Annotated in this window: 56 protein-coding genes, 3 tRNA genes and 1 other RNA gene (2 of these 60 cut by a window edge); 35 read left to right on the top strand and 25 right to left on the bottom strand. The window is 63.0% G+C overall.

Annotated features, from left to right (window positions below):
* Both AArc1_RS17225 and AArc1_RS17220 read right to left on the bottom strand, forming a co-directional pair.
* On the bottom strand, positions 1 to 1,246 hold the 5' portion of the coding sequence (locus AArc1_RS17225; RefSeq protein WP_117365513.1) for a DNA-directed RNA polymerase subunit B''. Its footprint begins 332 nt before the window's first position; the window shows 1,246 of its 1,578 coding nt (coding positions 1-1,246); it begins with the start codon at positions 1,244 to 1,246; its stop codon lies off the left edge, out of view.
* A complete protein-coding gene (locus AArc1_RS17220; RefSeq protein ID WP_117365512.1) occupies positions 1,247 to 1,474 on the bottom strand; it encodes a DNA-directed RNA polymerase subunit H in 228 nt (75 codons plus the stop codon).
* Positions 1,475 to 1,803: 329 nt separating this feature from the next.
* Here AArc1_RS17220 and AArc1_RS17215 point away from each other — a divergent pair.
* From AArc1_RS17215 to AArc1_RS17200, 4 genes are all read left to right on the top strand, one after another.
* A tRNA-Asp gene (locus AArc1_RS17215) sits at positions 1,804 to 1,876 on the top strand.
* A gap of 307 nt (positions 1,877 to 2,183) precedes the next feature.
* Positions 2,184 to 2,256 (top strand) — tRNA-Asp (locus AArc1_RS17210).
* Between the two features lie 394 nt (positions 2,257 to 2,650).
* Positions 2,651 to 3,067, top strand: coding sequence for a group I intron-associated PD-(D/E)XK endonuclease (locus AArc1_RS17205; protein ID WP_117365511.1), 417 nt, complete (start codon positions 2,651 to 2,653; stop codon positions 3,065 to 3,067).
* Between the two features lie 121 nt (positions 3,068 to 3,188).
* A complete protein-coding gene (locus tag AArc1_RS17200) occupies positions 3,189 to 5,282 on the top strand; it encodes a bacterio-opsin activator domain-containing protein (RefSeq protein WP_117365510.1) in 2,094 nt (697 codons plus the stop codon).
* Between the two features lie 183 nt (positions 5,283 to 5,465).
* Here AArc1_RS17200 and AArc1_RS17195 read toward each other — a convergent pair whose 3' ends face one another.
* The 4 genes from AArc1_RS17195 to AArc1_RS17180 form a co-directional block, all read right to left on the bottom strand.
* A complete protein-coding gene (locus AArc1_RS17195) occupies positions 5,466 to 6,221 on the bottom strand; it encodes a protein-L-isoaspartate O-methyltransferase family protein (RefSeq protein ID WP_117365509.1) in 756 nt (251 codons plus the stop codon).
* Between the two features lie 91 nt (positions 6,222 to 6,312).
* A complete protein-coding gene (locus tag AArc1_RS17190) occupies positions 6,313 to 6,966 on the bottom strand; it encodes a protein-L-isoaspartate(D-aspartate) O-methyltransferase (protein WP_117365508.1) in 654 nt (217 codons plus the stop codon).
* 402 nt (positions 6,967 to 7,368) lie between these two features.
* On the bottom strand, positions 7,369 to 8,037 hold the full coding sequence (locus AArc1_RS17185; protein ID WP_117365507.1) for an HVO_0476 family zinc finger protein: 669 nt from the start codon (positions 8,035 to 8,037) through the stop codon (positions 7,369 to 7,371).
* Positions 8,038 to 8,155: 118 nt separating this feature from the next.
* Positions 8,156 to 9,157, bottom strand: coding sequence for an aminopeptidase (locus AArc1_RS17180; RefSeq protein WP_117365506.1), 1,002 nt, complete (start codon positions 9,155 to 9,157; stop codon positions 8,156 to 8,158).
* Between the two features lie 156 nt (positions 9,158 to 9,313).
* Between AArc1_RS17180 and AArc1_RS17175 the strand changes: the two genes are divergently transcribed.
* Both AArc1_RS17175 and AArc1_RS17170 read left to right on the top strand, forming a co-directional pair.
* Entirely contained in the window at positions 9,314 to 10,327 is a 1,014-nt protein-coding gene (locus AArc1_RS17175; RefSeq protein ID WP_117365505.1) for a type II glyceraldehyde-3-phosphate dehydrogenase, read from the top strand.
* Between the two features lie 74 nt (positions 10,328 to 10,401).
* Complete coding sequence (locus AArc1_RS17170; protein WP_117365504.1) at positions 10,402 to 10,803, top strand: Hsp20/alpha crystallin family protein; 402 nt, start codon at positions 10,402 to 10,404, stop codon at positions 10,801 to 10,803.
* Between the two features lie 38 nt (positions 10,804 to 10,841).
* On the opposite strand, the gene AArc1_RS17165 is transcribed toward AArc1_RS17170, so the two are convergent.
* From AArc1_RS17165 to AArc1_RS17155, 3 genes are all read right to left on the bottom strand, one after another.
* The gene (locus AArc1_RS17165; RefSeq protein WP_117365503.1) at positions 10,842 to 11,714 is read right to left on the bottom strand and encodes an ATP-grasp domain-containing protein; all 873 of its coding nucleotides are present in this window, start codon (positions 11,712 to 11,714) and stop codon (positions 10,842 to 10,844) included.
* A gap of 326 nt (positions 11,715 to 12,040) precedes the next feature.
* Positions 12,041 to 12,571: a 50S ribosomal protein L16 gene (locus AArc1_RS17160; RefSeq protein WP_117365502.1), complete on the bottom strand. Its 531-nt coding sequence runs from the start codon at positions 12,569 to 12,571 to the stop codon at positions 12,041 to 12,043.
* Positions 12,572 to 12,714: 143 nt separating this feature from the next.
* A complete protein-coding gene (locus AArc1_RS17155; RefSeq protein WP_117365501.1) occupies positions 12,715 to 12,945 on the bottom strand; it encodes a MarR family transcriptional regulator in 231 nt (76 codons plus the stop codon).
* 222 nt (positions 12,946 to 13,167) lie between these two features.
* Between AArc1_RS17155 and AArc1_RS17150 the strand changes: the two genes are divergently transcribed.
* From AArc1_RS17150 to AArc1_RS17140, 3 genes are all read left to right on the top strand, one after another.
* Positions 13,168 to 14,364 carry a CBS domain-containing protein gene (locus AArc1_RS17150; protein WP_117365959.1) on the top strand — a complete coding sequence of 399 codons (1,197 nt, stop codon included), beginning with the start codon at positions 13,168 to 13,170 and terminating at the stop codon, positions 14,362 to 14,364.
* Between the two features lie 79 nt (positions 14,365 to 14,443).
* The gene (locus tag AArc1_RS17145) at positions 14,444 to 15,463 is read left to right on the top strand and encodes an ABC transporter ATP-binding protein (protein WP_117365500.1); all 1,020 of its coding nucleotides are present in this window, start codon (positions 14,444 to 14,446) and stop codon (positions 15,461 to 15,463) included.
* Positions 15,463 to 16,260: an ABC transporter permease gene (locus AArc1_RS17140; RefSeq protein ID WP_117365499.1), complete on the top strand. Its 798-nt coding sequence runs from the start codon at positions 15,463 to 15,465 to the stop codon at positions 16,258 to 16,260. Before AArc1_RS17145 ends, AArc1_RS17140 begins: the two co-directional genes overlap by 1 nt.
* A 40-nt stretch (positions 16,261 to 16,300) precedes the next feature.
* Here AArc1_RS17140 and AArc1_RS17135 read toward each other — a convergent pair whose 3' ends face one another.
* Entirely contained in the window at positions 16,301 to 18,127 is a 1,827-nt protein-coding gene (locus AArc1_RS17135; RefSeq protein ID WP_117365498.1) for an FAD-binding protein, read from the bottom strand.
* 300 nt (positions 18,128 to 18,427) lie between these two features.
* Here AArc1_RS17135 and AArc1_RS17130 point away from each other — a divergent pair, with 300 nt between their 5' ends.
* Complete coding sequence (locus tag AArc1_RS17130) at positions 18,428 to 19,528, top strand: PAS domain-containing sensor histidine kinase (protein WP_228442356.1); 1,101 nt, start codon at positions 18,428 to 18,430, stop codon at positions 19,526 to 19,528.
* Positions 19,529 to 19,556: 28 nt separating this feature from the next.
* On the opposite strand, the gene AArc1_RS17125 is transcribed toward AArc1_RS17130, so the two are convergent.
* On the bottom strand, positions 19,557 to 20,582 hold the full coding sequence (locus AArc1_RS17125; protein WP_117365497.1) for an NADP-dependent oxidoreductase: 1,026 nt from the start codon (positions 20,580 to 20,582) through the stop codon (positions 19,557 to 19,559).
* A gap of 135 nt (positions 20,583 to 20,717) precedes the next feature.
* Here AArc1_RS17125 and AArc1_RS17120 point away from each other — a divergent pair, with 135 nt between their 5' ends.
* From AArc1_RS17120 to AArc1_RS17085, 8 genes are all read left to right on the top strand, one after another.
* On the top strand, positions 20,718 to 21,419 hold the full coding sequence (locus AArc1_RS17120; protein WP_117365957.1) for a carbonic anhydrase: 702 nt from the start codon (positions 20,718 to 20,720) through the stop codon (positions 21,417 to 21,419).
* Positions 21,420 to 21,517: 98 nt separating this feature from the next.
* Positions 21,518 to 21,736 (top strand): hypothetical protein, encoded by a 219-nt coding sequence (locus AArc1_RS17115; RefSeq protein WP_117365496.1) that lies wholly within the window; start codon positions 21,518 to 21,520, stop codon positions 21,734 to 21,736.
* An 82-nt stretch (positions 21,737 to 21,818) separates the two neighbouring features.
* Entirely contained in the window at positions 21,819 to 22,013 is a 195-nt protein-coding gene (locus AArc1_RS17110; RefSeq protein WP_005554588.1) for a cold-shock protein, read from the top strand.
* A gap of 144 nt (positions 22,014 to 22,157) precedes the next feature.
* Positions 22,158 to 22,553 (top strand): cupin domain-containing protein, encoded by a 396-nt coding sequence (locus tag AArc1_RS17105; protein ID WP_117365495.1) that lies wholly within the window; start codon positions 22,158 to 22,160, stop codon positions 22,551 to 22,553.
* 219 nt (positions 22,554 to 22,772) lie between these two features.
* Positions 22,773 to 23,675: a cation diffusion facilitator family transporter gene (locus AArc1_RS17100; RefSeq protein WP_117365494.1), complete on the top strand. Its 903-nt coding sequence runs from the start codon at positions 22,773 to 22,775 to the stop codon at positions 23,673 to 23,675.
* Between the two features lie 111 nt (positions 23,676 to 23,786).
* Positions 23,787 to 24,701: an MBL fold metallo-hydrolase gene (locus AArc1_RS17095; protein ID WP_117365493.1), complete on the top strand. Its 915-nt coding sequence runs from the start codon at positions 23,787 to 23,789 to the stop codon at positions 24,699 to 24,701.
* Positions 24,702 to 25,540: 839 nt separating this feature from the next.
* Positions 25,541 to 27,484: an AMP-dependent synthetase/ligase gene (locus AArc1_RS17090; RefSeq protein WP_117365492.1), complete on the top strand. Its 1,944-nt coding sequence runs from the start codon at positions 25,541 to 25,543 to the stop codon at positions 27,482 to 27,484.
* A 231-nt stretch (positions 27,485 to 27,715) separates the two neighbouring features.
* Entirely contained in the window at positions 27,716 to 29,401 is a 1,686-nt protein-coding gene (locus AArc1_RS17085; protein ID WP_117365491.1) for an aldehyde ferredoxin oxidoreductase family protein, read from the top strand.
* Between the two features lie 6 nt (positions 29,402 to 29,407).
* Here the strand turns inward: AArc1_RS17085 and AArc1_RS17080 are convergent, their stop codons facing one another.
* Entirely contained in the window at positions 29,408 to 29,734 is a 327-nt protein-coding gene (locus tag AArc1_RS17080) for a hypothetical protein (RefSeq protein ID WP_117365490.1), read from the bottom strand.
* Positions 29,735 to 30,130: 396 nt separating this feature from the next.
* On the opposite strand from AArc1_RS17080, the gene AArc1_RS17075 reads away from it, so the two are divergent.
* Entirely contained in the window at positions 30,131 to 30,631 is a 501-nt protein-coding gene (locus AArc1_RS17075) for a hypothetical protein (RefSeq protein WP_117365489.1), read from the top strand.
* 277 nt (positions 30,632 to 30,908) lie between these two features.
* On the opposite strand, the gene AArc1_RS17070 is transcribed toward AArc1_RS17075, so the two are convergent.
* Positions 30,909 to 32,045, bottom strand: a complete 1,137-nt coding sequence (locus tag AArc1_RS17070) for a thiolase family protein (RefSeq protein ID WP_117365488.1) — start codon at positions 32,043 to 32,045, stop codon at positions 30,909 to 30,911.
* Between the two features lie 148 nt (positions 32,046 to 32,193).
* Here AArc1_RS17070 and AArc1_RS17065 point away from each other — a divergent pair, with 148 nt between their 5' ends.
* Positions 32,194 to 32,829: a DUF5806 family protein gene (locus AArc1_RS17065; protein WP_117365487.1), complete on the top strand. Its 636-nt coding sequence runs from the start codon at positions 32,194 to 32,196 to the stop codon at positions 32,827 to 32,829.
* A gap of 30 nt (positions 32,830 to 32,859) precedes the next feature.
* On the opposite strand, the gene AArc1_RS17060 is transcribed toward AArc1_RS17065, so the two are convergent.
* Complete coding sequence (locus tag AArc1_RS17060) at positions 32,860 to 33,375, bottom strand: DUF7529 family protein (protein ID WP_117365486.1); 516 nt, start codon at positions 33,373 to 33,375, stop codon at positions 32,860 to 32,862.
* 282 nt (positions 33,376 to 33,657) lie between these two features.
* Positions 33,658 to 34,371, bottom strand: coding sequence for a lipoyl protein ligase domain-containing protein (locus AArc1_RS17055; protein ID WP_117365485.1), 714 nt, complete (start codon positions 34,369 to 34,371; stop codon positions 33,658 to 33,660).
* Between the two features lie 58 nt (positions 34,372 to 34,429).
* Between AArc1_RS17055 and AArc1_RS17050 the strand changes: the two genes are divergently transcribed.
* Together AArc1_RS17050 and AArc1_RS17045 are read left to right on the top strand one after the other, a co-directional pair.
* A complete protein-coding gene (locus tag AArc1_RS17050) occupies positions 34,430 to 35,359 on the top strand; it encodes a hypothetical protein (protein ID WP_117365956.1) in 930 nt (309 codons plus the stop codon).
* 249 nt (positions 35,360 to 35,608) lie between these two features.
* Positions 35,609 to 36,091, top strand: a complete 483-nt coding sequence (locus AArc1_RS17045; protein ID WP_117365484.1) for a PaaI family thioesterase — start codon at positions 35,609 to 35,611, stop codon at positions 36,089 to 36,091.
* Between the two features lie 123 nt (positions 36,092 to 36,214).
* Here the strand turns inward: AArc1_RS17045 and AArc1_RS19190 are convergent, their stop codons facing one another.
* Positions 36,215 to 36,361, bottom strand: coding sequence for a hypothetical protein (locus AArc1_RS19190; protein WP_186336624.1), 147 nt, complete (start codon positions 36,359 to 36,361; stop codon positions 36,215 to 36,217).
* Positions 36,362 to 36,541: 180 nt separating this feature from the next.
* Here AArc1_RS19190 and AArc1_RS17040 point away from each other — a divergent pair, with 180 nt between their 5' ends.
* Positions 36,542 to 37,453: a DMT family transporter gene (locus tag AArc1_RS17040; RefSeq protein ID WP_117365955.1), complete on the top strand. Its 912-nt coding sequence runs from the start codon at positions 36,542 to 36,544 to the stop codon at positions 37,451 to 37,453.
* Positions 37,454 to 37,466: 13 nt separating this feature from the next.
* On the opposite strand, the gene AArc1_RS19185 is transcribed toward AArc1_RS17040, so the two are convergent.
* Positions 37,467 to 37,634 carry a hypothetical protein gene (locus tag AArc1_RS19185; protein WP_186336623.1) on the bottom strand — a complete coding sequence of 56 codons (168 nt, stop codon included), beginning with the start codon at positions 37,632 to 37,634 and terminating at the stop codon, positions 37,467 to 37,469.
* 2 nt (positions 37,635 to 37,636) lie between these two features.
* A complete protein-coding gene (locus AArc1_RS19570) occupies positions 37,637 to 37,759 on the bottom strand; it encodes a hypothetical protein (protein ID WP_267130077.1) in 123 nt (40 codons plus the stop codon).
* 138 nt (positions 37,760 to 37,897) lie between these two features.
* Between AArc1_RS19570 and AArc1_RS17035 the strand changes: the two genes are divergently transcribed.
* On the top strand, positions 37,898 to 38,365 hold the full coding sequence (locus tag AArc1_RS17035) for a hypothetical protein (RefSeq protein WP_117365483.1): 468 nt from the start codon (positions 37,898 to 37,900) through the stop codon (positions 38,363 to 38,365).
* A gap of 56 nt (positions 38,366 to 38,421) precedes the next feature.
* Here AArc1_RS17035 and AArc1_RS17030 read toward each other — a convergent pair whose 3' ends face one another.
* Positions 38,422 to 38,994, bottom strand: a complete 573-nt coding sequence (locus tag AArc1_RS17030) for a cysteine hydrolase family protein (protein ID WP_117365482.1) — start codon at positions 38,992 to 38,994, stop codon at positions 38,422 to 38,424.
* A gap of 111 nt (positions 38,995 to 39,105) precedes the next feature.
* On the opposite strand from AArc1_RS17030, the gene AArc1_RS17025 reads away from it, so the two are divergent.
* The 3 genes from AArc1_RS17025 to AArc1_RS17015 all read left to right on the top strand — a co-directional run bounded on the left by AArc1_RS17025 (position 39,106) and on the right by AArc1_RS17015 (position 43,717).
* Positions 39,106 to 40,863, top strand: a complete 1,758-nt coding sequence (locus tag AArc1_RS17025; RefSeq protein ID WP_186336622.1) for an Hvo_1808 family surface protein — start codon at positions 39,106 to 39,108, stop codon at positions 40,861 to 40,863.
* 76 nt (positions 40,864 to 40,939) lie between these two features.
* Positions 40,940 to 42,496: an Hvo_1808 family surface protein gene (locus tag AArc1_RS17020; RefSeq protein ID WP_117365481.1), complete on the top strand. Its 1,557-nt coding sequence runs from the start codon at positions 40,940 to 40,942 to the stop codon at positions 42,494 to 42,496.
* Positions 42,497 to 42,559: 63 nt separating this feature from the next.
* Positions 42,560 to 43,717, top strand: coding sequence for a nicotinate phosphoribosyltransferase (locus tag AArc1_RS17015; protein ID WP_117365954.1), 1,158 nt, complete (start codon positions 42,560 to 42,562; stop codon positions 43,715 to 43,717).
* A 5-nt stretch (positions 43,718 to 43,722) separates the two neighbouring features.
* Here the strand turns inward: AArc1_RS17015 and AArc1_RS19710 are convergent, their stop codons facing one another.
* The gene (locus tag AArc1_RS19710) at positions 43,723 to 44,043 is read right to left on the bottom strand and encodes a hypothetical protein (protein ID WP_394341269.1); all 321 of its coding nucleotides are present in this window, start codon (positions 44,041 to 44,043) and stop codon (positions 43,723 to 43,725) included.
* A 126-nt stretch (positions 44,044 to 44,169) separates the two neighbouring features.
* Between AArc1_RS19710 and AArc1_RS17005 the strand changes: the two genes are divergently transcribed.
* A complete protein-coding gene (locus tag AArc1_RS17005; protein ID WP_117365480.1) occupies positions 44,170 to 44,439 on the top strand; it encodes a hypothetical protein in 270 nt (89 codons plus the stop codon).
* A gap of 45 nt (positions 44,440 to 44,484) precedes the next feature.
* The gene (locus AArc1_RS17000) at positions 44,485 to 44,793 is read left to right on the top strand and encodes a hypothetical protein (protein ID WP_228442355.1); all 309 of its coding nucleotides are present in this window, start codon (positions 44,485 to 44,487) and stop codon (positions 44,791 to 44,793) included.
* Positions 44,794 to 44,883: 90 nt separating this feature from the next.
* Here AArc1_RS17000 and AArc1_RS16995 read toward each other — a convergent pair whose 3' ends face one another.
* Positions 44,884 to 45,483: a TIGR00296 family protein gene (locus AArc1_RS16995; protein ID WP_117365953.1), complete on the bottom strand. Its 600-nt coding sequence runs from the start codon at positions 45,481 to 45,483 to the stop codon at positions 44,884 to 44,886.
* A gap of 229 nt (positions 45,484 to 45,712) precedes the next feature.
* On the opposite strand from AArc1_RS16995, the gene rnpB reads away from it, so the two are divergent.
* Positions 45,713 to 46,099, top strand: an RNA gene (gene rnpB, locus AArc1_RS16990) — RNase P RNA component.
* A gap of 89 nt (positions 46,100 to 46,188) precedes the next feature.
* Here rnpB and AArc1_RS16985 read toward each other — a convergent pair.
* Entirely contained in the window at positions 46,189 to 46,617 is a 429-nt protein-coding gene (locus AArc1_RS16985; RefSeq protein WP_117365479.1) for an OsmC family protein, read from the bottom strand.
* A 274-nt stretch (positions 46,618 to 46,891) separates the two neighbouring features.
* On the opposite strand from AArc1_RS16985, the gene AArc1_RS16980 reads away from it, so the two are divergent.
* Positions 46,892 to 48,259, top strand: a complete 1,368-nt coding sequence (locus tag AArc1_RS16980) for an RNA-guided endonuclease TnpB family protein (RefSeq protein ID WP_117365478.1) — start codon at positions 46,892 to 46,894, stop codon at positions 48,257 to 48,259.
* Between the two features lie 95 nt (positions 48,260 to 48,354).
* Here the strand turns inward: AArc1_RS16980 and AArc1_RS16975 are convergent, their stop codons facing one another.
* A complete protein-coding gene (locus tag AArc1_RS16975) occupies positions 48,355 to 49,560 on the bottom strand; it encodes an outer membrane protein assembly factor BamB family protein (protein ID WP_117365477.1) in 1,206 nt (401 codons plus the stop codon).
* A 306-nt stretch (positions 49,561 to 49,866) separates the two neighbouring features.
* Positions 49,867 to 49,939 (bottom strand) — tRNA-Arg (locus AArc1_RS16970).
* Positions 49,940 to 50,335: 396 nt separating this feature from the next.
* Here AArc1_RS16970 and AArc1_RS16965 point away from each other — a divergent pair.
* The 4 genes from AArc1_RS16965 (at position 50,336) to AArc1_RS16950 (ending at position 54,684) form a co-directional block, all read left to right on the top strand.
* A complete protein-coding gene (locus AArc1_RS16965) occupies positions 50,336 to 51,760 on the top strand; it encodes a single-stranded DNA binding protein (RefSeq protein WP_117365476.1) in 1,425 nt (474 codons plus the stop codon).
* A gap of 139 nt (positions 51,761 to 51,899) precedes the next feature.
* Entirely contained in the window at positions 51,900 to 52,331 is a 432-nt protein-coding gene (locus AArc1_RS16960) for a histone (protein ID WP_117365475.1), read from the top strand.
* A 1-nt stretch (position 52,332) separates the two neighbouring features.
* Positions 52,333 to 53,346, top strand: coding sequence for a histone deacetylase family protein (locus tag AArc1_RS16955; protein WP_117365474.1), 1,014 nt, complete (start codon positions 52,333 to 52,335; stop codon positions 53,344 to 53,346).
* A 270-nt stretch (positions 53,347 to 53,616) separates the two neighbouring features.
* Complete coding sequence (locus tag AArc1_RS16950) at positions 53,617 to 54,684, top strand: zinc-dependent alcohol dehydrogenase family protein (RefSeq protein ID WP_117365952.1); 1,068 nt, start codon at positions 53,617 to 53,619, stop codon at positions 54,682 to 54,684.
* A gap of 123 nt (positions 54,685 to 54,807) precedes the next feature.
* On the opposite strand, the gene cca is transcribed toward AArc1_RS16950, so the two are convergent.
* Positions 54,808 to 55,918, bottom strand: the 3' portion of a protein-coding gene (gene cca, locus AArc1_RS16945) for a CCA tRNA nucleotidyltransferase (protein WP_117365473.1). It continues 317 nt past the right edge of the window; 1,111 of the gene's 1,428 nt are visible here — the last part of the coding sequence; the start codon falls outside the window, past its right edge; the stop codon is at positions 54,808 to 54,810.

Below are 55,918 nucleotides of genomic sequence, written 5' to 3'. Positions count from 1 at the left end.
AGTTGCCCGTCGCGATCGGGTGCTCTAAGCGCTCGGTGAGCACGTCAGACCGGACGACGGTGGAAACCGAGAGGGTCCGGTTTCGCATGTTGGCTCGCTCGAGCTGGTATTTGACGTCCCGTGCGAGTTTGTTCAGTGCCGTCCGGAAGAGGTCTTTCATCAGATCCCCCGACACCTTCAGGCGTTTGTTCGCGTAGTGGTCTTTGTCGTCGGAGTCACGTCGCCCGAGTGCGAGTTCGAAACAGGCCTCTGCCATCCGACAGAGATAGTGGGCCTTGTTGATCCGGACGTCCTCTTCGTCTACACCGTCTTCGTGGAGGTGTGGCAGCAGGTAGCGGTCGATCACGTAGTTCGCCCGCTTGAGCTGGTAATTTTTGCCCTGACCGGAGGCAACGCGTTTGCCGAGGGTCTCGATGGCCTCTTCTTCGGTCTGGACCTCGGCTTCCTCCAGATTCTCGAGCATGTACTTGACGACCTCGGGATCGTTCGAGACCTTGTGGACGATCTCTTCGTCGGATTCCAGCCCGAGCGCGCGCACGAGCGTTACGAAGTTAATCGAGCCGGAGACCGAGGGGAACGAGACCTCGAGCAGCCCGTTTCGCGTCCGCTCACAGAGGACGAGTGCACGGTAGCCACGGCGCTGACTGAAGGTCTTTGCGACCTGAATTTCGTCGCCGTACTTCGTATCGTACTCCGCAAGAATCTTGTTCGGTGCGAGGTCCTCGCTGGTCATCAGGACTCGCTCGGAGCCGTTGACGATAAAGTAGCCGCCGGGGTCGGCGGGATCCTCGCCGATCTCGATCAGTTCCTCGTCGGAGAAGCCGGCGATGTTGCATTTATCCGAACCGACCATGATCGGCATCCGACCGATCTTCGTCTCCGTTGAGTCGACGACGCGCTGGTCGCCCTCTTCGCCCTTAACGATCGACATCTCCATGAACACCGGCGCGGAGTAGGTGATGTTGCGCAGTCGGGCTTCCTGTGGGTACAGCAGCTCCTCGGAACCGTCGGCCTCGCGAACGCGGGGCGTGACGACGCGCACGTCGCCCAGTTCGACGTGTACCGGCTCTTCGCCTTCTTTGTCGCCGATATCCGTATCGATCGTTGCCTTCTCGTCGACGACCTCTTGCATCCCTCGGTTGAGGAAGGCGTTAAACGAGCGATAGTGATGTTCGGCGAGTCGATCCCTCGAGAAGTATTCGCGCGAAATGTCCCGTCGTGTGTTTCTGTCGAGTTCCATTGCCATTTATTCCACCACGAGTCGGTATACGACGGCTCGGTCGGTCGTTCGTGAGTCGCGAACGATCTCGATGACGTCGTTGACCTCCGCGTCGTCCGGGAGGGCGGGGTCGTTGCGCTTGATTTTCGGCAGGTCTGTACGGTCGATGTCGTACTCCGTGAGCACTTCCTCGAGGTCCTCCTCCTCGAGGACGGTGTGCTCCGGAACGAGTTCGTGTTTGCTTACGTCTACCATGTGTCGATGTGCGTGTGGGCTATCGGGAGAGAAGTGGCTGTCACGAGATACTACAGACAGTTATCGGGGGGACGCATTTAACCGTTACTAACTCGATCCACAAGCACAGCTAACCGCCCGGGCTGACCTGACCGGGAGGTCCGATCACGTGTGCCAGTACCCGACTATCGGTTAAATTCCTTGTGGGTCGTGGTACGCTATGACACTCTGGTGGCGCGAAATCCGCTCGAGACCGTCGCTCGAGGTCCCAATCGTGGCCCGTCCCACCCTACCAAACGGTGGTCGATTGGAAAGTCTTAATACCCACACCCGGCTACGAAGAGTTGCAAGCCCGGGTGGTGTAGTGGCCCATCATACAACCCTGTCACGGTTGTGACGCGGGTTCAAATCCCGCCTCGGGCGTTTTCCGATACTCAATTCCCACGAGCGGTCAGCATGCTGGCCACGAGTATTCCGAGATCGAAAAATGGGTGGAGCGAACGCAGTGAGCGGCACGATCGTGGTTCAAATCCCGCCTCGGGCACCTTCTCGTAATTTAACTTCGTGAACGACCGACACGCTGCGCTGTCTTGTCTCTCGTGCCCCTTCCAACGCGATCGTCTCCTGCGTCCGAAAATTGTTAGTGAGATATACTGTGTCCGGAACCGATAACATAGCCGACACCGGAACAAAACCCTTAATACTCTCTCCTGAAAACGAAGAGTTGCAAGCCCGGGTGGTGTAGTGGCCCATCATACAACCCTGTCACGGTTGTGACGCGGGTTCAAATCCCGCCTCGGGCGTTTTCCGATACTCAATTCCCACGAGCGGCCAGCGTGCTCGCCGCGAATATTCTGAGATCGAAAAACGGTACGAGGGATTTGAGCCTTGACAGTCGCGCACAGCGAACGAAGTGAACAAGCACGTCTGGCTCCGGTTCAACTCCCGCCTCGAGCACCTTTCTAAAAATTCGGCTTGATCATAGGATAGTGTCTACCAGATTTTTCGAGTCTTACTTCTCAAACATTCCATCGCTACCGTCGGCTCGTTGGACTGGCTCCGAATCCATCTCGAGTGCCCCAGATCCGTTTCGTATACGGTCGATCAGTTGCCTTTCTCGGACAGGGAGATCCAATTTCTGGATGCGTCGTCTGGTACGGGCGACCGTTTTAATTGGAAGAGGCAGCACCTACAGTCGTGCGAAATTCGAAAGCGATCGGAGACGAAACGGAAGCGAGAGCGATCACGACCCTTATTGTCGCCGGCTACAGCATCTCAGTCCCGTTTGGTGATAACGACAAGTACGATCTCGTCGTCGACGACGAAGGCGACCTATACCGGATTCAGTGTAAGACTGCCTGGACGAACAAGCCGGAGACGATACGATTCAATACGCACTCCCAGACGACGAAGAACGGACGGTATCACGAACAGACGTACGACGGTGAGGTCGACGCGTTCTTCGTATACTATCCGGCTAATGAGACGTTCTATTGGATCGATGCTGCCGACGCGACCGAACAGAAGATGGAACTTCGGTTTGAGGCTCAGATCGACCATCCTTCGATAAACTGGGCACGGGCGTACGAATTCACCGGTACAATCCCTCGATGATTCCGCGCACCGACCGCTTACGCTTTGCCAGGCTATCGGCCGGTGAACGCTAATCATTTAGTGTACTGTCGAACATTCATCGGAACACGACGTTTAGTCGTCCTGTGATTTCCGATCGATCATGTCACAACCGATCACCGTCCTCGTCGTCGACAATGAACCCAGCTCTGCAGAACTGGTCGCCGAGATGCTCGAGCGCGAACGCGACGTGCTCGTCGTCGAGTCGGCGACGAGCGGCCTCGAGGCACTCGAGCGCATCGAGAAGCGGCCAATCGACTGTATCGTCAGTGACTACGAGATGCCCGAGCTGTCCGGACTCGAGTTACTCGAGCGAGTCCGTGAGCACAATCCGGAGTTGCCGTTTATCCTCTTTACGGGCCAAGGGTCGGAAGAACTCGCGAGCGAAGCGATTGCAGCAGGTGTGACCCAGTACAGCCAGAAAACCACCGGGAGCGAACAGTACGCGTTGCTGGCGAACCAGATTACGAACGCAGTATCTCAGTACCGGACGAAATCCGCGCTCCGGGAGAGCGAGCGTCGATACGAGAAGACGGTGACGACGCTTCACGAGGCGACCAGGACGTTGATGCGCGCCGAGACGAAAGCCGAAATCTATCGGCAGGCGGTCGAGACCGCGAGTGACATTCTCGAGACGCCAGTTGCCGTGGCGTACGCGTTCGATCCTGGGGCTGGCTCGCTGGAACGTACTGCCTCATCGGCTCGGGAGCCCGTCGATTCGGCTTCGTCGTTCGAACGCGGGGAGGGACGAATCTGGGACGTGTTTTCGACGGGCGAGAGCCTCACGGTCGACGGTGGCGACGCGATCACGGGGCCGGTGAGCCGAAGTGAACTGCTCGTTCCACTAGGTGCTCACGGAGTCGTCGTCGCGGGTACGACGGCACGCGATGGGTTCGACGAGCCGATAGCGGAGCTGTTCTATGTGCTTGCGGCCAACACGGAGGCGGCGCTGGATCGGGCCGAACGCGAACACCTCCTTCGCGAACACGATCGGACGCTCACCCGAAAAAACGAGGAACTCACGCGACTCAATCACATCAACGAAATCGTTCGGCAGATCAATCACGGAATCGCACAGGCGTCATGCCGTTCTGAGATCGAGTCGACGGTCTGTGACCGGCTGGCCGACACCGACCGCTACCGGTTCGCTTGGATCGCTTCGAGCGACGACGGGCTCTCTGAACCACGGGCCTGGGCTGGCGTCGATCCCTGCTATCTCGACCGGATCGGCGACGACGACCGAGCACCCGAAGGAGCGCTGATCGAGCAAACGCTCGCGCGTAAAGACGTCGAGGTCGTCCGGAACGTCCTCGAGGCCGACGGCTGGGATCGACGACGGACGGACGCCTTGACCTACGGCTTTCAGACGGTAGTCGCGGTCCCACTCACCACCGGTAAACAGCAGTATGGGGTCTTGCTCGTACATCTCGGCGGTGTCGACTCGCTCGGCGACGGCGAGTACGAGGTGTTCGCGGAACTCGGCGAGACGATCGGCCACGCGATCCGGTCGGTCGAGCGGACGCGCGCGATGCTCACCGACAGCCGCCTCGAGATCGAACTCGAGTGTCGTGACGATCGACTGTTGCTCAACCGCCTCGGCGAGCACGTCGACGGCGGCGTGACCGTCGAGGGGTTGATCGACCGAGACGGCACGACGGTCGCGTTCGTTAGTGCCCCGTCGGCGGTCGATCTGCCCACACTCATCGACGACCGTGCGGCCGTAGAGTCGGCGTCACTCGTCTCTGAGGGTGAAGACGAACGGCTGTTCGAGCTGACGCTGGCGTCGATGCCCATCGTCGATGTGTTACGGTCGTACGACGTTCGACTGCGGACCGCACGGGCGAACGCCGGGAGCGCGACGCTCGTCCTCGAGGTGCCACAACCGACCGAGACGCGATCGCTCGTCGAGGCGGTTTGCGAGGAGTATCCTGCGACGGAATTGGTTGCCAAACGGGAGACGTCGCGGACGCGATCGGCTCGTCAGCTCGACACCTATCTCGAAGAACGACTCACCGACAGGCAGCTCGAAGCGTTACAGGCGGCTCACTACAGCGGGTTCTTCGAGTGGCCGCGTGCGAGCACAGGCGAGGAGCTGGCCGATGCACTCGACGTCTCGGCCCCGACGTATCACTATCACCTTCGGGCGGCCGAACGAAAGCTCGTCTCGCTTGTCTTCGACTCCCCTCTAGATGATTAGTACACTCTAGCTGACTATACTAAACAGTTAGAAACTACGTTTAATCCTCTTCCCCCCATAGGATGCAATGGCGATTCGCGATAGACTGTCGCCACCCCCCAATCCCCCACCCCCACTTTCGGATACCGCTTGTTCACGAGAGACATCGAGTCGACCGACGACGTGTCGCATCCCACACGCGGCTCAGTCGGAGCGGTGACCGATCGAGTCGTCCCACTCGATCCAGTTTTGTTCCCAGCCACGACGTGAGTGAGCGCGCCGCTCGGCGTGTTCACGATCCTCGCGGGCCATCCGGTTTCGTTCGACGGTCCCCGGCTGTTCACCCTCGAGGAGCAACGGATCGAACGAAACTACGCCGAAGTGCTCCCGGTTACCGTCTTTCGACAGCGCCTCGAGACGCTGTACTTGCGCCCCCCGAGGATAGACGATGCGCCCGTCGTCCGCCAACTGCTCGAGCAACGGCCGGGGTGGCTCGACGACGCCGGCTTCGACCAGGATGCGGTCGAACGGGGCGTACTCGGGGAGGCCGTCGGCACCGTCGCGGCGGTCGACGAGCACGCCCTCGTAGCCAGCGCTGTCGAGATTCTCGCGAGCTTCGAAGACGAGCGGGCGGGCGATATCGATCGCGTGGACGTTCGTGTCTCCGACGAGTTCAGCGACGACGGCGGCCGTGTAGCCGACGCCGACGCCGACGATCAGAACCTTGTCGCCCGCCTCGAGCGAGAGCGCTTCGAGGAGTCTGGCGACTGTACTGGGTGCGAGAACACGTGTTCCACGCACCTCGTGTTCGCGGTCGGCGTAGGCCGTCTTCGGATCGGGGACGAATGCGTGGCGAGGGACGTCGCGCATGGCGACGGAGACGGCCTCGTCGTCGAGCACCTCCTTCGGTGGTGTCTCGAGGCCGTCGACCATGTCCTCTCGCAGTACCGCAGGATCCATACTCGAGCTATCCCGCCGGACGGTAAGAACCCCGCGCTTGCCCGAATCGTCGACCCGTCGGTGGGTGCCGTCGGCCGCTCGACGAGCGCTTTCAGCCACGCATTCGGACGAATTGGACGCCACCATGCTCGCTTCGCTCGAGGCTCCCGTCTTCGCATTTGGTGGCCTTTACCAGCGTCTGGAATGCGGTTCCGATGGGGGCCAGTAATCGACCGCCCGGTCGGGTCTGGTCGACGACCGGCTCGGGAAAGCCCGTCGCCGCGCAGGTAACGTAGACGGCGTCGTACGGCGCGTGATCGACCCACCCTTCGCGACCGTCACCGACGCGGATGGAGACGTCGCCGTAGCCGAGTTCTGCGAGCGTCTCACGGGCGCGTTCGGCCAGCTCCTCGCTGTACTCGACGCTGTAGACGTGGTCCGCGCCGACGAGTTCGGCCGTGACGGCGGCGTGGTAGCCACAGCCGGTCCCGATCTCGAGGACGTTTTCGCCGGGCTCGAGGGCGAGTTCGTCGGCCATGATTGCGACCATGTGCGGGGCGCTGATGGTCTGGCCGTCCCCGATCGGCAACGGTCGATCCGCGTAGGCACCGTCCCGGCGGATCTCCGGAACGAATTCGTGTCGTGGGACCGCCTCGAGCGCCTCGAGTACCCGTTCGCTGTCGACGTGACGCGAAACGGCCTTGACCATCCGCTCACGGGCGGCCTCGTAGTCGGCTGCGTCGTCGGACTCGAACCGATCGACCATGCTCGAGCGTACGCGCTCGCGAGCAATAGGTGTAGGGCGCTAGCCGGATTCGAATCATCCCATCTGCACACCCTGCTACTGAGAACACCACGAAAGCCCCTGACACGCTCGACCTCCCGCGACTCGCTGCGGTCCTCGCCTACCGGCTGCGGTCCTTGCGTCGTCGGGGACGGCTCGAGCGTGTCAGCCCCTTTCATTCCCGCCCGTGTCGGCTGTCCGGTCTGGCCACCGCAGGGTGGGAATGAAAGGGGCTGCCGGCATCCGGGAAGACGGACGCAGCAAGCACTGGAGCGAACGCAGTGAGTGAAGCGCACAGCAAGTCCATCGACCGGATGACGGCAGGGGCTTTCGTGGTGGTAGACGCAAAAAAGCGTTCAGAGTCAGTGCCAGCGTTCGAACCGACTACCAGGCGGACCAGGCGGTCGAGGCCTGGTCGTAGGCGTAGACGCGTTTGGTGTCCTTTGCGGGGACGGTGTCGCCTTCGACTTCGTAGCGGTCGCGGTCGTAGCCGGTGGCGTCGCTCCGGACGACGAAGGCGTCGATCTCGAACTCGTCGTCACCGAACTCCTCGATCGAGCCGACCTCGAACTCGTAGTCGCCGGGGACGTAGACCGTAATCGAGCGGCTGTCCTCCCGGCGGCCGTCTTTCGGATGGACGGTGACGTTGACCGCGACGTTGTCGACTTCGCGGCTCCAGACGGTCTCGATCTCCTCGGCGTCGGCGACCTCGACCCGTCGGTGCTGGTCCAGTTCGACGCTCGTGACGCGGACGGTCGAGAGCACCTCGTCGGTCTCTAAGATGAACTCGTCGCCGACTTCGATGGTCGCGTCCTCGTCCGTCGTGACGTTCGCCGTGAAGGATTCGCCCTCCTGGGAGACGACGACGTCGAGGGTGACTTCGTGTGTATGATCCGGTGTGACCTTGTGGACGTGGCCACACTCGCTACAGCGGACGGTGAACGTGCCACCGCCTTCCGTGACCGTGAGAATCTCGTGGACCGTCTCGAGGTCGGGTGAACACGAGGGACACGGCGTCGGCACCCGATCAGGGGTGTCCTGCGTATCGTTCATACCCTCCCTATACGCTACGTACTGAAAAGGCGATTGAACCGCCGATCGAACGTGTCGGGCTCACACGACGGGCTCTCGAGTGCGTTCCAGGATGCAGGGACGAGCGCGTGCGACGCCCTCAGTGGCCAGCCGTCGGCAACTCGAGTTTGTCGCCGTCGACGTACACCGTTGGCTCCCGGAGGATGCCGTCCTGGTGGATCGGGGCCTCGACGTCGCCGCCGATCCCGGCGTCGTCGCCGATGGCGATGTGGACCGTGCCAGCGGCTTTCTCGTCCAGTAAGACCGAGCCGACGAGTTCGGTGACGCCGACGTTCGTTCCGATGCCGAGTTCGGCGAGGTTGTAGGCCGCGTCACCTGCTTGCTCCGCGGTTTCACCGCTCCGCTTCGAGACGCTTTGCGCCTCGCACTCCTCCGCGGCCGCCTCGACGTCCTGTCGGATCTCGTCGTCCGAAATCTCGGTCACGAGGCCGTCTTCGACGACGAACTCGATTTCCTGGCCCTCCTCGAGAAGACCGTGGGGGCGCATCGTGCCGTCGACGACGAACGTGCCGTCGGCCGATTCGGGGCTGATGAACACCTCGCCGGCGGGAAGGTTCGAGAACGACCCGGGCTTGCTCACGTCGCCCGTGTCGTCGAACCACTCGCGGTCGCCGAGGTCGAACGTGATGTCGGTCCCACGATCGGTCGTCACGCGGATCTCGTCAGCGCCGGCGACACGCTCGAGGGTGCGTTCACATTCTTCGAGAATACGGCCGTAGTCGGCGTCGAGTCCGGCCACGAAGACGTCCTCGGTGATTCCAGGCAGGGTCGCACCGCGGGCACCCGCCTCGGTCGCGTCGGAGCGAGCACGGGTGTGGCTCAGGCTCTTCGTCGTCGGTGCGAGGAAGGCGTCGGCACCGGCGAGTGCGGTCGCCACCGTCTCGGGTGGCTCCTCGCCGTGTTGATCGCCTGGTGGGTATCGGACGATGGCGACGTCATCGGTGATCTCACGTGCGACCGCGTACAGTGCCTCGCCGATCGGCTCGCGCTCGTCGTCAGTGACGATCACGCAGGAGTCGTCGGCCTCGAGAGCCAGACACTGTTCGACGGCCGTTTCGGCGGCTGCGCGGAGTTCGGACATAGCTGCTAGTCGTGCGACCGGGTCGAAATGTCTTGCCTTCCCCGCAGGCTGTCATGTGTCTCGAGTCACTTTCCCACCGAACTACTTGAGACCGAGTAAATCCCCGTCGAGACGCCTCGAAACGGTTATCCGCTTCCGTCTTGCACTCCCGGGTATATGATACAGGTCGCGATCAACGGCTACGGTACGATCGGCAAACGCGTTGCGGATGCCGTTGCCCTCCAGCCCGATATGGAGGTTCTCGGCGTCGCCAAGACTCGGCCGAACTTCGAGGCCGAGATGGCTATCGAGAAGGGATTCCCGCTGTACGCAGCGATCGAAGACCGCGCCGACCAGTTCGCCGAGGCCGGCCTCGAAATCGCCGGTCTCGTCGACGAACTGATCGCTGACGCGGACGTCGTCGTCGACGCGACGCCGTCGGGGATCGGTGCCGAGAACAAGACGCTCTACGAGGACCACGAGACGCCCGCGCTCTACCAGGGTGGCGAGGACGCCGACATCGCCGACGTTAGCTTCAACGCTCGCTCGAACTACGCCGAGGCAATCGGTGTCGACCACGTCCGGGTCGTCTCCTGTAACACCACCGGCCTCTCGCGGGTCATCGCACCGCTTCGCGAGGCGTACGGCGTCGAGAAGGTCCGCGCGACGCTCGTCCGCCGTGGTGGCGACCCCGGCCAGACCGGCCGCGGCCCGATCAACGACATCCTCCCGAACCCGGTCACCATCCCCTCTCACCACGGCCCCGACGTCGAGACGATCTTCGACGACCTCGACATCGACACGCTCGGAATGAAGGTTCCGGCAACGCTGATGCACATGCACAGCTTAAACGTCACGCTCGAGGAGGAAGTCGACGCCGACGACGTTCGCGGCCTGTTCGCCGACGAGTCGCGCCTGTTCTTGATCCCCGAGCGGTTCGCAATCGACGGCAGCGGCAAGCTCAAAGAGTACGCCATGGACGCCGGCCGTCCACGCGCGGACATCTGGGAGAACTGCATCTGGGAGGAATCGATCTCGACAGTCGGTCGCGATCTGTATCTCTTCCAGGGCATCCACCAGGAGTCAGACGTCGTCCCGGAGAACGTCGACGCGATCCGGGCGGTCCTCGGCGAAGCCGACGCCGAAACGAGCGTCGAGACCACGAACGAGACACTCGGCATCGGCCTGTAGGGTCCGGTACCGAGCAGCCGGCGATTCTCGAGACCGACAGAAAGCTTTTGAAACGTGGTGCCCAAGACACCCCCATGCGAAGAGACGACCGCGACGAGCCCTTCGACGACCTCTTTCGTGAAATCGAGCGCATGATGAACGAAATGATGAACAGTGCCGACCGTGACGTCGGCTTCGATTCCGCAACCAACGCCGAGAACGGCTTCGGGATGGACACGCACGTCGATATCCACGAGACCGACGAGGAGGTCCGCGTCATCGCCGACCTTCCGGGGGTCGAGAAAGAACAGATCGAACTCGAGTGCGACGGCGAAATGCTGACGATCTCCGCCGGCACCGAACACCGCCAGTACGACGAGCGCGTCTCGCTTCCAACCCGAGTCAACGAGCACACGGCCTCCGCAACGTACAACAACGGCGTCCTCGAGGTCGTCTTCGAGCCAGCCGAACAGTCCTCGGACATCAGTCTCGAGTAACCGTTCGTCGCGGTCGCAGTCCCCGTATTTTCCGGTCGTCACGCCTCGACAGCCGAGCGGATCGCGTCCGCGAGCCGGTCGTAGAATCCCGCTTCGTACTTCGTCGCCGCGTCGATCGTCGGTCGGGCGTTCGTCTCGTTGACTACCAGCCGGTCGCCCGTCTCGAGCAGGTCGACACCGAGAAACGGAATTTCGAGTTCGTGAGCCACTGATTCGGCGATTTCGCGCCAGGCCTGGGGCAACTCGACGCCGGTTGCCTCGGCCCCCCGGTGGACGTTGTGTTTCCACTGGCCGCGCGCGCTGGCGGTCTCGGGGAGCCGACGCTCGACCGCGCCAACGTACTCGCCCTCGAGGACCATCACGCGGTAGTCGGTCGCCCCGGGGAGGTATTCCTGGACGAGAAACGAGCGGTCGCCGGTCGCCCGGTAGTCGTGGACCAGCGAGAGGTAGTCACAGATCCCCAGGAACGAATCGAGGTCGTGTGCTTTCGCGACACCGACGCCTCTGGTCGTCGAGTTCGGTTTGACGACGACTGGCGGCTCGAACCGCTCGAAGACGTCGACCAGCTCGGTCTCGGAGACGTCGTTCGAGACGTAGACCGAGTGTGGAACCGGCAGACCGGCTCGCTCGAATCGGGCGATCACTTCGGCTTTGTTCCGCGAGGTGAGGACGGCGTCGCGGTCGTTGAGCCACGGCACTTCGAGCAGGGCGTCGGCGACTCCGCCTTCCATCAGCCGACCGGGATAGACGTACCCGACGTCGTACTCGTTGGCGTCCCACGTGGTGTCTTCCCCCAGCGCGATAACGCGCTCGCTTGCGGGCACGTGAGTTGCCCGGATACCTCGTTCGGCGAGGGGCTCGCGCATCCGCCGGAACGTCTCCTGGTCGTTTGCGACCGCCAGTTCGATCATACCTCGAGTGGGGATGCAGAGAGCAAAAAGCTGGCTCGAAGCGAGCCGCAAACGCTGGCTCGAGACGCCGACTCTGGGAGAACCTGGCCGGGAGTGGGGCCCGACCAGACCCGAGGGCCCCACGACCCAACGGAAGCGCAAGTGCTTTCCGAGCAGCGCGGACTTTGCGTTCGCTCAGCAAGGGGAGAGCAGGCGGTTTACCGACAGTTGCCGCGAGCGAGGCTGACAGCCTCGCTCTCGATAGACCGTGTCGTTCGAGGCGGCAAAGCCGTCTCGTGATCACGAGAAACGCTTCCGTCTTTCGAACGACAGAGCAAAAAGCCGGGTTACGCGATCAGCTGCTCTTCGCCGCGTTCGACGACCACGCGACACGGCGGCGTGATCTTGTTGTAGGCACGACGGAGTGCGTCTTTGGCGAAGGCGGCGTCATCGACGTCACACCAGATCGTGAAGATACGGTCGCCGCGGTCGATGCGGGCGGCGGTGCCGACGATCTTCCCGAACGACTGGCGCATCCCGTCGGAAACACGGTCTGCACCCGCACCCGTCGCCTGCTTGTTCTCGCGGATGACGTGGTGGGGGAACTTCCGGAGGATCATCTTGTAGTTGTTCTCTCCGGCGTTTTTGAGCATGTGGCGGTTAGCCGACAGACGCGAGGCCTCGAGGCTGCCGTGGCGGATCTGGACTTCCTCTTCGGTGACGAGGCTGATCTGAACGGGGTACTCCTCAGGGTCGGCGCTGACGTCGCCCATCTTGTGCTGTGCGATCTTCGAGCCCGGGATACCGGTGATGTATTCGCGGCGCGTATATGCCGGCTTACTGATCTCCCGGTACATGGAGGCAGGTTTGTCGGACATGGTTATCTTACGAAAACGGAGAGCTACTGTGCCGATAAAGCCTTCGAAGCGCGTTTCGGCGTCGAGGCCGCCTTCTCGGACGCCTCGAGCGACCGCGCCGGTCGTCTCGGGGTCCCTGTCCGTCGAGCCCGAAAACGGCGTCGTCAGTTGACCGTCGTGTACTCTGAGCCGGATTTCACGACGAGGTCGCGACTCGAGAGCGACTCGAGGACGCTCAGGACCGACAGCTTGTTCATCGCGAGCGTCTGGTTCAGGTCGCCGACGGACGCGCCGCCGGTCGCGTCGAGGTAGAGGTAGACGAGCTTGGCCTGGGGTGAGGTGACTTCGGCGGGGACGAGGGTCGGTCGGTCGAGGGTGTGTGTCTGTGCAGTCATTCTACTAACACGAACCACGAACTGACGTATAGCTCTATGGGGTATAGAATCCATATTCGTTAGAACATACGTATGGCATTATATGTGTTTCATTCCCGTTACACAGCACGTCGACGACTGCTGTCGCTCGAGCGCGATCGGGTGCTCGGGCGAGTCGGTACGAACCGGCGAAACCAGTACACCGGCGGCGTGTTTAAGGGTTCTCCACTGATAGGTACCCCCATGATGTGGAGTTTCCGGGTCGGATCCGTCTTTGGTATCCCGATCAAGCTCGACGTGACTTTTCTGTTGATTCTCCCGATCTTTGCGTATCTGATCGGGATGCAGATCGGTGAGGTCGCCGATATCCTCAACCTCACGATGGGTGCGGGAATCGACGTCGCAGCCGTGACGTCGCCGTGGTGGATGCCGTGGGCACTTGGATTGACCGCCGCTCTCGGACTGTTTTTCGGCGTTTTTCTCCACGAACTCGGCCACTCACTGACCGCACAGCGGTATGGCTTTCCGATCGATTCGATCACGCTGTGGCTGCTCGGCGGCGTCGCCGCGCTCTCGGAGATGCCGGAAGACTGGAAACAGGAGTTCAATATCGCCATCGCCGGCCCGATCGTCTCGGTGCTCGTCGGCATCGCCTCGTATGCGCTCTTTCTGGTGACGCCCGAGTCGATGAACGGCGCTCAGTTCGTTCTCGCCTATCTGGCGATCCTGAACGTCTTCCTCGCGATCTTCAACATGCTTCCAGCGTTTCCGATGGACGGCGGGCGTATCCTGCGAGCCCTGCTCGCTCGAAGTCAGCCGTATGCTCGGGCGACCCAGCAGGCCGCGAGCATCGGCAAGATGTTCGCGATCTTCCTCGGGCTGTTCGGCCTGTTCGCGTTCAACATCATCCTCATCGCGGTCGCGTTTTTCATCTACATCGCCGCCTCGAGCGAGGCCCAGCAGGTGACGATGAAAGCAGCGTTCCAGGACGTCACTGTCGCCGATATCATGACTCCCGCGGGGGAGTTGCACACGGTCGAACCGGACGCGACGGTCGCCGAACTGTTCCAACGGATGTTCACCGAGCGTCACACTGGCTATCCGGTCATCGAGAGCGACGCCTGGGGTGACGACCGGCTGATCGGGCTCGTGACGCTCTCTGACGCTCGCGGGATCGATCCGGTCGAACGCGATGCATACACCGTCGAGGACGTGATGACGACGGACCTCGAGACGATCGAGCCCGGCTCTGACGCGATGGCGGCGATCGAGCGAATGCAGAAAAACGGCATCGGCCGGCTGCTCGTCGTCGAGGGCGACGATCTCGTGGGTATCATCTCCCGGTCTGACCTGATGACGGCGTTCGACATCGTCCAGAAAAGTGGCGGCAGCGTCGACTTGCGCGGACGGCCACGGTCGGCCCAGCAAATCAGCCAGTAATCACACGTCGGGACGCGAGTCGCCGTCTCGAGTACCGCATTCAACACCCTTAACCACCGGCGGAGCCGACGATTCGGCGATGCCACCGGCCATCGAGACCGTCGATCTCGTCAAGGAGTACGGCGACCTTCGTGCGTTACAGGAACTCACGCTGACGGTCGAGGAGGGCGAATTCTTCGGCTTGCTCGGCCCGAACGGGGCCGGCAAGACGACGTTTATCAACACGTTGGTCGGACTCGTCCGCAAGTCCGGCGGCGAGGCCCGCGTCTTCGGCTACGACGTCGAAAGCGACTACCGCGAAGCACGCGACGCCATCGGCCTCGCCCCTCAGGAGTTCAACGTCGATCGCTTTTTTCCCATTCGCGAGGTGCTGATGCACAAGGCTGGTTACCACGGGGTTCCCGAAGACGAGGCCGCCGAACGTGCCGACGAGGTGCTCAAACGCGTCGGAATCTACGACAAACGAAACGAGCGGTTCGACTGGCTCTCCGGTGGGATGAAACGCCGACTGCTACTCGCCAGGGCGCTCGTGACCGATCCCGACTTGCTCATCTTAGACGAGCCGACGGCGGGCGTCGACGTCCAGCTCCGCCACGACCTCTGGGAACTCGTTACCGAACTCAACGAAGAGGGGACGACGATCCTGCTGACGACCCACTACATCGAAGAGGCCGAGCGTCTCTGTGATCGGGTCGCCATCGTGAACGAAGGGCGAAAGGTCACCGTCGCGACGCCCGACGAGCTGAAACAGCGCGGGACCGATACGATCTCACTCCGTCTCGAGTCGCCGGTCACCTCGTCGTTGGCGGCCGATCTCGAGAGCGATCTCGGCGCGTACGCCCACGCTGTCACAGCGGCGGGTAACACGCTCGAGGTTCGTGTCGACGACGGCGGCTCGACCGTCCCACAGTTGCTCAGCGACCTCGAAACGAGGGGCCACGAGATCGTCGATCTCGAGATCTCGCGGACGTCGCTCGAGGAGATCTTCGTCGATCTGACTCGAAGCGAAGATCGGACGGTGACCAGATCGTCGGCTGCGAGTGCTGACGGCGACGACGCTGATAGGAGACAGGAACGCGAACAGGAGGGGGTCGCCTGATGCTGTCGGTCGGCTTCCGTGCCCTGTTTCGGCGCGAAGTGTTGCGGTTCGTCCGGCGGCCGAAGAACACGTTCATGCCGCCGGCGATCACGAACGTCCTTTACTTTGCGGTCTTCGGGGTCATCCTCGGCGGACGGATCGACGAGCCTGTTTCCGGGATTGGCTACATCCTCTTTCTGATCCCCGGTCTCGTGGTCCTGGGAACGATCTCGAACGCCTTCGAGAACGCCTCGTTTTCGATCTTCCACGGCCGGTGGAACGAGTACATCCACGAGACGCTCACCTCGCCGCTGTCCTACGTCGAGATGGTCGTCGCCTACGTGGCTGCCAGTGCGGTTCGGGGACTGATCGTCGGCGTCATCGTCGCCGTCATTGGTGCCCTGTTCGTCCCGTTGAGTATCGAGAACGGCCTCTTTCTGGTCGCGACGATGGTCGTCATCGCCGCGCTCTTTTCGGGGCTGGGGATCGTTGGCGGGCTGGTCGCCCGGGACTTCGACGACCTGACCGTGATGAACCAGTTCATCCTGCGGCCGCTGGTGTTCTTCGGCGCGGTCTTTTACTCGCTAACGATGCTCGAGCCGATCTGGCAGTACGTCTCGCTGTTGAACCCGATGGTCTACATGGTCGACAGCGTCCGATACGGCTTGCTCGGGTATTCCGACATGCTCCAGATCGCACCGGCTGCCTACGCCGAACTCGCCCCGTACGCCTCGCTCGGGGTCCTCACACTGTTGACCGTTGCCGTCATGGCACTCGACGTCTATCTGTTCAAAATCGGCTACGGGCTGACGGACTGACCGTCTCCGCTCGAGTGTCTGACTGTACTTTCCCGCGGATTCAGTAGCTCCGGGCTTTCGGCTCGTAGGTCTGTAACTCGCCCTCGAGAATCACGGGCCGATACCAGAGTTCGGGATCGCCACTGTTCCACGAGAGCATGGTGTGTTTGAGCCACTCGTCGTCCTTGCGCTCCTGGTGAGCCGCTCGCCAGTGAGCACCGCGGAACTCGGTTCGGGCAAGTGCACCGACGGCGACCGCCTCGGCGACGTCAAGCAGGTTGCGCACCTCGAGCGTTTGCGTCAGATTCGTGTTGTACGTCCGGGATGGATCGTCGACGGCGACGTCCTCGTACAGCTCGCGAGCGTCACGGAGGTCTCCTAGCGCCTGTTCGATCCCCGACTCCTCGCGGAAGACGTTGACGTATCTCCCCATCGTGTCCTGAACCTTTCTCCGGACGGTAGCCGCCGAGACGCCGCCGTCGCACTCGAGCAGTCGTTCGATTCGTTCGCGTTCGACCTGAAGCGTTCGCTCGACGGTCTCTGCGGGCTCGAGCGCCGGGCCGCCGTCGGCGACCGCGGCATCACGCTCGACGGTGCCGAGTTCGATCTCGGGGCCGAGGTCGGCTTGCTCGTAGACGTCGGGTTTCCCGGTCCCGATCTTTGGTTTCTCGAGGGCTGCACCGGCGGCGTGTTCGCCGGCTAGCCGACCGAACACGATCGTCTCGGCGAGTGAGTTCCCACCCAGGCGGTTCGCCCCGTGCATCGAGACACAGGCGGCTTCGCCGGCCGCGTAGAGCCCATCGATGCAGGTCTGGCCGTACTCATCGACCTCGATGCCGCCCATCGTGTAGTGAGCGCCGGGTTTCACCGGCATCGGCTCTGTAAGGGCGTCGGCCCCCTCGAAGTCCTCCGCGAGGTGGACGATGTTCTCGAGTCGATCGAGAATGCGCCCTTCGCCGAGGTGGCGCATGTCGAGGTAGACGTAGTCGTCGTCGACGCCCCGGCCCTTGTTGACCTCCGTGAGCTCGGCTCGCGAAACGACGTCGCGGGAGGCGAGTTCGCCGGCGTTGTTGGCGTAGCCGTGTTCGAACATGAACCGCTCACCCTCGACGTTGAACAGGCGTCCGCCCTCACCGCGAACGCCCTCGGTGACGAGGACGCCCGTACTCGGCAGGGACGTCGGGTGGAACTGAATGAACTCCATGTCCTCGAGCGGGACACCCGCGCGGTAGGCCATCGCCATGCCGTCGCCGGTGTTCGCGACGGCGTTGGTCGTGTGTTCGAAGACCTGTCCAGCCCCGCCGGTCGCGAGGATGACGCCGTTTCTGGCCCGAAAGCCCGCCAGTTCGCCGCTCTGGATATCGAGGGCGACGAGGCCGTGACACGCCCGATCGGTCGGGTCGTCGTGGTCGGTGACGGCGAGCTGGGTGACGTACCACTCGTCGTAGACCTGGACGCCGCGTTTGACCACCTGCTCGTACAGCGTATGTAACATGTGATGGCCCGTCTCAGCGCCCGCGTAGGCCGTTCGCGGGAACGACATCCCACCGAACGGTCGCTGGGCGATCCGACCGTCGTCCTCACGCGAGAAAGCCATCCCCCATAGCTCGAGCTGGGTGACCTCCTCGGGGATCGTCTCGGCGAACGTCTCGACGGCCGGGGCGTCTGCGAGGTAGTCCGCCCCCTTCATCGTATCGTACGCGTGGCTCTCGATCGAGTCTTCGGGGTCGAGCGCAGCGTTGACGCCGCCCTCGGCCGCACCAGTGTGTGATCGGACAGGGTGGAGCTTCGAGACGATCGCAACGTCGGCTCCGTGTTCGTGGGCCGCAATCGCGGCGCGAAGGCCGGCCCCGCCACCCCCGACGACGAGCACGTCGTGTTCGCGCATAGAGTAGACTGTTGGAGCTCGTGTAGCCTATGTGGTGTGCTTCAATGTACAGTCGGTCATACGTCATCGTCCGAGCTGGACTGATACGGATCGTTGTACCGGCAACAAATCACAACAGACCGTCTGACTCGACGAGTAAGCCAATACCTACTGATTGGATGGCTCTGGAATATGACCGTTTGTTATTTCTCTTTTCCCGTGCCCGATTGACTATCAGGGCTCCCTAATTCTGCCCGATCGAAAAGGTTAATCTTGCTCTACTATCCATTCGAGAACGACGATGACTCGTCGATGGTCTGTGTGAACGGTTCGACGAATTCGAACGAGTCCGACACGCTCGAGGAAACGGTCACTGCCGTAGCCGATCCACGTCGGTTCGACCACCTGATCGGACATCTCCACGATGCTGTCGTCGAGTTCGTGATCGACGACGGAGAGCCGATCGTCACCGACGTCAATCCGGCGTTCGTCGATCTGTTCGGCTACGACCGGGCCGACGTGGTCGGCAAGCCGCTCAACGAGTGTGTCGTTCCATCCTGGCTCGAGGCCGAGGCGACGGCCCTCGACGAACGGACGGTGGCTGGCAAGGTCAACTATCGACGCGTCCGCCGCGAGACGGCCGACGGTCTCCGCGAGTTCCTCTACCGTGGGATTCCCTACGAGACCGACGACGGAAACTGCCGCGGATTCGCCGTCTACACCGATCTCACGGAAGCTCGCCGCAACCAAAGTCGTGTTGACGTCCTCAACCGCGTGTTACGACACAATCTCCGCAACAAGGTCACGCTCGTCGCGGGCTGTGTTGAGGGCTTGCTCGAGGAACTCGAGGACGACGCCGACCCGACCGTCGAACAGCTTTCCGAGACCGCACGCAAAAGCGTCGACGAACTCCGGGCGCTGGCCCGGGAAGCCGGTGAGTTGCAACGAATCGCCGACGCGTCGGTTCCCGACGATCCCCACGTCGACGCCGTCCCCCTCGCCCGCTCGGTGGCTGGCCAGCTCGGTCGGCACTATCCCGGTGGCACCATCACGATCGACCTCCCCGAGACCCTCGAGGTCGCGGCGACCGACCGACTCGAGGTCGCCCTCGAGAGCCTGCTCGAAAACGCGATCGTCCACAATCCGTCGGACGACCCACGGGTCAGGATCGAGGGCGGATACGACTGTGAGAAGTGGGCGTTCCTCGCAGTCGCCGACGACGGTCCAGGGATTCCACCGGTCGAGCGGGAGGTAATCACCGGCGAGAGCGAGATCACCGAGTTACGTCACGGAAGCGGCCTCGGACTGTGGCTCGTCAAGTGGACCGTCGAGACCTTTGGCGGCGAGATCGTGTTCGATACGAGCCGTGCAGGTGGCTCTCGAGTCACGATTCGCCTGCAACGCTGGAACGGGGAGGCGTGAGGTTACCGTCGCCGCCGTCACAACCTGCTTACTGTGTCTCTGTCGACCGATCTGCGACTTTCACGAGTTGTTTCCCGACGTTCTCTCCTTCGAACAGCCCGAGGAACGCGTCGGGCGCGTTCTCGAAGCCGTCGACGACGTTTTCGCGATAGTGCAGGTCTCCCTCGCGGATAAACCGCGAGAGCCGCCGTAGCGCCTCTCCCCATCGATCCTCGTAGTCGCTGACGAGAACACCTTCAACCGTCGCGCGAGTCTCGATGAGTTTGGTGAGCTTTCGCGGGCCGGTCGGTACCTCGGTCGCGTTGTAGAGTGCGATCTGGCCACAGACGACGACACGCGAGCGCACGTTCAGTTGTGGCCAGACGGCGTCGGTGATCGGGCCGCCAACGTTGTCGAAGTAAACGTCGACGCCGTCCGGGCAGGTTTCGGCCACCGCTCCGGCGAGGTCGTCAGTTTCTTTGTAGTTGATCGCCGCGTCGAAGCCGAGCTCGTCGGTGAGCCACGCGACCTTCTCGTCGCTGCCGGCGGTACCGACGACTCGAGCGCCCGCGAGCTGAGCGAGCTGGCCGACAACGGAGCCGACCGCGCCTGCTGCCGCGGAGACGACGACGGTGTCGCCGGGCGTCGGCTCGCCCACGTCGAGCAGGCCCCAGTAGGCGGTGACTCCGGGCATGCCGAGCACGCCGAGGGCGGTCGAGACCGGCCCGAGATCGGGATCAACTCGGCGTAGGTCATCGGCGTCGGCGACTGCGTGTTCGGCCCACAGGAGCTCGCCCGTCACGACGTCGCCGGGCTCGAGCGCGTCGGCCTCGGACTCGAGCACTTCGCCGATCACACCGGCACGCATCGGCTCACCGACCTCCCACGGGTCGGCGTATGATTCCGCGTCGCGCATTCGACCGCGCATGTACGGATCGACCGACTGGTACAGCGTCTTTACGAGCACCTCGCCGTCGCCGGGCGCAGGTCGATCGACGGTCACGAGTTCGAAGTCGTCGTGGATCGGTTCACCGACGGGCCGACTGGCGAGTCGCCACTGTCTGGTCTGTGCCATACCCGTCTGTGGCTCTCTCGACAGGTGAACGTTGGGCTCGCGGAAGTCCCAGAGTCAGCACGTGGCCTATCCCTCGAACGACCACACTCGATCCGGACGGAATCGTTTTTCACCTTGATTCGTGAACAGCGGTGTATGGGCGCAGACCACGGGACGCTCGAGGCGTTGCTCGCGGGCAACGAACGCCACGTCGAATCGCTCCCGGAAGACTACTTCTCGGACGTTCAGGCTGGCCAACACCCGGACGTCGTCGCCGTCTGCTGTTCGGATTCGCGGGTGCCACAGGAACGCATGTGGGGCGTCGAGGATCCGGGAACCGTGTTCACACCGAGTAACATCGGCAATCAGGTCTGGGACGACGACGACGGCGAGCGGATCGTCGACGGCGGGGTACTCTACCCCATCCACCACGCGGGGACCGACGCCGCGGCCGTCGTCGGCCACACCGGCTGTGGAGCCGTCACCGCTGCCTATCAGGTCGCAACGGGAGCCGATCTGCCGGGACCGGCTGGTGTCGACAAGTGGGTCGACCTGCTCGTCCCCGTCGTCGAAGACGGGCTCGAGAGCGACTTGATCGACCCAGCGGCCGACGAGGAGACGGTGATCAACCAGCTCGTCGAGTACAACGTCGACTATCAGGCGCGCTTCCTGCGTGAGTCGGACGTCGTTCCCGACGACGTCTCCGTCTACGGGTTCGTCTACGACTTTCAGGGCGTCTACGGCAACGAGTACGGCCGGGCGTATCTGGTCAACGTCGACGGCGAAACGAACCCGGATGCCATCGCGGATCTGATCCCCGACCAGTACGAGACGGCGACGGACAGTCTGCTGTACTGAGACGGGTGCCGGATCGTCGAACCGTCGAGGAATCGACCGCGGCCGTCTAATCCGCCGGCGTCGGTATCGTTTTGATACTCGCGGCGAAACATCCAGTCATGCGCTCGCTGCTCGAGTCCGACGTCGGCTTCTACTACGCCGTCGGCGCGTTCACGATCGCCGTTTTCGTCGTCGGGCTGGCGGTGCTCGCGGTGATCGCACCCGCCGGGATCGGCGCCCGCGAGCTTGGCGGGCTCGTGATCGGCTTCCTGCTGTTCATGCTCGTCTACTTCGTCTCGATGACCGTCCACCGGCTTGAGGAGACCGAAGACGCCTGAATTCGGCCGTTCTGGTGGCCTATTTTCCGCTCCGACTCGAGTCGGAGCGTTTATACCTATCCGGCAGCTCTCTTTAGAAGCAATGGCGAAAGGAACCGTTGATTTCTTCAACGACACTGGCGGCTACGGATTCATCGAGACTGAGGACGCGGACGACGACGTATTCTTCCACATGGAAGACATCGGCGGCCCGGACCTTGAGGAAGGACAGGAACTCGAGTTCGACATCGAGCAGGCCCCCAAAGGCCCGCGCGCGACGAACGTCGAGCGCCTGTAAGGCGAATTCACTGAGGTATCGACTCTTGATTGCAGTATTTTCCACCCCTGAGCGACAGCGCCGTCGCTCGACACCTGACGACAGGGAGGAGTCGACGTTCCGGCCGTGACGAACGTTTAGTAGCGCCAGCGTCAACGGACACCGATGGCAGAATCCGACTCGGACTTCGATCCGGAACCGTTGATCCGCCGCCACGACGACGTCGAGTACGAGCCCGTCGGGGCCGCCGACGGGATGCAGAAAGGCGTACTGATCGCGGACGACCACGGCGCGCCGAACTTCGCGATCCGTCGATTCGTCCTCGAGCCCGGCGCCGAGGTGCCCGCCCACACCAACGCCGTCGAACACGAACAGTACGTCCTCGAGGGCGAGTACGTCGTAGGAATCGACGACGAAGAGCACAGGGTATCGGCAGGTGACTCGCTGTTGATCCCCGCCGAGACGGTCCACTGGTACCGTAACGACGGCGACGAGCCTGGTGCGTTCCTCTGTGCCGTGCCCAACGGCGACGACGAGATCGTCTTGACCGACGACGAGTAGCCGTCTCACTGTCGAACGACTGGTTCGTTCGCGGACCCGGAGTTGCCGACCGTCTCGCTCGCTGACTCGAGCCGTTGATAACCCTTCGACTCGGGTCGTCGGCTGACGGGTCGACTCGAGCCCACGATCGCCAGGGTCGGCACTCATCGGCTATCCACTCGGTCGTGGAGTGGACGACGAAGGAAAAGACCCAAGTTTAGACTGGGTCTAAATCCTTGCATGGAGGCGACTGGTGACCGACGCAGATTCACCGCGGCGGCAGCGGCGAACGTCGTCGGAAATGCAGCGAAGATCGCCGTCGAGGGAGCCGTGGGCCTTGCGTTCGGCAGCGTCGCGTTGCTCGCGGACGCGGCGCACTCGGTGGCCGATCTCGTCGGCAGCCTCGTCGTCCTCGTCTGGGGCCGAAGTTCGTTCGACCAGCCGGACGAGACACATCCACACGGCCACGACCGAATCGAACCGTTGACGGCGCTGTTCGTCGGTGCGGTCCTCGCCTTGCTCGGGCTGTCGTTACTCTTCGAGTCCGTTCAGCGACTTTTCGTATTCGATCCTCCGGCGGCGAATCCGATCTTGCTCGTCGCCCTGGCGTTCGCCATCGTCGACATGTATCTCGTCTACCGGTACACGGAGTACGTCAACGCCGACATCGGTTCGACGGCGCTCGAGGCGTTGGCGATCGACTGTCTGAACGATATCTACACCAGTATGGCCGCCGTCGTCGGTGTCGTCGGCGTCCTGCTCGGGCAACCGCTGCTCGACTCGATCGCTGGCGGCCTCGTCAGCCTGTTCGTCATCTATCAGGGCGTCGAGATCAGCCGCGAAAACATCGCGTATCTCACCGGAGCCGCGGCCTCACCGAAAGAACGGGCGGAGATCACCCGCACGCTGTATGACCACCCCAACGTCGAGGGCGTCCACGACCTGACCGCCTTTTACGATGGGGCCGTCCTCGAGGTCGAAGTTCACGTCGAGGTCGACGGAGATATGCCGTTCCGGCGGGCCCACGACGTCGAGTCGATGCTCGTGAGTCGACTGCGCTCGCTCGAGTCAGTTGGCGACGCGCACGTCCATCTCGATCCCTCGGGGATCGGTGAGTGGAAAGACCAGCCCGAAGAGCACTGAGTCGGATCGAACGAACTCGTCCGCTGTCCCGTCCGCTCGAGGACGTCGATGGGACTCCGTCGTGCGGTTCGGTCGCACAGTTTTTAACCCGTCCGGTCGCACCCACCCTGTATGGAGCCTGGAGACGTCAGCGAAGTCACGATTGACGGCTGTTCGGACCTGTACTACGTCGATACCGGCATGTACGATACGGCCGGCTACGGCGCTGCGTACGTACTGGATGCCGATCGACCGGCGATCGTCGAAGCTGGCATCGGAACGAACTACGAGTACCTCCTCGAGGCGCTCGACGAGATCGGTATCGACAGCGAGGCCCTCGAGGTCGTCGCGGTGACCCACATCCACCTCGATCACGCCGGCGGAGCCGGCTTTCTGGTCGAGGCGTGCCCAAACGCCGACGTCTACGTCCCCTCGGTGGGGGCCGGACTGCTCGCCGAGCCGTCGCGGCTGGTCGCCGGAACGAAAGCCGCCGTCGGCGATCAGTGGCAGTACTACGTCGAACCGGAGCCGATCCCCGATGACCGGATCGTCGAGATCGACGACGGCGACGTGATCGACCTCGGGAATCACGAACTGCACGTCCACGGCGCACCGGGGCATGCATTTCATCAGGTCATCTTCGACGATCCCGTAAACGAGACCGTCTTCACCGGTGACGCCGCTGGCATCTGGATCCCCGACCTCGAGCGGATCAAAGAGACCTCTCCACCCTCCGATTTCGATCTCGAGGAGTGTCTCGACGACCTCGAGACGATCCGTGAACTCGATCCAAACGTCCTCTGTTACACCCACTTCGGCCCGCGTGACGTTAGCGACGACCTCGACGAGGTCCTCGATGAGTACGCCACCGTTCTTACCGAGTGGGTCGAGGCCGTCGACGCGAAACGCGAGGAACTCGAAGCCGACAGGGCTGTGATCGACTACTTCGTCTCGAACGCTTCCCTCCCCGGCGCGTGGAACGAACGGAAGGTCCGCGCGGAAGCCGAGTTGAACACCCGCGGGGTGCTCGACTCGCTCGAGGAGTAACCCGATACTGTCAGCTAGCAGCAACTGGTGAGTATTCGCCGGACGAGAGCGGTGAATGCTTACACTGTCCGGCAGTATGGGGCTGTGACAGCGATGATAGTCACTGCACGTCAGTGCCCACCTGCTCGGCAGGCGGATCGGCGGTCAATGTGCAACTCGTTGCAGTTATCACACGGAATACAGGAGAAAGCCCACGGCGGTAGCCGTGGGATGAATCCGTGAGTTGTATGTGACGTAGTAGCGTAGTCAGCAGTACCGGAGTTTCCACGTCGGGAAACGCCGTATTCGAGATTTTTACGTGGGGAAACGCCGTATTCGAGAGTATCAGAGCTTCGCTCTATGGTCTCGCGTGGTACCAAATCCGACCGAACCAGTCCACGGCGTACCGGCTTGGCTGACGCGAATCGTGGTACCGTGCGGGCTGAATACCCCGCCGTGGAGCGACGAGCGGTATTCGTCACGGCGAAACGCCGACCGCGCGTCGGGCGGAGCCCGTTTGACCGGGCTAGACGCGCTGCAACGCACTCCCTTGGTCATAATTGGGAGGCAACCGCCGAGGTGAGACGCGAAAGCGTACTTCGCCATCGGGGAAACGTGCAATCTTGAACTCCCCTTCGGGGAATCCCACGACGTTAGTCGTGGGAGGTGGTCGATATCTCTCCTATTGTCTTCAGAGTACACCCACTCGAAAGTTGAAAACAACGCCCGAAGGATTCATACTGCACTGTACAGCTCCGTGTAGAGTTGTCGTTCGTCGGCTTTTCGCATCTGATAAACGATGATCCCGATGAAATTAGTTTCATCACGTTTTATCGCGGGGGAGTTCCTCTCTAGCACGTATGAACTGGCGGGAGGCTGAACGAGAGTACGACGACGAGGTAATCGGGGAGACGACGCTCGGCCGAATGTTCGAGGAGTCGGTCGATCGAAATGCGAACCGACCTGCACAGAAGTACAAGGGAGGTGTCTACGATCGCTCGTTGACGGACTCGGTCCTGCCATCGGCAACACCGGGTGAGTTCCGGGCGATCTCGTACACCGAGATGCGTGATATCGTCCGCAACCTCGCAGCCGGCTTTCGTGATCTCGGCGTCCAGACCGGCGATCGCGTCGGTCTTTTCGCCAACACTCGCATGGAGTGGGCTCAGTCTGACTTTGCGCTCCTCTGTGCGGGTGCCGTCATCACGACGGTCTACAAGAGTTCCTCACCCGAACAGGTCCAGTACTTACTCGACGACCCCGAGGCATCGGCCGTTGTCGTCGAGAACCAGGACCTCCTCGAGCGCGTTCTCGAGGTCGAAGCCGACCTCGACCTCGAGTTCATCGTCTCGATGGACGAACTCGAGGGGTACGACGACCGCGACGACATCTACACGCTCGACGAAATCTACCACCGCGGCGAGGAGACGTTCGACCTCGAGACGTACGAGGGATGGGTCGACGAGCCCGAACTGGACGACCTGGCGAGTTTGATCTACACGAGCGGAACGACGGGCCAGCCCAAGGGCGTCCAGCTTACCCACTGGAACTTTCGGTCGAACGTCAACGCGATTCGGAAGCGAGTCGGTCCGCGTCCCGACAAGGCCGACGACGTGCCGGCGCTCGATGAGGAGACACAGGCGGTGTCGTATCTTCCGCTAGCACACGTCTTCGAGCGAACGGCCGGCCACTTCGTAATGTTCGCCAGTGGGGGCTGTGTGGCCTATGCCGAGGATCCGGACACGCTTCAGGAGGACTTCGGTTTGGTCCAGCCGACGGCAGCCACGAGCGTCCCGCGCGTCTACGAAAAGATCTACGACGCGATCCGCGAACAGGCGAGTGAATCCGGTGTGAAACGTCGAATCTTCGAGTGGGCGACCGACGTCGGCGTCGAGTACCAGCGTGCCGATAACCCGGGGACGATCCTCTCGCTCAAGCAGTCACTGGCCGACAAACTGGTCTTTTCGACGGTTCGTGAGGCCTTAGGCGGTGAGATCAAACTTCTCATCAGCGGTGGCGGCAGTCTCTCGCCGGAGCTTTGTCGTCTCTATCACGCGATGGGACTTCCCATCCACGAGGGGTACGGGCTGACCGAAACGTCGCCCGTCGTCACGGTGAACCCTCCAGAGGAGGTCAAGATCGGCACGATCGGTCCGGCACTCCCTGACGTCGAGTTACAGGTCGAACAGCAGGTCGCCGACCAGGACGCATTCGACGACTCCGGCGAGGTTGGCGAACTGCTCGTCAAGGGACCGAACGTCACGCAGGGTTACTGGAACAAACCTGGTGCAACCCGAGGTGCCTTCACCGACGACGGTTGGTTCCGAACCGGCGATATCGTCCACCTGCGGCCGGACGGCTACGTCGAGTTCCGCGACCGCGTCAAACAGATCATCGTCCTCTCGACGGGAAAGAACGTCGCCCCTGGACCGATCGAGGACAAGTTTGCGGCGAGTGAGATCGTCGAGCAGGCGATGGTCACCGGCGACGGCGAGAAGTTCATCGGCGCGTTGCTGGTCCCCAACGAAGCGCACATCCGCGAGTGGGCCGAGGAAAAAGGTATCAACCTCCCCGAGGACCCACAGGAACTGTGTGACGACGACCGCGTCCGCGAGTACGTCGGCGACGAGGTCGACCGGATCAACGAGGCGTTCGAGAAACACGAGACGATCAAGCGATTCGAGCTCGTCCCGCGGGAGTTCACCGAAGAAAACCGGATGTTGACGCCCACGATGAAAAAGAAGCGCCGCGTCATCCTAGACGAGTTCGAAGACCGCGTCGACCGGATGTACGCCGAGGAGTAACCGACTCCACATCTGTCGTTGTCGTTCGGATTGCGTTCCGTTAGTATAGCATTGCCGGCTCATCGCGGACGCGCTCTACTCGAGGACTCGGCCGCGAATCCGCCATCGGTCACCTGGTGTTGGTGTCCGTCCTCGACGACGGCTATGACGTCTCGATTAGCGTTCCTGTCCACTCCTCGGGAGATAGTGAATCGGTACCATTTTGCTGACGGCGAATATACCTGAGTAAACATGAAACACGTCCGGGGACCACTCTGTTCGGTCGATGTCGGAGAGCAGACGGCCGAGTCGGTACCGATCGACGAGCTGGTGGAGACGTATCTCGGCGGGCGCGCGCTCGGGACGAAACTCGCCCACGATCGAATCCCGTTCGATGCCGATCCGCTCGGATCGAAAAACAGCGTCTTCTTCGCGACGGGGCCGCTCCAGCACTCGACGATGAGCTTTACCGGTCGGATGTCTGCGACTGGACTCTCGCCGCTGACAAACGGCTTGCTCTCGTCGAACGCCGGTGGCTTTCTCTCACGGAACTTCACAGGCACGGGCTACAGCGCCGTCGAGATCACCGGCGAGAGCGACGACCTCGTGATCGTCCACGTCACCGACGACGGCGTCGAGTTCGAGTCGGTGCCGGATCTCGAGGAGGCGACCGTCTCCGAGACCTGTGACTACATCGAAGCCGAACACGGCCTCGAAGCCGAACACACGGCCGTCGTCGGCCCTGGAGGCGAGAACGAGGTTCGGTTCGCCTCGCTTATGACCTCGAAAGAACGCGCGTTCGGTCGCGGCGGACTCGGTGCGATCCTCGGCTCGAAGAACGTCAAGGCGATCACCTTCGACGGCGAGTCGACCCACGAGGTCGAGATTCCGCCGCTTCAGATGGAAGTTCACGGCGAGGCTGCCCAGTCCGACCACATCATGAAGCGCCAGGGGACCTCCTCGATGACGGAGTTCGCGAACATGGTCGAAGCCCTGCCGACCCACTACTTCTCGGAACTGTCGTTCGATGGCGCAGAGGGGATCAGTGGCGACCGCGTCGAGGAGAAAAAGTACAAGAAAGGGACCTGTTCGGCCTGTGCGTTCGCCTGCAAACTGCCGACCAGAGACGAGGAATCGGGCCTCGAGACCGAAGGGCCGGAGTACGAGACCGTCATGGCGTTCGGCTCGAACTCGGGCGTCGACGACATCGTCGACGTGATGCAATCGAACAAGCTGTGTGACGAACTCGGCCTCGATACGATCTCCGCAGGCGACGTCGTCGCGGCCTACTTAGCGAGCGAAGACGAGTTCGGCAACGTCGAACTCATCCACGAAACCGTCGAACAGATCGCCTATCGCGAAGGGATCGGCGACACGCTCGCGGAGGGCGTCGAACGCATCCACGACGACCTCGGCGTGGAAAACTGGAGTGTCAAGGGAATGGAGTTCCCCGCCCACGATGGCCGTACGCTGAACGGTCAGGGACTGGCATTCGCCACCTCCAACCGCGGTGCCGACCACATGTACGCCGAGTTCTATCCCTACGAGTACCCGCTCGTCGACAAAGACGACGCGTTCGAGAAGGCAGGGCTCGAAGACAAACCGCCAAAGATCGTCGAACTCGAGAACCTGAACGCCATCAAAGACAGCGCCGTCCTCTGTAAGTTCTCGCGGGATTTCGTCGATGCAGACCGCCTCGAGACGCTGCTCGATGCCGACTACGACGAGTTACTCGCACTCGGTGGCGAGGTCATCTCGCTCGAGCGCCACTTCAACAACCAGCGTGGGTTCGACCGTACAGACGATACGCTTCCGTACGAGATTCCCGACTTCGAGGCCGGTCTCGAGGCGTACTACGCCGAACGCGGCTGGAACGACGACGGTACGGTCCCCGCCGAACGGTTCGAGGGCTCGAGTGGGGCCCCTGCCGACGACTGACACTATTCACTCCGAGTTCTCGTCGGCTCCGTCCTCGTCGTCCGGTGAGAGTCGATCGTCACCCCGCGACCGAAGCGGTGCGTCGTCGGCTCGGGAGGGATGAATATTGAAGTTGTGTCCCTTGTACGGGTCGCTTTCCTCGTCGTATGAGAGCTCGCTGCGTTCGAAAAGGTAGATGAAAAAGCCGAACAGCGGGATGCAAAACGTGATCGCAGCCCACTTGATCGGTGGCTCGAGGCCCACGCGACCCGCATCGTAGTAGGCGACGGCCGTGAGCCCGAGGTGCCAGGCGAGCGGTATCCCCACGATCGCCACCAGCAGTAGTCTACTCATATGCGCCGTACGGCCCGAGGATACTAAACCGACCGCCATCCGTCGACCCGAGTTTTCGCTCCGATCACCTGTAGGCCCTGTGTGTCCACCGAGTTAGGAACCCGTGACCGCACGAAGGGGAGAGCTATAGTAGCCACTGCACGGCAGTGCGCACCTGCTCGCCAGCCGGATCGGCGATCAGTGTGTGACTCGGTACAGTTGTCACTCTCTCGCTTTTTCCGCCAGACTCGAGGTGTTCTCTCTCGAGGTGATTCGGCTGTTTCGCCTCCCTAGCCGACCGTTCGACCGTTCAACTCACAGTTATCTCGCTAAAAGTTGGAGTTCTACCTGCGTACGATACTGGTCGTTTATTGGTTGCCAAATCGACTGGCCGCTGCCCAGCGGGGCAGATTACGTATGACAGGACCGACACTCCCGACGTCGACGCTACTCGAGCGATATGGACGACTGATTGCGTTTTCGGTGGCACTTGCCGTATTCCTCGCCATGGGCGCGGGGCTGGCAGCGGCCGATACCGACGAGACACAGAACATCGAAAACGAGGCCGACTCGGTCGAAATCGAAGAGGAAACCACCGAGGAGGAGACGGACGGGGAGACCGTAACGGAAACCGAAACGGACGTCGACGGTGACGTCGACCTGATCGGCGCGGATCTCCAAGAGCGGGTCGACGGCCTGCTCGGTGAGGACTTCGTCGCCGGACTGTTCGCTGCTGATACTATCGCCGATCCGGTCGATGACGGCGTCGCTGGCGATGCGATGGACGACGGCGCTGCCGACGATGTCGAAGGCGCTGTCGACGAGACCGAAGGCGCTGCCGACGACGCTCATGAGGATGTCGCCGACGAGAGTATCGTCGGTGACGACGTCGGCGAGGTCGAACTTCCTGACCTCTAGTATAGTAGTCACTGAACCTCAGTGTGTACCCGATCACACGACGGCTGTGTGATCGGTGTGCAATCCACTTCTGTTGTCACTACAGAGCTTCCGTTCACGACGCGAGAACACGCTCGAGCTCGATCGCTGCACCTCGTCACGACCACCGTCTGTCTTGCTCGTCACACTATCTCTCGCTCACGGGTCTCTTTCGTCCCCGTCTGCGCCCACGGGTCTCTTGGTTCGCTCCGAACCGCGCCTCGCTCACAACATGTGGAAAAAGTCTAGACGACTCGTCTCAGTTGACTTCGAACTCGATCGCCGCACCCTGGCCGAAGCCGACACAGAGCGTTGCCAGCCCGAGTCCGCCGCCGCGCTTTGTGAGTTCGTGGATCAGCGTGACCGGCAGGCGTGCTCCTGACGCCCCAAGCGGGTGACCGATGGCGATCGCGCCGCCGTTGACGTTGAAGCGTTCGGGGTCGATCCCGAGTTCGTCACGGGAGTAGATCGCCTGGCTAGCGAACGCCTCGTTGAGTTCCACGAGGTCGTACTCGTCGATGTCGCGGCCGTTGCGCTCGAGCAGGCCACGGGTCGCAGGCACCGGACCGATCCCCATGACGGTCGGGTCGACGCCGGCGACGTTGTTCATGCCGACCTCGGCGACGATCTCGAGGTCGTGTTCCTCGGCGAAGGCCTCGCTCGTGACGAGCAAGGCGGCGGCCCCGTCGGAGATCTGTGAGGCGTTGCCGGGCGTGACGCTCCCGTCGGATTTGAACACCGTTGGGAGGCCGGCGAGCTTTTCGGCGGTCGTGCCGGGGCGGATTCCCTCGTCTTCGTCGACGGTGTCGTCTTCGGTTTCGATCGGGACGATTTCGTCGTCGAAGCGGCCCGATTCGGTCGCTTCGGTGGCGCGTTGCTGGCTCCTGGCAGCGTACTCGTCCTGTTCTTCGCGGCTCACGTCGTACTCCTCGGCGACTTTCTCTGCGGTCATACCCATCTGGAGTTCGCCGACGTTGTACAGTTCGGCGAGGCGTGGGTGGACCGCTGCGATGTTGTCGCCCATCGGGACGCGGGACATGCTTTCGACGCCGCCTGCGATGATCGCGTCGCGGTTGCCCGCAGCGATGGCGTCAGCTGCAGAGATAACGGCCTGCATCGAGGACGCACACCAGCGGTTGATCGTCGTCGCCGGGACGCTCTCACCCAGTTCCGACAGCAAGGCGATGACCCGTGCCAGGTTGTTGTCCTGTTCGTCCCGTTGCTGGGCACACCCCCACATCAGGTCGTCGATGTCCTCGCCCGTGAGGCCGGTTTCCGCGAGGATCTCGTCGATCAACGGCACCGAAAGGTCCTCACTGCGCAGGTCAGCGTACACGCCGTCTTCTTTCCCCTGTGGCGTCCGTACCGCTTTCACAACGACCGGTGTCTGTGACATGTACTAGCGGACATCCCTCACGAACTTAAATCCGGTCGAACTCTCAGGGACGCAGAGGGAGTTTACCGTCCCCGCTTTCGGTCGCGTCGACACAACGAACCGGTACGCGAGAACAACCCTTATTTCGCGGCTCTCAGAATAAGCGGCCATGACAGACGACGGACTGGAGCCACCAGAACGCGACGCCGACGCTCGAGCCCCGTCGCTCGAGGCCGACGGCCGAGAGGACGCCCCGGATGGCGAGGGGCCCATGCCGGACGTACCGGAACCGGAGTCGGAGACGTCGGACGTACCTGAAGAGATACGAAAGTACGCTCGGTTCAAGAAAATGGACGGGGCACAGTACGATCGGGTCAACGAGTTTCTGCGAGATCGGACCTACGTCACGGCCCGCGAGTGGGCCATTGCTCGTCTCTGTTCTGACTTTCGGACCGAAACCGGCGTCGAAATGACCAAGATCGGCGAAAACCTGCCCGAACTCGTCCCGTTCATGACCGACACCTACACCCCACAGGCGGTCAATCAGGCCCGTTCGTCGTTCGACGATAAGGTTCGCAAAGCGGGGGCGACGTTTCTCTACGGCGCGATGTGTGACTTTTACACCGCCGAAGAACTCGACGACGTGATGTACGAGGTCACCGAGGTCGCCAAGTTCTTACTCGAGGTCGAGGGCGTCGACCTCTCCGTCGAGGACGAACTCGAGGCCGAAGAGCGCATCTCGAGTGTGATGCGTGAGGTCCGCGAGGCAAGCAAGGAACTCCGCGACGCTGAAGCCGACGAGTAGCCTGTGATTGCCCGCCGCTACGCACCCGCTTCACGTGCGAACGTCGTTTTCGTCGAGAAATAGCGATGGATCGTCGTGTGAGAACGTGATCCATTCGTTGGCTTCCGGTGGCTCGACGCTCGGTTCTGTGCCGTCGATGGGCCGGACGTACACCAGCAGTTCACCCTCGAGCAGCGCCGTCTCGAGGACAGGGCGAGCCCGGTCGAACGAGTACGTAAGTGGGAGGCAGACGGCCGTTTCGCTTTCGGAGGCGCGCTCGACGACGAGGGCGAACCGTCGGTCTGCACCGTCGGCCGGGCGGTAGTACACCTCGGCGTCGTCGATCATCACGCCGCCGTCGACGAGCGACGCGACCCGCTCGTACTCGTCCTCGGAGACGAACACGTCGAGGCCGACTCGGTCCTCGACGGTCGTCGGCGAGACCGAAACCGACTCACAGACAACGGTGTCCCAGCCCGCCTCGCGGTAGCCGTCGGCGATCGCCGTTGCATCCTCGAGCAACTCGTCCCACTCCGGTCCGGAAAGGGGCAATCCGTCGTCGGTCATCGCTCACCCTCGGTGGCTCGTTCGTCCATTGGAGGAGAAACGGTGGGCAGGTCGAAAACGGTGTCGTCCGTCACACGGCGAGGCCGGAGACCGAGCCGTCCGAGAACCGTGCTCGCTTCGCTCACTCGGATGCTGGTGATGAATCCACCCTCTGCATGCAGCACACGGACTTTGACAGAAATTCGGTGGTTTGAGCAGGCTCTGCTGACTCGATAGAAACTCTGCTTACGATTTCAACGAGGGCGTCCCACCTGAACCGGTCACCGACGTCGGGACTACGGCTCACGGTGACTCGAGCCGGTCGGGGACGGGTTCGACCGTTGCAGTGGCGTCGCCGACCAGTTCAGCTTCGATCGTCGCCCGGACGGTGTCGGGGTCGGTGGGGCCGCCGGAACCGGCGACACTGCCGACGGTTTCGGGGTCGAATCCGACGCCGAGGGCGTCGTACACCGCCTCCAGCGTGCCGACGAACTCGTCGTCGGCCTCGACGAGGACGATACCGGCGGTGAGCGCGGCGTCCTGTCGAACCCGCTGGGCGATACCGACCACTTTTCGCTCGCTCGAGTCGGTCGTGGCGACAGACAGCGAGTGGGTGCCCGGACAGAACGTCTCCGGTGGCTCGCCACGTCGGGGCTCGAGGCCGATTTCGGCCAGTGCCCGTTCGAGCGTTGCGGTGGCTTTTTCGTAGCGTTCGTCGGTCCCACGGCGAAAGTCGGCAACGGGGTCGGCACGGGCGAACGCAAGCGTCGTCTCGCCGTCGTAGGCGACCGCTCGGCCGCCGACGCCACGCTCGATGGGTGAGAAACCGCGCTCGCGGGCGATCTCGCGGGCGGTGTCGTAGCCCTCGAGTCGGCAGTCCCGGCGGCCGAACGCGAGCTGTCGGTGGGGCTGCCAGACGCGAACGGCTGGCTCGCCGTCGCCAGCGACCGACAGCAGCCGATCGCTGACTGCTCGGTCGGCCTCGATCGTCGCCGCCCGTCCACGGAACACGCGCATGGTCGACGTTAGCGTCGATGGTGCTAAAGGCTCTCGCCGCGGAGTGTCCCTCGAATCGATGTCGATCCGTGAGTCCCACCGGACGGCCGTCACTCTTCCCGACGTGGTGTTGTCTCAGTATGCGCGATTTTCGCTGTACAATTCGCCGTATCCTGCCCACGACGGTGGCTGTGCGGTCGACCTCTATCCCGGTACGCTTCGGGACGGCCGAACCACCGCCGCGCCGAGTCCCGTCTCGGGGACGGTCCTCGAGACCCGAACCGTCCGCGCGCCGCCGAAACCCTACGCCGTCGAACACGACCATCTCATCCTGCTCGAGTGCGACGGCCCGTCCCCGCTCGAGGGGTTGATCGCTCGCATCCTCCACGTCGAGCCGTCAGTCGCCGCTGGTGACAAGGTCGACCGCGGTGACTCCCTCGGAGCCCTCGTCCGCGCGGGCTTTTTCGCCCCCTGGGTCGACAACCACCTCCACGTCGGCTTTCGGACCCCTGACCAGCACCTTCACCGCGCGTCAGGATCGCTCCCGCTCGAACTGGGCGTCGGCGTTCGCCCCCTCGAGTGGGACGGCACCGGCACCGTCGTCGCCACCGGCGAGACCTACGCCGTCCTCGACGCGCCGGCCCACCCTGCTCCCGGCACCGGCTTCGTTGGTATCGGACTGGACGATGGCGGCGTCATAGACGGCGGGCTCCCCCACTACGACGGCGGGGGCGTCCACGGCCGCGGCGCGCTCGTCGCCGACCGCCCGCTCGAGGATCGGAACCCACACGTCTCGCTCAACGGCGACCATCTCGGTGTCGTGGGTTCCGACGGCCGCACGATCACCTGGGCCAACGTACCCGTCACCGTAGCGGGTGAGCCGATCACCGGTCTCTCGACGTTCTGCGCTCGGGACGGTGACTTCGGGGCGAAACTCATCTGTCCCGACCTCGAGATCAGCGTCGGCGAGACGGTTCGAGTGGGCGTTGGCTCGAACGGCGAACAGTAGAAACGTACGCTCCGGTGGTCTCCGTTCTTACCTTTGCTCATGGACTCGTCCGAATCGACGTTGATCGATCCCCAGTCCTATCCGGATTTGAACAATCACCACGCCGTACGGCTGAGCCCACTCGAGGCCGAATCCGCGGCTCCCGGATACCCTGGGCCGTATCACTGAGGCCGAGTGTCGAACAAACGCTCGAAAACGGACTCGAGTCGAAGCGTTGATCTAAAGACAGTTGCCCGTGGATGAGAGGTCATGACTGAGGACTTCGAGACGGCGGTGCGGGAGTTCGACGATCTCCGGGAACTCGTTCAGTACTTCATCGACGAGCACCACGAGTTCCTCTCGTGGATCGGGACGACGGTCGACCACGTCGACGACGGGACGATGACGATGTCGGTCCCCTACGACGAAAAGCTGACCAACACGCGTCTAAACGACACCGGTGAGCGAGCGGACATCCACGGTGGAATCGCCGCCACCCTGATCGACACGACGGGTGGGCTCGGGCTCCGGACGGAACTCGAGGACCCCTTCGGTGCCCACATCGCGACGATCAACCTGAACGTCAATTACCTGCGCCCAGCGACGGGCGACCTCTCGGCGACGGCGACCGTGATCCGCGCCGGCGGGAGCGTCGGCGTCAGCGAGGTAACCGTCGAGAGTACGACCCCTGACGGAGAGACCCGAGAGGTCGCGACTGGCCAGGGTGCTTACCGAATTTTTCGTTCCGAGTAAGCGATCGGTGGCCACTGATTCGGTGTCGTTCGAGGTCCTCGGCCGACTGACCGAACACAGTAGCGCCGCCTCGAGTGCCGGTACGACACCGATAGCGTCGCCCCGAGTGTCGGTGCGATACCGTCAGTTCGGGTTTATACCGTCGCCGACTTCGTCGGTTCGACGCGACGCAAGCCAGAGCCGCGCGAGAAGGTAACCGCCGACCGACGCAACGAGGGCGAAATAGAGGTAGATCATCACCTCGACGTGGAGGGGCACCGAGTCGATCATAGTCGGCGGTCGTCCTCGAGTTTCATACTCCCTCACCTGTACGACTCCACGATATATGTGGCTCGACGGTTCACAGTACGGCTAGCGAGAACCCGACGGTGGGCATACCGGCCGTCGAGTCAGCCCAGCCGACGTTCTCGAATCGACAACGGTTTGTACGCGTTCGACCGCCTTTCAGACGTGCAGCGTCCCGCCGACGTCGGTCTCTTCCTCGCACTCGCCGTGCTCTGGGGACTGTCGTTTCCAGCGATCGAAATCGGCCTCGAGTATCTTCCACCGTTGCTGTTCGCCGCCTTTCGCTACGACGTCGCGGCGCTCGTCCTGTTGGGGTATGCAGCGATCCGGACCGACGAGTGGATTCCGAGAAGTCGACGCAACCTGCTGGGGATCACTGGTGGCGGGCTCTTTCTCGTCGCCGGCAACGGGCTCATTTTCATGGGCCAACAGACGGTCCCGAGCGGCGTTGCCGCGATCCTGACGTCACTGATCCCGCTCGTGACGGCCATCTGGGCGTATCTCTTACTTGGTGAGCGACTCTCACCGACCGGTGTCGCCGGTGTCGGTGTCGGACTCGTCGGCATCGGGTTCATCGTCCAGCCCGATCCCGCGAACCTGCTCGCGGGTGACACCGTCGGCCACCTCCTGATCCTCGGCCAGGTCGCAAGCGTCGCACTCGGGGGCGTCCTCGTTCAGCGAGCCAGTCCCACGATCGATACCGTTCCGCTGACCGGCTGGTCGATGCTCCTCGGTGGGCTCGTTCTCCACGGTGCCAGCCTGACCGCCCGCGAGGTGCCCGGGGCAGAGGCCGTCTCGCTCGAGGCCGTCGCCGTCGTCGTCTACCTGGCCGTCTTCTCGACGGCCATCGCCTTTTTCATCTACTTCACGGTACTCGCGACCTACGGCGCGTTTCAGGTGGCGCTCATCCAGTATCTGGTGCCGGTCGTCGCGACGCTCGTCGGCGTCTTCGTCCTCGGTGAGTCGATCACGCCGCTCACCTACGTCGGCTTCGCCCTCATCGTGGCGGGCTTCGCGCTGGTCAAACGCCGCGCCATCGCCAGCGCCCTCGACGGTCGACTCGGTGCCAGCGGCTAGCTGGCGGGTCGTCTCAGGTACGATCCGTCGCGACCATCCAGTACCGAAGCCCCAGATAGACCATGACGAGGGCAAACGTGCCGGCGAACAGCAGCTCCCCAGCCGTCCACGCGGCCGTCAACGCGATCGCGTTGAGTGCAATCCCGACGACGTACAACAGCCGGAGTCGCCGTCGCTCCATCGTCACGCACCACCCGCTTTACCGTCGTCACGACCGACTGCTGTCTCCTCGTTACCGGTCGCCCCAACCGACTCGAGCGTCGCGTGCTCGAGGTGTCGCCGGCCGACCGTCTGAAACCCGTTCATACCGCTCCCTTCGTCAGGACGACCAAAAAGCCACCTCTCCGCCGTCGTCGCTCGAGTCCGGCCGGGACTGGTCGTCGTCGGTCGATGCCAGTGGAATTGTTACACAAAACACTTGTTCGCTAACAAACTATCTTCCGTATGGATCGGCGGCAGGTTCTCGTTAGCGTCGGCACGGCCCTCGGCGTCTCTCTGGCCGGGTGTGCTGTCGTTTCCGAATCGGTCGACTCGAGCGAGGTTCGGCTCGTCAACTCCCTAGACGAGACAGTGACGGGGACGGTCCACATTGCGAAGGTTGCTGATGACGCCGACGAAGCCGACCGGCACGAGACCCAGCCGGAGCCGCCTACTGACCCCGACTGGAGCCGTAGTTGGGAGTTCACCGTCGACCCAGGAGAGTCGAAGACGAACGGTGATCTCGGTATCGAACCTGGCGCGTTCTACGTCGAAGCGGCGTGTGAACGTGGTGCAACCGAAGCAAGAGAAGCCGGGCTTTACCCTGGTGGTCCAGACGGTGAAACGGTAGCGGGTGGGCAGATCGTCGTCCGGCTTCGGGAACCCGACGACGACAGAGACCCGATTTCGATCGGCCAGGACGTCGCCGACTGACGCCTCTCGATCCGGCGTCCGTCGTGTTGAAGATATTGACCGATCCCCGACTGCCGTCAGACGAATTCGAGCTCGTCGCTCGTCGTCACTTCGCCGAAGAGCCACTCGGCGTGTTCTAGGGCGTACTCCCGGTGGTCTTCTTCGATGTGGCCGATGCAGTCTTCGACGAGGATCGGCCGGAAATCCCGCAGGCCAGCACTGCCCGCCGAGTGGAGCACGCAGACGTTCGCAAGCGTGCCACAGAAGACGAGATCACGGATGCCGCGAGCGGTCAGCCACCCCTCGAGTTCGGTCTTCTGGAAGGCGTCGTAGGTGTGTTTTTCGACGACGTGGTCGGCCACGTCGACGGGGAGTCCCTCGACGACCTCGGCCTCCCACGACCCCTCGAGGACGTGTTCGCCCCACTGCTCGAACTCGTCGTAGTAGTAGGCGTCGCCGAACTGCTCGGGCGGGTGAACGTCTCGGGTGTAGACGACCGACGCATCGACCTCGTGGGCTCGTTCGACCAACTCACTGACGGGGTCGATTACGTCTTCGCTTCCCGGCGCGTACAGCGAGCCGTCGGGGTGACAGAAGCCGTTTTGCATGTCGACTACCACCACTGCGGTCTGGGTTGGCTCGAGGTGCATGCGTGATCGTTCGGTCGGGGCGATAAAAACGTTCACCAGCACCCGAGACGGGGCCGCTGATCCCCGTCTTTTTTGCGCTGGCCGCCTTACCGGCTGACTGGTATCATCCAGATGGACCGTAGCCGCACCCAGCTTCTCGTCGTCCTCCTCGCAGCGTCACTGATCGTCGTCCTCGGGGTCGCGGCCGCCACTGGGGGACTGTTCTCGGCCCTCTCGGACGGCCAGTCGTCACTCGAGGCTGACGACACTGCGGACCGTCCGGACGAGCCCTCGACCACCGAGACGGTCGGCTACGTCGAGGGCTACTGGTACGACGACGACCTCCCCGTCGACGAGCGCGATGATGCCGCACTCGAGCCGGACGAACTCGAGGCGGTCGTCTATCGGTCGATGGCTCGTGTCGAGCAGATCCGCGAGTTGACGTTCGAGGACCCGGTCGATGTCGAGGTTATCTCCCGTGAGCAGTTCCAGGAAGAGGACGAGGACCTCTTCGCAGACGTTTCAGACGAGGAACGCCTGCATCAGGAGGGTGTATTCGAGGCGCTGTTCATGATCGACCGTGACACCGCGGCCGAAGACGAAGTTCAGTCGCTTTTCGGTGACGCCGTGGATGGTTACTACGATCCCGCGACCGACGAGATCGTCCTCGTCTCGGACGACCCCGACGCGCCTGAGACAGACGAGGTCACCCTCGGCCACGAACTCTTACACGCCTTACAGGATCAGCACTTCGACCTCCAGCGCTACGACCGCGAGACGATCGACCAGGACGCCGCCAAAAACGGGCTTATCGAGGGCGATGCGGTCTGGGTCGACACCGAGTACGAACACCGTTGCGGTGCGGAGTGGGACTGTGTCAGTCCCGCCGGCGAGCCGGCGGGCTCGGGTGTGATGAACTGGGGACTGTACCTGATCGTCTTCCAGCCGTACGACGACGGCCCCGACTACGTGGATCACCTCCTCGAGGATGACGGCTGGGGTGCCGTCGACGCTGCCTACGACGAGCCGCCGGCAAGCAGCTCCGAAGTGATCCGGCCCGGCGACGAGCGCGGACCAGCCGATATCGAGGTCGAGGACCGCTCGAACGACGAATGGCGTCAGTTCGAGGTCGATGGCGAGGTCGCGACCGAGACGGTCGGTGAGGTCGGGATGGTGTCGATGTTCGCCGCGGACGTGCTCGATCCCGACCGACCGTCGGTGATCGACGAAGACGCCTTCTTCGAGGGCGACGACGGCAGGGTTGCGAACATCGACTACGACCAGCCGTACACCGACGGCTGGGCTGGCGACGAACTCGTCACGTACGTCCACGACGACGCGCTCGAGGCCGACGGGACGGACGAAGCCGTCGACCACACGGCGTACGTCTGGGAATCCGAGTGGGTGAGCGACGACGACGCCGCCCAGTTCCTCGAGGGCTACGTACACCTGCTCGAGTACTACGACGCCGAGCCAGTCGACGAGCGCCAGGATACCTACGAGATCGACGACGGCTTCCCCGGTGCGTACGCTCTCGAGGCCGACGACGAAACCGTGACGATCGTTCGCGCGCCGTCCGTAGACGCGCTCGACGATGTCAACGAGGGAGCGGGTCCCGAGGGCGAAGATCTGCTCGGCAACGGCGCACTCGACGCCGGGGACGACGATTCCACCGCTAACGAGGGCTCCGACGACACCGACGCGCTCGGCGGGCCGGCGGGTACCGGGCTGGGCTCGGTCGCTCTCGCCGCAGTCGTCGTCTTTGGAACTGGCGTCGTGGTCCTCCTCGTTCGGGACCGACGCCGCGCCCGCGTGGCGTTCGTCTCGAGCAGCCGCCGCAAGTGCAGCCGCCACGAGTCGTCTTCGACGACGATCGGCACTCTAGGCTGATCGAGAGGAGCGATGCACCCGGAACCGAGTCACACGAGCGACGCAGCTTTGCTCGTGGCGCCGAAACGGGACGTCAATGCGTCGGGGGACTCTCTTCGCGGTCGTCGTTCTCGTCGTCCTCTCGGGCTGTACGGTTCCCGGAACGCCGGGGCAACTCGATACTGACCGCGAACTCGGCTCTGTGGCGGGCTATGCCGCCGATGACGAGTTCGCGTTCGGGGAGGAGGCGACGCTCACCGAGGACGAACTCGAGGCCGTCACCTATCGCTCGATGGCACGTCTCGAGGTGATACGTGGCATGAAGTTCGAACGCGCCGTCGATATCGAGGTGATCACACGCGAGGAGTACCGCGAGCAGCGCGGCGAGCCCGAGGCGGCGTCGACGTTCAGAAACGAGGTATGGCGGGCACCGTTCGTCGTCGACGGCGAAACCGACGTTAACGACGAATTCGAGGCACTCTACGGCGATGCCGTCCAGGGCTACTACTCGAGCGATCGGATCGTCCTCGTTGCCGACGACAGCGACGAGATCCGGATCGATCGCGGGACGCTCGTCCACGAACTCACGCACGCACTTCAGGATCAGCACTTCGGCCTCGAGCGCGAGGGGGAGACGATCGACGAGCGCCGCGCGGAACTGGGACTGATCGAGGGCGAGGCGAACTACCTGCCATACCTGTACGACGAGCGCTGTGCCGACGAGTGGCAGTGTCTCCCCGATCCCGGCACGCCGGCCGAACTCGAGCCCGGGGATCGTCCGTTCAACCTCGGGTTGTTCCTCTCTATTTACGCCCCGTACGCCGAGGGACCGGCGTTCGTCTCGCACCTCCACGAGACCGAGGGCTGGTCGGCCGTCGATCGGGCGTTCGACGACCGCCCGGTGAGCACCTCGCAGGTGATCCATCCCGCGCGATATCCGGACGACGAGCCGGTCGACGTCGACATCACCGATCGCTCGAGCGACGCGTGGGACCCGATCACCGACGACGACGACGGCGAGATTCGGACGGAGACGATCGGCGAGGCGACGCTGTTCGGGTCGCTGTGGACGAACGGCGTCGTCGATCGCCCGCTTACCGAGGGCGGCTCCGAGCTGGCACCCTACAACTACACCCACCCGACGACCGATGGCTGGGCCGGTGATACGCTCACGGCGTACGAACACACCGACGAGGAGACGGACGACAACGTGACGGCCCACGTCTGGAAACTCGCCTGGGCGGACGCCGCCGACGCCGAGGCGTTCGCGGACGCCTACCGAGGGGTCCTCGAGGCCAACGGTGCCGACCCGGTTGATGCCGGGGCCGACAGCGACACCTACCGCATCGACGACGGCGGCTTCGCTGGGGCTTTCCACGTATTCGTCGACGACGAGCGGGTGACGATCGTCGGCGGGCCGGACGTCGACGCCCTCGAGGAGATCCACGCCACCGCCGACGGAGACGCGAGCACTGATGCTGACGCCGATGTCGATACAGACGCAACCCTCGAAGCCGGTGGGAACGCGAGCGCCAACGCCAGTATGGCCGCGGATGTTGACCTCGACGTAGCCGCAAGCGCTGACGTCGAGGTGGCCGCAAGCGTCGACGCCCCCACGGCGACCGGGAGCAGTCTCGGGTCTGCTGTGTCCTGAACTGCTGGCGGCAGCGGCGACGAAGACGGGTAGCTTTTGCCGCTGCCGCGGAAACTCGACGTCATGTCAAACCCGTTCGGAACCGTTCCACCCGAGGCGATCCTCGAGGGGTCCGCGACGGACGCCTACTTCGAGCGCACCCGGGCGACGCTCGAGCACGCCGGCAAGAACCCACACGTCGTCGCCGAGGTGACCGCCGACCAGTTCTCGACCGGCGCGTTCGAGGTGTTTACTGGCGTCGCAGACGCCGCGACGCTGCTCGAGGGGCGAGCCGTCGACGTCGACGCCTTCCCCGACGGCCAGCTGTTCGACGGCGGCCCCGTGATGCGTCTCGAGGGGCCGTACCTCGAGTTCGCCGAACTCGAGACCGCCCTGCTCGGGCTACTCTCTCAGCCGAGTGGCTTCGCGACGGCGGCGCTCGAGGTGCGGCTTGCAGCGCCCGACTCGCTCGTCCTCTCGTTCGGTGCCCGGCACGTCCACCCCTCGATCGCGGCGGTCGTCGAGCGCGCGGCGCTTCTGGCTGGCCTGGACGGCTTTTCCCACGTCGCGGCGGGCGACATCCTCGGCCGGGAGGCGAGCGGGACGATGCCCCACGCGCTCATGTTCTGTTTCGGTGAGGGCAACCAGTCCGACGCCTGGCGGGCGTTCGACGAAGCGGTCTCCGAGGACACGCCCCGCATCGCGCTGGTCGACACCTTCTGGGACGAAAAAAGCGAGAGCCTTCTGGCAGCCGAGACGCTCGGCGACGACTTAGACGGCGTCCGCATCGACACGACCGGCTCTCGACGTGGCGACTTCCGACACATCATCCGCGAAGTCCGCTGGGAACTCGACGCGCGGGGCTACGAGGACATCGACATCTTCTGCAGTGGCGGCCTCGGTCCCGAGCAACTCCGTGACCTGCGAGACGTGGCCGACGGCTTCGGCGTTGGCAGTCATATAACGAACTGCGATCCGGTCGACTTCAGCCTCGATATCGTCGAAATAGCGGGCGAGCCACTCTCCAAGCGCGGCAAACTCGCCGGCGTCAAGGACGTCTACCGTACCCCCGACGGCGACCACCACGTCACGCTCGCCGACCGCGACGGGCCCACCGATGGCGAGGCGCTGCTCGAGCCGCTCGTCCGCGACGGCGAGGTCGTCCGTGAGTTCGACCTCGAGACGGCGACCGAACGCTGTCTGGCCGACGCCGAGGCGGTCGGGTTCGGTGCCGACGAATAAGCCGGCTACGACGGGGAAGCCGTCCGAGATTTCTCGAGTTCTCGCAGTTTCACGATAGGCCGCTCGGGCGAAAGGATCGACAGCGAGGAGATGCCCACGGCTTCGCGGAGGTCTTTGGTGGGCGTTTCGTCGATGCGGGCCTCGAGCGTTTCGAGTGCGCTGGCGAGTGCTGCAGGCGACCCAGTCTCGTCGCGGCAGTCTGGTCGGCCGCGAGTTCCCGTCCCCGTGAGAGCACGGCAACCGTCGGAACCGGGGCGTCCATCTGGGCGACGACGCGGGTCGTCACCGCGTACAGCTCCCGGTTGGCGTCGGTCGAGATCTGACACCGGCAGGAATTCGTTTGGTCGAACTCGGGAGAGCAAACAGAGTTAGACCGACACCGAGACGGTTGGATTCCGATCGAATTGCGTACCGATCAGAACGTTGAATAGTTCGACGCTCGAGGCGCCGATATGAGCACGCCCTCTGGTACCGAACTGACGACCCACGACGTCGCGAACCGGCTGGTGGGCCACCTGCTTCTTATTGGATTCGTGAGTGTCGTACTCAGTTTCATCGCGTTTTTCATTGTCGCTCCGCACGGTCCGCTGGTGTACATTGCCGTCGCTCTGGTAAACGTTGCCGTCCTGTGGCTCGTCGTCCACGCGGTTTTCGACGCGATCGACGAGTTGCTCGAGTCGAAACTCGAGCGACGACTCGAAGACGAAGGACGATTATCGTGACGAACCTATCGAAAGACTACCCGTATTCCGTGATCGATCCCCGTTATGGCAGCGTTCACCCCCGAGCCAACGGCCTCGACGTTCGACCTCGCGAACTGGCTGTTCGTCAGGCTCGTCGTCCTCGCCGTGCTGACGTTCTACGCCGTCATAGTCGTTTCTGAGCTGCTCTCGTCGGTCGTCGGCGTTGGTCTCGAGCGCACCGTCTTCGCGAGGGCCGCCGTCTACCTCGTCGGACTCTGGCTCGCCCTCCAGCTATGGTTCGAGGCGACGCGTCCTCGTCGAAACGCCAGGAGCGAACGGGAACGACGACAGTCAGGTCAGTGCTACCGGCGAGTCGGGTGGCGATTCGCCTAGTGCCCACTCGAGTACGGATAACGGCGAGAATACGACTACGCGGGTGTCAGCAGCGACATGTCTCGAGTACGCCGGTGTGTCCGTCAGTAGTTAGACTTCTTCGATGCTCCCGTCGCCTTTGCGCTCGCGGAAGACCTGCCCTTCAAACAGCGTGACGACGACGTCGTCGTCCTGCCAGGCTCCGGGTGCGAGTCGGGCCTTCCGACAGGTTCGATCGAGGTACTCACGTTCGCTCCAGCCGTTTTCGACGGGGACGGTGGGGTAGAGCCAGCCACCTTCACCGCCGTCGATCGCGACACCGTGGGTGCCGAGTTCGAGGTCGGCGAGTGGATCGTCCGTGAGAACGACGTTTCGGACTGCACAGACCGAGACCGTGAGATTTGGTAGCTCGGAGGGCGTAACCTCGGAGCCACAGGAGTTCTCGCTTGCAGCCTCGATCGCCGCGTCGACGATGACGTGACCGAGCTGCTCACCCGAGCGGTAGCCACCCGCACAGCCGCGCAAGCTCCCCCGGCCGCGTGTAGACTCGAGGCGGACGAACGCGCCGGTTCGCTCGTAAAACGCCTCGCGCATGCTGCCTGGTTGTTCTCGTTGCCCGTGTTGTACGTAGGATTCGACGGCTTCGCGTGCGAGTTCGACTGCACGCGCCCCGTCCTCGTAAGAGAGGTCGACGCCCTGTCCCTGGGACATACACATGTACATGGATGTACCCGTCCTAAAACGCTTCCATTCGGCGTGCGACCGAATCGCGTTGCTGACCGAGGGACTTATTCGACGACGGTACGTAATACAATTGGGAGAGAGAGCCCGGCTGCCGCGGCGAGTTCGTCGGTGACGGCGAACCCGTACAACGTGCCCCATCCCTTCGGGATGATCACGCTCTTACCGTTGGCCAACTCTTCGGGTTGCCCAACGCACCTGACGTGGCCCGTCTCTGAGACGCGCCACGCTCGCGAGGAAAGTCCCCCCACCTGTTCGGGCAGGTGACCGGACGCAAGTCCGGAGCGGGAGACCGCTGGCTCTGGAACAGAAACGACACGTCTCGGCCCGACCGATGATGCGTGCGAACCCGACCGCAAGGAAGGGAAGTTGACCCGCTGATGGGCCCGCAGTCGAACCACATGGTTCGAACCCATAGATCGTGCATGGCACGATCGACTGCGGACAGACGGCCGAGGATCGATGGAACGGCGAACCCTCACCGGTGCAAGTCCGTGCCGTGGTAGCCCGAACGCCCCGCGGTCTCCGCGGACGGCGCGGACGCTCAGCCGAATGCCGGGACGAACAGAAGGGGGCTTACTCCTCTCGCCCAGTTTTGCTACTCGAGTGGCGACGCCGTCGTCCGGCTCCACCTCTCGTGAGCGATCAGACCGGCCTGCCGTCTCTCGCGCGTGATCAGCCCGACTCGAGTGTCACGTCGATACCCGTCTCGTTCTCGACGTTGTCCGTGACCGGACAGCGGGCTTTCACTGCCTCGAGCCACGCCGAAAGTTCGTCGTCGCTCGCGTCGGCGTCGATTTCGAGGGTTACCTCGAGTCCCTGTAGTCCCGGACGATCGTCGGTTTCGGTGCCCATATACGAGTCGTAGTTGACACCGCCCTCGACGGTCACGGTCAACTCCTCGATCCGTATGTCCATGTCCCGGGCGACCATCGTCGCCGTCGAGTTGAGACAACCAGCCACCGATCCGAGTAAGTACTCGACCGGGTTCACGTCGTGTCCGATCTCGAACGTCGCCTCGCCGGTGTCGACGGTCATCCGCTTCGGGCTCTCTCTGGTCCCCTCGAGGGTGTACCGCGAGAGCGTGGTATCTTCGCCTGACATCGTCCCAGGGTACGGCCTCTCGAGTCAAGACCGTTTTCGTCGGAGCCGACTCGTCGTGGTGGCGTCCCTCGTTGGCGTCGCGTACGTCGGGAACACCGTCTCAGGCACAATGTCTCGATGGACGGTGTTCTGCGTGCTCTCGGCTTACAGGGATGACAGGAGAAAGCCCACGACTTTAGTCGTGGGATAAATCTGTCACTGCTGAACCAATCCACGAACCCAACGCCATAATGCAATCCCAATGTTTACAATATACTACGTTGACACTATATGCGTGAGCAACCGACCACAACGAACGAACGAGTACACCGCCGACCCCGCCAGTGAGCGATATCGGCAGTGCTTGTTCGAGTGGTTGGCCGCCCACGCCCCCTTGTGGAACCAGATCAACTACCGACGCCGACAACAATACTTCCAAGAAGACGGCGATGTCTGGGACGCCGAGTACACCGACCTCTACGATGACTACGCGCCCATCCTCGGCAAAGCCACCTGCCAACAGGTCGCCAGAAAAAACAGCGAGGCGTGGCGCAGTCACTTCCAACTCCTCGACAAATACTACGACGACTCCAACACTGCGCTAACCGACAAACCCAGTCCACCCGGCTACTGGGGGAACCGTGACGACGGATACGAGTTGCACGGCCTCGTCCGTAACGACCTCTACACCATCGATTGGGACGAGAAGCGGAGTACGTTGGAGTTCGGCGTCGGAGACGCACTCGAAGAGAAATACGGCTTCGACTACAACGAGCGCGTCACGCTCGGAGTGCGCGGTAACCCGCAGTGGAACGGTGACGATGCGCGGTTAGAACTCGTCTATGACGAAGCAGCAGACAGGATTCGTGTCAAGCATCCAGTTCGCATTCGGCCAGACAGATTGCAGGAACAGCGACTGGATGCGTTCACTCACACACTCCAAACGGAGAACACGACGCACGTTGCTGCTATCGATGTCGGCGCGAACAACACCCTTGCCATCGTCACCTCGACTGGGGAAACCGCCGTCTACCACGCTCGACCGGAGTTTGAACGGTTTCGCGTGTTGTCCGGTCAAATCGCTACGTTGCAATCACAGCTCCCCGACGATCGGTACACGAGTCGACGCATTCAGCGCATATACGATGAACGTGGTGAGAAACGCGATCACAGTCGTGACGCTGCCGTGAAACACGCCGCAGAGTGGCTCCTTTCGCGCAACGTGGATACGGTGTACGTTGGTGATCTGACCGACGTACTGAAAGCGCATTGGTCGGCGAGCGTGAGCGAGAAGACCCACGCGTTCTGGTCACACCGACAGTTGGTTGAACGCATCGAACTCACGTTCGGAGACGTTAGTATTGGCGTTGAGCCGGTGAGCGAGGCTAATTCGAGTAGCGAGTGTCCCAAGTGTGAGAGCAACAACGTCGTTCGAGATGGCGACGAGTTTCGGTGTCACGACTGTGGGTTGGATGCCCATAGTGATGTGGCGGGGGCGTGGAATCTGCTGCAAAACGAGGTTGGGCCGATGGCACGACCCGCCGCCCTATCTGCTGAACGCGATGGGGACGCATCCCTCGACGATGAGGGGGCGTACTGGGAGTGGGATGGACACGATTGGACACCCGGGAGTTTTGGGGAACAGTCGAGTCCGGTTGACTAAACCAGCGTCGGCGAACCCGCAAGTTCACAGCCGGGGTAATCTGCTGGCCGGATTGCCCACGGAGGAATCCCACGGCTTCAGCCGTGTGGAAGATGTCAAGAGAGGACGAGTAGTTCTGCGGATTCCTCGTCCATGGCCGCGACATTCGTCGTCACGAACAGGGTCCCGCCAGCGGCCGTGACGTAGCCGACGTCGCCGGTCTCTTCGCGTTCGAATCGTTGCTCGCCGACGCGAACCGTCCGAACGCCGACGCCGCCGTCGATGTCGATCGCACGGAGTCGATCGCCGCCGACGTAGACCGTATCGCCGACGACGATCGGCGGACCTCGGGTGTGCTCTCCGAGGTCCACCCGCCACCGCTCGTCACCGTCGTCCGTCTCGAGCGCATAGAGCGTCGACCCCGACCGGGCGAGCAGCCGACGGTGGCCGATCGCGAGGCCGTCTTCACCGAACGCGTGGAGTTCAGTCTCCCACTCGCGTTCGCCACCGACATCGAAATACGTGATCGAGCCGTCGCCGCCCGCGATGGCGACGCCGTGGCCGCGTCGGCGGTCGTCCGAGGTGAGCACGATCGGCGCACTCGAGATTCCCGCTTCGATCGTCCGCCGCCACTCGACGGCCCCCTCCCAGCTATTGAGTCGGTACAGTTCGCCGCCGCGCGTCGCGACGAACAGCCAGTCCGCGTGTTTCGCGAGCGCGTACTGTGCGATGCCGAGCAGCTCCTGTTCCCAGAGCTCGTCGCCGCTCTCCGCGTCGAGTGCGTGGATGGTGTTGCCGGCGGCGACGTAGACCCGGCCGTCATCGCCCGTATCCGTCACCGTCAGCGCACTCTCGCTGACGATTCGCTCGAGTTCGAACGACCACTCGACCGCGCCGGACTCGAGGTCTCGAGCCGTCAGCTCCCTGCGTTCGGGGACGTACGCGGTGTCGTCGAACACTGTTGGCGAGCTGTTGTAGGCGTAGGCCTCGCTGTCGGGGTCGATCGACCAGCGTCGGTTTCTCGTCTCCCTGTCGAACGCGACGATATCGAGCCCCGTCGTCACGAGGACGGTGTCGTCGGTGACGATCGGTTCGCTGGTCGCCTGTGAGGACTCGAGGTCGACGCGCCACTCGACGTCCGGCTCGTCTCGCGGGGCGACCCCGTCGGGAATCGCCCTCGAGTTCCGGAGGTCCGCGCCGACGGTCGGCCACGTGTAGTCGTCGTCAGTTCCGGGACCAGCGCCGGTGTTGCCGAGACAGCCAGCGACTGCGGCGGTACTCGCGGCCGTGACCCCGAGGAGCAGCTCACGTCTGGAGGGCATCTTCCCTGGTTTCGACTCTCGCTCGAGATGAGCCTTCTGATATCCCGTTGACTCGTTGGCTGACGTCTCGCTCGTCGTCGTTGTGTTCGGAAACCGTTCTGGCGGAGTCCAACGCGAACGGCGTGAGCGTTGGGCACGGATGGCGTGAGCGGAGCGAACGCCATCAGGAGATTTGAACAGGTGAGAGACGTTCCGGGTCGCTCACTTCGTTCGCTTCCCGGGCTGCGACTCTCGTGTTCAAATCTCCGGGGAGTTTCCTGCAGCACAGCCCACTCGCTTCGCTCGTGGGTTTGTGCTGCAGAGAAACGTCCTGACGGAGATTTGAACTCCGGTCCCTGGCTCCGCAAGCCAAGAGGATAGTCCACTACCCTATCAGGACTCATCTACTCGTAGCCGGGTAAGTATTAAAGCCCTTTCGAAAGCTACCCGCTGAGACCCTCGAACTGGCCGCCTCGAGTCACTTCGTTGACCGGTATTTCGCCGGTCGTTCTCGAGGGTCGATAGGTACCCATGCGTTCGGACCCGCGGACGACAGTTCCGCCGTCCCGAATGCTCGTGTGCGGCCTCAACAGTCGATTGACTCGAAGGTTTATATCCGATACCGGACCCAAAGCGGGCATGCACGTTCACTCGAGTCCGATCGAACCGATGATTTGTTCTTCGCTGTACCCTCTCTCTGTGGCCGTCTCGGTCCTGCTAGACGCCATTTCGTCTCAACGGCTGTCGACGCGAATGGACAACGCTTATGCGCGGGCTATGCATGCACGAGCATAGTATGAGCGACATCGAGGGCGTCTACGAAGACCTCGAGGCCGACGTCTCCCTCGAGGAGTTTCGCGAGGCCGTCGAGGCGAAAGTCGAGCAGATGGGCGGACTCGCGGACGAAGAGACGGCGGCGATGCTCGTCGCTCACGAGATCGGCGAGAGCGAGGTCGGCGGCGTCGCCGACATCGAACCCGGCATGGAGGAAGCGAAGTTCGTCGCGAAGGTGATCTCGATTGGCGAGTTACGGACGTTCGAGCGCGACGGTGAGGACGCGGACGGCCGCGTGGTCAACGTCGAGGTCGCCGACGAGACCGGTTCGGTTCGGGCCGCGTTTTGGGACGAACACGCCGAAGCCGCGGTCTCCGAACTCGAGGAAGGACAAGTGCTCAAGGTCGCTGGCCGACCCAAGGAGGGCTTTTCGGGCGTCGAAGTGAGCGTTGACGACGTCGAACCGGACGACGAGACCGAAATCGACGTCACCGTCTCCGATACCCACACTGTCGAGGACCTCTCGCTTGGTCTCTCGAACGTCAACCTCGTCGGGCTAGTTCTTGACACCGGTTCCGTCCGAACGTTCGACCGCGACGACGGCTCCGAAGGACGGGTGTCAAATCTCACTCTCGGCGACGAGACGGGACGCATTCGCGTCACGCTGTGGGACGAACGGGCCGACCTCGCCACGGAACTCGAGCCCGATGCGACCGTCGAGGTCGTCGACGGCTACGTCAAAGAACGCGACGGCAACCTCGAACTCCACGTCGGCAACCGCGGAACGGTCGAGGAAGTCGACGAGGACGTCGAGTACGTCCCCGAAAGCACACCCATCGAGACCGTCGAGATCGGCCAGACGGTCGATATCGCGGGTGTCGTTCGCTCGGCGGATCCGAAACGCACCTTCGACCGTGATGACGGCTCGGAAGGCCAGGTCCGAAACATTCGGGTTCAGGATGCGACCGACGACATTCGCGTCGCCCTCTGGGGCGAGAAAGCAGACGTCGACGTCGGTCCCGGCGACGAGGTCGCACTCGGCGATGTCGAGATTCAGGACGGTTGGCAGGACGATCTCGAGGCTTCGGCGGGCTGGCAGTCGACGATCACGGTGCTCGAGTCCGAGTCGGCGGGCGACGCCGGAGCGGACGACGACGGGGCGAGCGCTGGGCTGTCGGCGTTCGCCGACGGCGCGGACAACGGCGACGAGCAGTCTACAACCGGCGAACCGACGGCGTCCGATTCGGCTTCGGATACCGACGACCCGTCCGACGGCGAGGAACTCGAGTTCACCGGCGTCGTCGTCCAGGCTGGCAATCCCGTCGTGTTAGACGACGGTGAGACGACGATGAGCGTCGCGACGAACGTCGATGTCGGTCTCGGTGAAGAGATAACGGCTCGGGGTGTCGTCCGCGACGGTCGACTCGAGGCGACTGACGTCTTCTGACGACGCCGTTTACGGTCCGATCTTCGCTCTCGTTCTACCGTGGGTTGATGGCTCGTTTCGCCAGTGTCTTAGATGGCTCGAGCAACCTCATCGAGCGCCTAGGAAAAGCGTTAAGGGAGTTAGCTTCGCCTATCATGATATGAACGTCGAACTCCCGTTCGCCCCGGTAGATACGATCATCCGGCGGAACGCGGGCGATCTTCGGGTGAGTGCCGATGCGTCGAAGGAACTCGCGACGCGGATCCAAGAACACGGGAGCGAACTGGCCGTCGACGCCGCCGAACGGGCCACCGTGGACGGGCGAAAGACGCTGATGGCGTCGGATTTTGGCGTCGAACAACTCGTTGATAAAGACGATCTCGAGTTGCCCGTCGCGCCGGTCGACCGCATCGCCAGGATCGAAATAGACGACCGATACCGCGTCTCGATGGACGCACGCATTGCCCTCGCGGACATCCTCGAGGACTATGCGGACAACGTCGCGAAGGCGGCGGCAATTCTCGCCCATCACGCCGATCGCCGAACGATCACCGACGACGACATCGAGACGTACTTCTCGCTGTTCGAGTGAGATGCAATTTGGCTACAGCGAGGATTGTCTCGCACACGATCCCGGTCCGCGCCATCCCGAGGCACCGGACCGGCTACGGGCGATTCGGGAGCGCCTGAAGACGAAACACGGCATCAAGTACGTCGAACCCGATCCGGTGGGAGTCGACGAGATCGCGAGCGTTCACGACAGGGAGTACGTGGAGTCGGTCGAGGAGTTCTGTGCTGACGGTGGTGGAAACTGGGATCCCGATACGGTCGCCGTCGAGGAGACGTGGGATGCGGTCTGTCGAAGCGCCGGGCTGGCCTGCTGGGCCGTCGAGGAAGCGCTCGAGGGGGCGACGGGCCGGGAAACGCCGTTTTCGATCGGACGGCCACCGGGCCATCACGCCGTCCCCGAAGACGCGATGGGATTTTGCTTTGCGAACAACGTCGCGGTCGCCGCCCAGCAAGCCCTCGAGAACGATGCCTACGCCGTCGATCGCGTGGCGATCGTCGACTGGGACGTCCACCACGGCAACGGCACACAGGACATCTTCTACGACCGCGAGGACGTCTTCTTCGTCTCGATCCACGAACGCGGGCTCTACCCGGGTACCGGTGACCTCGACGAAACCGGCGAGGGTGCGGGGGCGGGAACGACGATGAACGTCCCAGTGCCAGCCGGGACGAACGACGCGGCGTATCTGGCGATCGTCGACGGACCGGTCGCCGGCGCACTCGAGGCGTATGACCCCGACCTCCTCATCATCAGCGCCGGCTTCGACGCCCATCGCCACGACCCCATCTCGCGCGTTCGACTCACGACCGAGGCCTACGCGCTGATGACCGACCGACTGCGGACGCTCGCCGACGACGTCGATGCCGCGCTCGCGTTCGTCCTCGAGGGAGGCTACGGTCTCGATGTGCTGGCCGAAAGCGTCGCGCTGGTCCACGAAACGTTCGACGGCCGCGAACCGATCGAACCGGACGACGATCTCTCGAGTCGTGCCGAGGCGACGATCGAAGACGTCCTCGAGGAACACGGCCTGAACTGACCTCCGGACGGTCACTGGAGACGACCACCCTCTCCGTGGTTTTTCACGTGGCTCGCGCTCGGGAGGCCATCGTCAACACCGATCCGTTGTTCCCGACGGTCAATAGGCCCTTATCGACCTCTTGCGGTGTATTTTGGGACGTGTCGGCGTCGACCGTCGTGGCGCTTTTTCGTCGGTCGTCTACACGAAGTCCTGACGTACGTCGCAGGAAATACAGTATTAATAGTGTGGGTTAATGACGGGCACGGTCGTTCCATCGTGAGTATGTCGATGCAAGCCGTCGTACTGGAGGAGTTTCAAGAACCGCTCGAGGTACAGGAGGTCGACCGCCCGGAGCCGGAATCCGATGGTGTCGTCGCGACGGTCGAAGGTTGTGGCGTCTGCCGGAGCGACTGGCACTGCTGGCAGGGAGACTGGGACTGGTTCGGCTACCGTCCGGATCCGCCACACATCCTCGGCCACGAGCCGACCGGCACCGTCGTCGACGTCGGTGAAGACGTCGAAAACGTCGAAGAGGGTCAGGAGATCGCGATCCCGTTCAACTTCGCCTGTGGAAAGTGTGATCTCTGTCGAAACGGCCGGGAGAACATCTGTGAAAACCATGTCGGACTCGGATTCATGAACGAGGCGCCGGGGGCGTTCGCCGAGGAGGTACACATCCCGAACGCGGACGTCAACGCCGTCCCGCTGCCGGACTCGATCGACGCCGAAACGGCTGCCGGCTGTGGCTGTCGGTTCATGACGTCGTATCACGGGATGGCCCACCGTGGTGACGTCGGCCGCGGCGAAGCCGTTGTCGTCCACGGCTGTGGCGGAATCGGCCTCTCGGCGGTTCACATCGCCAACGCGCTGGGCGCGAACGTCATCGGGGTCGATCTGATGGATGATAAACTCGAGCGAGCCGAGGAACTCGGTGCCGTAGCGACGGTTAACGCGAGTGACGTCGACGACCCGGTCAAAGAAGTCCACGACATCACCGATGGCGGTGCGGACGTCTCAGTCGACGCGCTGGGGATCGAAACGACCTGTCGAAATGCGGTCGACTCCCTGAAGAAGGGTGGCCGCCACGTCCAGATCGGGCTCACGACCAGCGACGAACAGGGCGAAGTCTCGTTACCGACCGATGAGTTCGTCGCCAAGGAGATCGATTTCGTCGGCTCGCTGGGACTTCAGCCCTCACGGTACTCCGAGATGCTCGATATGATCGAAACCGGGAAACTCGATCCCACTGCGCTCGTCGAAAAGACGGTCGACATCCACGAGGTTCCCGACGAACTCGACGCGATGACCGAGTTCAACACCGTCGGCATCCCGGTCTGTACCGACTTCAGTTCCTGATACTGTCGGTCGGACCTCTTCTTTGGATTTGCCCCCCGCTGTTCCCATGGGTGAACCCACCGGTTGTGACCCGACTCACACTGTGGTGGTACAGGCTTTCCGGACGAGACCGACAGTCCACGCTCAGGGCCGTGGGTCGAAGTACCGCCGGAGTTCGCCGCCGAACTCCTCGAGCAGCGTCGTTACCTCGGTGCCGACGAACACCTCGTAGCCGTCCTCGAGCGCCGTCTCGACGTGTGCGCCGAGGCCGACGTCGAAGAGCCGGTCGCTCTCGAGGAACTCGCGGGCACTGGTGAACCGGCGCTCGCGTTCGGCGACGTACCGGCTCCCCTCGAGGAACGGGCCGTAGGTGTCGTCATCGTCTGCGTAGGCGTTGTAGAATCCCTCTGCGTGTGTCTTGACGTCAACTGGCGGTCCCTGGTGGCGTTCGACGGCGGGACGGGTCGCGACGGCTAGTTCGGCGAAGACGACGGCCGTCTCGTTGGCGTACGTCGTCCCGCGGAAGACGTCGAAGCCGCGGTCGTCGAGTCCCTGGGTGATCCCCGACAGCGACTTATACAGCTGCGGGTAGAGCTGGTCATCGACGAGGTCGGGTGCGTCGAACCGCACGGCGATCGGCGTCGTGGCGCGACGCTCGAGGTGGTCGAGAAGCGCCGACTCGGAGAGTGGCTCCGGCTCTCGTGGATCGAAAACGGAGGGGTGTGGCTGCTCGAGAAACCGGCGGGCGTAGTGTTGGAGGCGGGCGACGTTCTCGCTCGAGCAGACGGCGGCGACGTTTCGCTCGGGATCGGTCGGGTCGATGACGACGAGCGGATCGGAGAACGTTTCCTGCCCGTGGTCTTCGGGATCGAGTTCGACCGGCGGCTTCCAGTTGGCGGCGGCCTCGAGCAGGCCACGGAAGCCCCCGTACTCACAGACGAGCAGTTCGGTGAGGTAGCCGCTAAAGCCCCTGGTTCGGAGGTCGCTGCCGTAGGCACCGATCCCCTTCATGAAGCCTTTCGTGAGGCGGACGTCGGCGGCGAGGTCGTCGTCGAGCCGATCGAGTAAGTACTGGTTGTGAAACGGTGTTCGGTCGACGGCCGACTGGATCTCGGTCGCCGACTCGAGCCGGAAACAGGGGACGACGTCGACGTCGAACCCCTCGACCTCGCCTTTGACGTAGGGGTGTTCGGCGTACTCTTCGTGGCCGTCGGGAACGGTGGCGTGGCCAACCTCGAGGCCGTAGGACGCGAGC

This window comes from Natrarchaeobaculum sulfurireducens, assembly GCF_003430825.1.
GTDB classification, from domain to species: Archaea; Halobacteriota; Halobacteria; order Halobacteriales; family Natrialbaceae; genus Natrarchaeobaculum; species Natrarchaeobaculum sulfurireducens.
This window is presented reverse-complemented; position numbering and strand designations above follow the sequence as displayed.

Coding starts and splice junctions, on each gene's coding strand:
- AArc1_RS16955 (WP_117365474.1), top strand. CDS start 52,333: ATGCAATTTGGCTACAGCGAGGATTGTCTCGCACACGATCCCGGTCCG.
- AArc1_RS17060 (WP_117365486.1), bottom strand. CDS start 33,375: ATGACCGACGACGGATTGCCCCTTTCCGGACCGGAGTGGGACGAGTTG.
- AArc1_RS17080 (WP_117365490.1), bottom strand. CDS start 29,734: ATGAGTAGACTACTGCTGGTGGCGATCGTGGGGATACCGCTCGCCTGG.
- AArc1_RS17195 (WP_117365509.1), bottom strand. CDS start 6,221: ATGGATCCTGCGGTACTGCGAGAGGACATGGTCGACGGCCTCGAGACA.
- AArc1_RS16950 (WP_117365952.1), top strand. CDS start 53,617: ATGCAAGCCGTCGTACTGGAGGAGTTTCAAGAACCGCTCGAGGTACAG.
- AArc1_RS17170 (WP_117365504.1), top strand. CDS start 10,402: ATGCGAAGAGACGACCGCGACGAGCCCTTCGACGACCTCTTTCGTGAA.
- AArc1_RS17150 (WP_117365959.1), top strand. CDS start 13,168: ATGATGTGGAGTTTCCGGGTCGGATCCGTCTTTGGTATCCCGATCAAG.
- AArc1_RS17035 (WP_117365483.1), top strand. CDS start 37,898: ATGGATCGGCGGCAGGTTCTCGTTAGCGTCGGCACGGCCCTCGGCGTC.
- AArc1_RS16985 (WP_117365479.1), bottom strand. CDS start 46,617: ATGTCAGGCGAAGATACCACGCTCTCGCGGTACACCCTCGAGGGGACC.
- AArc1_RS19190 (WP_186336624.1), bottom strand. CDS start 36,361: ATGATCGACTCGGTGCCCCTCCACGTCGAGGTGATGATCTACCTCTAT.
- AArc1_RS17025 (WP_186336622.1), top strand. CDS start 39,106: ATGGACCGTAGCCGCACCCAGCTTCTCGTCGTCCTCCTCGCAGCGTCA.
- AArc1_RS17030 (WP_117365482.1), bottom strand. CDS start 38,994: ATGCACCTCGAGCCAACCCAGACCGCAGTGGTGGTAGTCGACATGCAA.
- AArc1_RS17045 (WP_117365484.1), top strand. CDS start 35,609: ATGACTGAGGACTTCGAGACGGCGGTGCGGGAGTTCGACGATCTCCGG.
- AArc1_RS17155 (WP_117365501.1), bottom strand. CDS start 12,945: ATGACTGCACAGACACACACCCTCGACCGACCGACCCTCGTCCCCGCC.
- AArc1_RS17175 (WP_117365505.1), top strand. CDS start 9,314: ATGATACAGGTCGCGATCAACGGCTACGGTACGATCGGCAAACGCGTT.
- AArc1_RS17000 (WP_228442355.1), top strand. CDS start 44,485: ATGGCAGCGTTCACCCCCGAGCCAACGGCCTCGACGTTCGACCTCGCG.
- AArc1_RS17055 (WP_117365485.1), bottom strand. CDS start 34,371: ATGCGCGTGTTCCGTGGACGGGCGGCGACGATCGAGGCCGACCGAGCA.
- AArc1_RS17145 (WP_117365500.1), top strand. CDS start 14,444: ATGCCACCGGCCATCGAGACCGTCGATCTCGTCAAGGAGTACGGCGAC.
- AArc1_RS17160 (WP_117365502.1), bottom strand. CDS start 12,571: ATGTCCGACAAACCTGCCTCCATGTACCGGGAGATCAGTAAGCCGGCA.
- AArc1_RS17005 (WP_117365480.1), top strand. CDS start 44,170: ATGAGCACGCCCTCTGGTACCGAACTGACGACCCACGACGTCGCGAAC.
- AArc1_RS17180 (WP_117365506.1), bottom strand. CDS start 9,157: ATGTCCGAACTCCGCGCAGCCGCCGAAACGGCCGTCGAACAGTGTCTG.
- AArc1_RS17095 (WP_117365493.1), top strand. CDS start 23,787: ATGGAGCCTGGAGACGTCAGCGAAGTCACGATTGACGGCTGTTCGGAC.
- AArc1_RS17115 (WP_117365496.1), top strand. CDS start 21,518: ATGCGCTCGCTGCTCGAGTCCGACGTCGGCTTCTACTACGCCGTCGGC.
- AArc1_RS17065 (WP_117365487.1), top strand. CDS start 32,194: ATGACAGACGACGGACTGGAGCCACCAGAACGCGACGCCGACGCTCGA.
- AArc1_RS17135 (WP_117365498.1), bottom strand. CDS start 18,127: ATGCGCGAACACGACGTGCTCGTCGTCGGGGGTGGCGGGGCCGGCCTT.
- AArc1_RS17050 (WP_117365956.1), top strand. CDS start 34,430: ATGTCGATCCGTGAGTCCCACCGGACGGCCGTCACTCTTCCCGACGTG.
- AArc1_RS16965 (WP_117365476.1), top strand. CDS start 50,336: ATGAGCGACATCGAGGGCGTCTACGAAGACCTCGAGGCCGACGTCTCC.
- AArc1_RS17120 (WP_117365957.1), top strand. CDS start 20,718: ATGGGCGCAGACCACGGGACGCTCGAGGCGTTGCTCGCGGGCAACGAA.
- AArc1_RS17110 (WP_005554588.1), top strand. CDS start 21,819: ATGGCGAAAGGAACCGTTGATTTCTTCAACGACACTGGCGGCTACGGA.
- AArc1_RS17020 (WP_117365481.1), top strand. CDS start 40,940: ATGCGTCGGGGGACTCTCTTCGCGGTCGTCGTTCTCGTCGTCCTCTCG.
- AArc1_RS16975 (WP_117365477.1), bottom strand. CDS start 49,560: ATGCCCTCCAGACGTGAGCTGCTCCTCGGGGTCACGGCCGCGAGTACC.
- AArc1_RS17140 (WP_117365499.1), top strand. CDS start 15,463: ATGCTGTCGGTCGGCTTCCGTGCCCTGTTTCGGCGCGAAGTGTTGCGG.
- AArc1_RS16960 (WP_117365475.1), top strand. CDS start 51,900: ATGAACGTCGAACTCCCGTTCGCCCCGGTAGATACGATCATCCGGCGG.
- AArc1_RS17185 (WP_117365507.1), bottom strand. CDS start 8,037: ATGAACGATACGCAGGACACCCCTGATCGGGTGCCGACGCCGTGTCCC.
- AArc1_RS17220 (WP_117365512.1), bottom strand. CDS start 1,474: ATGGTAGACGTAAGCAAACACGAACTCGTTCCGGAGCACACCGTCCTC.
- AArc1_RS17085 (WP_117365491.1), top strand. CDS start 27,716: ATGAAACACGTCCGGGGACCACTCTGTTCGGTCGATGTCGGAGAGCAG.
- AArc1_RS19570 (WP_267130077.1), bottom strand. CDS start 37,759: ATGAACGGGTTTCAGACGGTCGGCCGGCGACACCTCGAGCACGCGACG.
- AArc1_RS17105 (WP_117365495.1), top strand. CDS start 22,158: ATGGCAGAATCCGACTCGGACTTCGATCCGGAACCGTTGATCCGCCGC.
- AArc1_RS17070 (WP_117365488.1), bottom strand. CDS start 32,045: ATGTCACAGACACCGGTCGTTGTGAAAGCGGTACGGACGCCACAGGGG.
- AArc1_RS17190 (WP_117365508.1), bottom strand. CDS start 6,966: ATGGTCGATCGGTTCGAGTCCGACGACGCAGCCGACTACGAGGCCGCC.
- AArc1_RS17125 (WP_117365497.1), bottom strand. CDS start 20,582: ATGGCACAGACCAGACAGTGGCGACTCGCCAGTCGGCCCGTCGGTGAA.
- AArc1_RS17075 (WP_117365489.1), top strand. CDS start 30,131: ATGACAGGACCGACACTCCCGACGTCGACGCTACTCGAGCGATATGGA.
- AArc1_RS17090 (WP_117365492.1), top strand. CDS start 25,541: ATGAACTGGCGGGAGGCTGAACGAGAGTACGACGACGAGGTAATCGGG.
- AArc1_RS19185 (WP_186336623.1), bottom strand. CDS start 37,634: ATGGAGCGACGGCGACTCCGGCTGTTGTACGTCGTCGGGATTGCACTC.
- AArc1_RS16995 (WP_117365953.1), bottom strand. CDS start 45,483: ATGTCCCAGGGACAGGGCGTCGACCTCTCTTACGAGGACGGGGCGCGT.
- AArc1_RS17165 (WP_117365503.1), bottom strand. CDS start 11,714: ATGATCGAACTGGCGGTCGCAAACGACCAGGAGACGTTCCGGCGGATG.
- AArc1_RS17100 (WP_117365494.1), top strand. CDS start 22,773: ATGGAGGCGACTGGTGACCGACGCAGATTCACCGCGGCGGCAGCGGCG.
- AArc1_RS17015 (WP_117365954.1), top strand. CDS start 42,560: ATGTCAAACCCGTTCGGAACCGTTCCACCCGAGGCGATCCTCGAGGGG.
- AArc1_RS17200 (WP_117365510.1), top strand. CDS start 3,189: ATGTCACAACCGATCACCGTCCTCGTCGTCGACAATGAACCCAGCTCT.